Annotated in this window: 52 protein-coding genes and 3 pseudogenes (1 of these 55 running past the window's edge); 26 read left to right on the top strand and 29 right to left on the bottom strand. The window is 61.6% G+C overall.

Translation table 11 applies throughout. The annotated features are described in order from the left end of the window. From tssL to NMG80_RS37210, 3 genes and pseudogenes are all read right to left on the bottom strand, one after another. A protein-coding gene (gene tssL / locus NMG80_RS03975) for a type VI secretion system protein TssL, long form (protein ID WP_254016930.1) crosses the window boundary here: on the bottom strand, nt 1-1,199 show its 5' portion. The gene continues 319 nt to the left of window position 1, outside the view; only the first 1,199 of its 1,518 coding nucleotides appear in the window; the start codon lies at nt 1,197-1,199; the stop codon falls past the left edge of the window. A gap of 408 nt (nt 1,200-1,607) precedes the next feature. After that, nucleotides 1,608-2,396, bottom strand: a complete 789-nt coding sequence (gene tagH / locus NMG80_RS03970) for a type VI secretion system-associated FHA domain protein TagH (protein ID WP_367185918.1) — start codon at nt 2,394-2,396, stop codon at nt 1,608-1,610. Then, nucleotides 2,397-2,618, bottom strand: a pseudogene (locus NMG80_RS37210) (FHA domain-containing protein); the annotation flags it as partial. A 247-nt stretch (nt 2,619-2,865) separates the two neighbouring features. Between NMG80_RS37210 and NMG80_RS03965 the strand changes: the two are divergent. From NMG80_RS03965 to NMG80_RS03940, 6 genes are all read left to right on the top strand, one after another. Next, entirely contained in the window at nt 2,866-5,169 is a 2,304-nt protein-coding gene (locus NMG80_RS03965; protein WP_254016928.1) for a type VI secretion system Vgr family protein, read from the top strand. Between the two features lie 7 nt (nt 5,170-5,176). Then, nucleotides 5,177-5,605, top strand: a complete 429-nt coding sequence (locus NMG80_RS03960; RefSeq protein ID WP_254016927.1) for a DUF6484 domain-containing protein — start codon at nt 5,177-5,179, stop codon at nt 5,603-5,605. Between the two features lie 273 nt (nt 5,606-5,878). Beyond that, on the top strand, nt 5,879-6,676 hold the full coding sequence (locus NMG80_RS03955; protein ID WP_254016926.1) for a HEAT repeat domain-containing protein: 798 nt from the start codon (nt 5,879-5,881) through the stop codon (nt 6,674-6,676). Continuing rightward, on the top strand, nt 6,673-7,638 hold the full coding sequence (locus tag NMG80_RS03950; RefSeq protein ID WP_254016925.1) for a DUF4150 domain-containing protein: 966 nt from the start codon (nt 6,673-6,675) through the stop codon (nt 7,636-7,638). Before NMG80_RS03955 ends, NMG80_RS03950 begins: the two co-directional genes overlap by 4 nt. Further along, nucleotides 7,635-8,198, top strand: coding sequence for an SMI1/KNR4 family protein (locus NMG80_RS03945; RefSeq protein WP_254016924.1), 564 nt, complete (start codon nt 7,635-7,637; stop codon nt 8,196-8,198). The genes NMG80_RS03950 and NMG80_RS03945 overlap by 4 nt, the downstream gene beginning before the upstream one ends. Continuing rightward, entirely contained in the window at nt 8,191-9,183 is a 993-nt protein-coding gene (locus NMG80_RS03940) for a type VI immunity family protein (RefSeq protein WP_254016923.1), read from the top strand. Before NMG80_RS03945 ends, NMG80_RS03940 begins: the two co-directional genes overlap by 8 nt. Nucleotides 9,184-9,204: 21 nt before the next feature. Here NMG80_RS03940 and NMG80_RS03935 read toward each other — a convergent pair whose 3' ends face one another. The 15 genes from NMG80_RS03935 to tssA form a co-directional block, all read right to left on the bottom strand. Then, nucleotides 9,205-10,263, bottom strand: coding sequence for a beta-ketoacyl synthase N-terminal-like domain-containing protein (locus NMG80_RS03935; protein WP_254016922.1), 1,059 nt, complete (start codon nt 10,261-10,263; stop codon nt 9,205-9,207). Next, nucleotides 10,260-11,318, bottom strand: a complete 1,059-nt coding sequence (locus NMG80_RS03930; RefSeq protein WP_254016921.1) for a DUF2169 family type VI secretion system accessory protein — start codon at nt 11,316-11,318, stop codon at nt 10,260-10,262. Before NMG80_RS03930 ends, NMG80_RS03935 begins: the two co-directional genes overlap by 4 nt. Before the next feature lie 66 nt (nt 11,319-11,384). Next, nucleotides 11,385-11,912: a type VI secretion system-associated protein TagF gene (gene tagF, locus NMG80_RS03925; RefSeq protein ID WP_254016920.1), complete on the bottom strand. Its 528-nt coding sequence runs from the start codon at nt 11,910-11,912 to the stop codon at nt 11,385-11,387. Continuing rightward, a complete protein-coding gene (tssM, locus tag NMG80_RS03920) occupies nt 11,909-15,448 on the bottom strand; it encodes a type VI secretion system membrane subunit TssM (protein WP_254016919.1) in 3,540 nt (1,179 codons plus the stop codon). The genes tagF and tssM overlap by 4 nt, the downstream gene beginning before the upstream one ends. 1 nt (nt 15,449) lies before the next feature. Next, entirely contained in the window at nt 15,450-16,772 is a 1,323-nt protein-coding gene (icmH, locus tag NMG80_RS03915) for a type IVB secretion system protein IcmH/DotU (RefSeq protein ID WP_254016943.1), read from the bottom strand. Between the two features lie 4 nt (nt 16,773-16,776). After that, nucleotides 16,777-18,111: a type VI secretion system baseplate subunit TssK gene (gene tssK / locus NMG80_RS03910; RefSeq protein WP_023801305.1), complete on the bottom strand. Its 1,335-nt coding sequence runs from the start codon at nt 18,109-18,111 to the stop codon at nt 16,777-16,779. Between the two features lie 39 nt (nt 18,112-18,150). After that, nucleotides 18,151-18,603, bottom strand: coding sequence for a type VI secretion system lipoprotein TssJ (gene tssJ / locus NMG80_RS03905; protein WP_023801306.1), 453 nt, complete (start codon nt 18,601-18,603; stop codon nt 18,151-18,153). A 3-nt stretch (nt 18,604-18,606) separates the two neighbouring features. Then, complete coding sequence (gene tagH / locus NMG80_RS03900) at nt 18,607-20,073, bottom strand: type VI secretion system-associated FHA domain protein TagH (protein WP_254016918.1); 1,467 nt, start codon at nt 20,071-20,073, stop codon at nt 18,607-18,609. Continuing rightward, nucleotides 20,070-21,173 (bottom strand): type VI secretion system baseplate subunit TssG, encoded by a 1,104-nt coding sequence (gene tssG, locus NMG80_RS03895; protein WP_254016917.1) that lies wholly within the window; start codon nt 21,171-21,173, stop codon nt 20,070-20,072. The genes tagH (NMG80_RS03900) and tssG overlap by 4 nt, the downstream gene beginning before the upstream one ends. Then, on the bottom strand, nt 21,137-23,011 hold the full coding sequence (gene tssF / locus NMG80_RS03890; protein WP_254016916.1) for a type VI secretion system baseplate subunit TssF: 1,875 nt from the start codon (nt 23,009-23,011) through the stop codon (nt 21,137-21,139). The genes tssG and tssF overlap by 37 nt, the downstream gene beginning before the upstream one ends. 1 nt (nt 23,012) lies before the next feature. Continuing rightward, nucleotides 23,013-23,768: a type VI secretion system baseplate subunit TssE gene (tssE, locus tag NMG80_RS03885; RefSeq protein WP_254016942.1), complete on the bottom strand. Its 756-nt coding sequence runs from the start codon at nt 23,766-23,768 to the stop codon at nt 23,013-23,015. Then, complete coding sequence (locus tag NMG80_RS03880; protein ID WP_023801311.1) at nt 23,755-24,210, bottom strand: Hcp family type VI secretion system effector; 456 nt, start codon at nt 24,208-24,210, stop codon at nt 23,755-23,757. The genes tssE and NMG80_RS03880 overlap by 14 nt, the downstream gene beginning before the upstream one ends. Before the next feature lie 49 nt (nt 24,211-24,259). After that, nucleotides 24,260-25,765: a type VI secretion system contractile sheath large subunit gene (gene tssC, locus NMG80_RS03875; RefSeq protein WP_254016915.1), complete on the bottom strand. Its 1,506-nt coding sequence runs from the start codon at nt 25,763-25,765 to the stop codon at nt 24,260-24,262. A gap of 2 nt (nt 25,766-25,767) precedes the next feature. Then, complete coding sequence (gene tssB / locus NMG80_RS03870; protein ID WP_029356267.1) at nt 25,768-26,307, bottom strand: type VI secretion system contractile sheath small subunit; 540 nt, start codon at nt 26,305-26,307, stop codon at nt 25,768-25,770. A 6-nt stretch (nt 26,308-26,313) separates the two neighbouring features. Continuing rightward, nucleotides 26,314-27,483, bottom strand: coding sequence for a type VI secretion system protein TssA (gene tssA, locus NMG80_RS03865; RefSeq protein WP_254016914.1), 1,170 nt, complete (start codon nt 27,481-27,483; stop codon nt 26,314-26,316). A 332-nt stretch (nt 27,484-27,815) separates the two neighbouring features. Here tssA and tssH point away from each other — a divergent pair, with 332 nt between their 5' ends. After that, nucleotides 27,816-30,596 carry a type VI secretion system ATPase TssH gene (gene tssH / locus NMG80_RS03860; RefSeq protein ID WP_254016913.1) on the top strand — a complete coding sequence of 927 codons (2,781 nt, stop codon included), beginning with the start codon at nt 27,816-27,818 and terminating at the stop codon, nt 30,594-30,596. A gap of 341 nt (nt 30,597-30,937) precedes the next feature. Next, complete coding sequence (locus NMG80_RS03855) at nt 30,938-31,177, top strand: hypothetical protein (RefSeq protein WP_254016912.1); 240 nt, start codon at nt 30,938-30,940, stop codon at nt 31,175-31,177. 550 nt (nt 31,178-31,727) lie between these two features. Here the strand turns inward: NMG80_RS03855 and NMG80_RS03850 are convergent. From NMG80_RS03850 to NMG80_RS03840, 3 genes and pseudogenes are all read right to left on the bottom strand, one after another. Next, nucleotides 31,728-32,420, bottom strand: a complete 693-nt coding sequence (locus tag NMG80_RS03850) for a DUF899 domain-containing protein (protein WP_254016911.1) — start codon at nt 32,418-32,420, stop codon at nt 31,728-31,730. Nucleotides 32,421-32,422: 2 nt separating this feature from the next. Beyond that, the gene (locus tag NMG80_RS03845; protein WP_254016910.1) at nt 32,423-32,710 is read right to left on the bottom strand and encodes a hypothetical protein; all 288 of its coding nucleotides are present in this window, start codon (nt 32,708-32,710) and stop codon (nt 32,423-32,425) included. 159 nt (nt 32,711-32,869) lie between these two features. Beyond that, a pseudogene (locus NMG80_RS03840) lies at nt 32,870-33,083 on the bottom strand (transposase); the annotation flags it as partial. A gap of 786 nt (nt 33,084-33,869) precedes the next feature. Between NMG80_RS03840 and NMG80_RS03835 the strand changes: the two are divergent. The 4 genes from NMG80_RS03835 to NMG80_RS03820 all read left to right on the top strand — a co-directional run bounded on the left by NMG80_RS03835 (nt 33,870) and on the right by NMG80_RS03820 (nt 37,279). Next, nucleotides 33,870-34,088, top strand: a complete 219-nt coding sequence (locus tag NMG80_RS03835) for a hypothetical protein (protein WP_254016909.1) — start codon at nt 33,870-33,872, stop codon at nt 34,086-34,088. Nucleotides 34,089-34,510: 422 nt separating this feature from the next. Next, entirely contained in the window at nt 34,511-35,797 is a 1,287-nt protein-coding gene (locus NMG80_RS03830) for an SDR family oxidoreductase (protein WP_254016908.1), read from the top strand. Further along, entirely contained in the window at nt 35,797-36,270 is a 474-nt protein-coding gene (locus tag NMG80_RS03825; RefSeq protein ID WP_254016907.1) for a DUF2269 family protein, read from the top strand. The genes NMG80_RS03830 and NMG80_RS03825 overlap by 1 nt, the downstream gene beginning before the upstream one ends. A 58-nt stretch (nt 36,271-36,328) precedes the next feature. Beyond that, the gene (locus NMG80_RS03820; RefSeq protein WP_254016906.1) at nt 36,329-37,279 is read left to right on the top strand and encodes an NAD(P)/FAD-dependent oxidoreductase; all 951 of its coding nucleotides are present in this window, start codon (nt 36,329-36,331) and stop codon (nt 37,277-37,279) included. Between the two features lie 67 nt (nt 37,280-37,346). Here NMG80_RS03820 and NMG80_RS03815 read toward each other — a convergent pair whose 3' ends face one another. Further along, the gene (locus tag NMG80_RS03815; RefSeq protein ID WP_254016905.1) at nt 37,347-37,964 is read right to left on the bottom strand and encodes a TetR/AcrR family transcriptional regulator; all 618 of its coding nucleotides are present in this window, start codon (nt 37,962-37,964) and stop codon (nt 37,347-37,349) included. A gap of 97 nt (nt 37,965-38,061) precedes the next feature. Between NMG80_RS03815 and NMG80_RS03810 the strand changes: the two genes are divergently transcribed. Both NMG80_RS03810 and NMG80_RS03805 read left to right on the top strand, forming a co-directional pair. Then, nucleotides 38,062-39,489: a coniferyl aldehyde dehydrogenase gene (locus NMG80_RS03810; protein WP_254016904.1), complete on the top strand. Its 1,428-nt coding sequence runs from the start codon at nt 38,062-38,064 to the stop codon at nt 39,487-39,489. A gap of 5 nt (nt 39,490-39,494) precedes the next feature. Next, the gene (locus tag NMG80_RS03805) at nt 39,495-39,992 is read left to right on the top strand and encodes a GFA family protein (RefSeq protein WP_436798541.1); all 498 of its coding nucleotides are present in this window, start codon (nt 39,495-39,497) and stop codon (nt 39,990-39,992) included. 264 nt (nt 39,993-40,256) lie between these two features. Here the strand turns inward: NMG80_RS03805 and NMG80_RS03800 are convergent, their stop codons facing one another. Beyond that, nucleotides 40,257-40,580 carry a hypothetical protein gene (locus tag NMG80_RS03800; RefSeq protein ID WP_436798540.1) on the bottom strand — a complete coding sequence of 108 codons (324 nt, stop codon included), beginning with the start codon at nt 40,578-40,580 and terminating at the stop codon, nt 40,257-40,259. 186 nt (nt 40,581-40,766) lie between these two features. Here NMG80_RS03800 and NMG80_RS03795 point away from each other — a divergent pair, with 186 nt between their 5' ends. From NMG80_RS03795 to NMG80_RS03785, 3 genes are all read left to right on the top strand, one after another. After that, a complete protein-coding gene (locus NMG80_RS03795) occupies nt 40,767-41,588 on the top strand; it encodes an SIR2 family NAD-dependent protein deacylase (RefSeq protein ID WP_254016901.1) in 822 nt (273 codons plus the stop codon). Between the two features lie 85 nt (nt 41,589-41,673). Continuing rightward, nucleotides 41,674-41,922: a hypothetical protein gene (locus NMG80_RS03790; RefSeq protein WP_254016900.1), complete on the top strand. Its 249-nt coding sequence runs from the start codon at nt 41,674-41,676 to the stop codon at nt 41,920-41,922. Nucleotides 41,923-42,063: 141 nt separating this feature from the next. Continuing rightward, nucleotides 42,064-42,378: a hypothetical protein gene (locus NMG80_RS03785; protein WP_254016899.1), complete on the top strand. Its 315-nt coding sequence runs from the start codon at nt 42,064-42,066 to the stop codon at nt 42,376-42,378. 13 nt (nt 42,379-42,391) lie between these two features. On the opposite strand, the gene NMG80_RS03780 is transcribed toward NMG80_RS03785, so the two are convergent. After that, nucleotides 42,392-44,137, bottom strand: coding sequence for a thiamine pyrophosphate-dependent enzyme (locus NMG80_RS03780; RefSeq protein ID WP_254016898.1), 1,746 nt, complete (start codon nt 44,135-44,137; stop codon nt 42,392-42,394). Between the two features lie 391 nt (nt 44,138-44,528). Between NMG80_RS03780 and NMG80_RS03775 the strand changes: the two genes are divergently transcribed. Continuing rightward, on the top strand, nt 44,529-44,774 hold the full coding sequence (locus NMG80_RS03775; RefSeq protein ID WP_254016897.1) for a hypothetical protein: 246 nt from the start codon (nt 44,529-44,531) through the stop codon (nt 44,772-44,774). Nucleotides 44,775-44,880: 106 nt separating this feature from the next. Here NMG80_RS03775 and NMG80_RS37735 read toward each other — a convergent pair whose 3' ends face one another. After that, nucleotides 44,881-45,096 (bottom strand): hypothetical protein, encoded by a 216-nt coding sequence (locus NMG80_RS37735; RefSeq protein WP_436798539.1) that lies wholly within the window; start codon nt 45,094-45,096, stop codon nt 44,881-44,883. A gap of 30 nt (nt 45,097-45,126) precedes the next feature. Then, nucleotides 45,127-45,816 carry a phosphoribosyltransferase gene (locus tag NMG80_RS03765; RefSeq protein WP_254016895.1) on the bottom strand — a complete coding sequence of 230 codons (690 nt, stop codon included), beginning with the start codon at nt 45,814-45,816 and terminating at the stop codon, nt 45,127-45,129. Nucleotides 45,817-46,117: 301 nt separating this feature from the next. Here NMG80_RS03765 and ku (NMG80_RS03760) point away from each other — a divergent pair, with 301 nt between their 5' ends. Together ku (NMG80_RS03760) and NMG80_RS03755 are read left to right on the top strand one after the other, a co-directional pair. Next, nucleotides 46,118-46,921, top strand: coding sequence for a non-homologous end joining protein Ku (gene ku, locus NMG80_RS03760; protein WP_123149539.1), 804 nt, complete (start codon nt 46,118-46,120; stop codon nt 46,919-46,921). 36 nt (nt 46,922-46,957) lie between these two features. Then, a complete protein-coding gene (locus NMG80_RS03755; RefSeq protein WP_254016894.1) occupies nt 46,958-47,971 on the top strand; it encodes an ATP-dependent DNA ligase in 1,014 nt (337 codons plus the stop codon). Between the two features lie 39 nt (nt 47,972-48,010). On the opposite strand, the gene ligD is transcribed toward NMG80_RS03755, so the two are convergent. Then, nucleotides 48,011-50,560, bottom strand: coding sequence for a DNA ligase D (gene ligD / locus NMG80_RS03750; RefSeq protein WP_254016893.1), 2,550 nt, complete (start codon nt 50,558-50,560; stop codon nt 48,011-48,013). A gap of 3 nt (nt 50,561-50,563) precedes the next feature. Beyond that, nucleotides 50,564-51,433 carry a non-homologous end joining protein Ku gene (gene ku, locus NMG80_RS03745; RefSeq protein ID WP_254016892.1) on the bottom strand — a complete coding sequence of 290 codons (870 nt, stop codon included), beginning with the start codon at nt 51,431-51,433 and terminating at the stop codon, nt 50,564-50,566. Nucleotides 51,434-51,621: 188 nt separating this feature from the next. Here ku (NMG80_RS03745) and NMG80_RS03740 point away from each other — a divergent pair, with 188 nt between their 5' ends. Continuing rightward, the gene (locus tag NMG80_RS03740; protein WP_254016891.1) at nt 51,622-51,834 is read left to right on the top strand and encodes a hypothetical protein; all 213 of its coding nucleotides are present in this window, start codon (nt 51,622-51,624) and stop codon (nt 51,832-51,834) included. A 60-nt stretch (nt 51,835-51,894) separates the two neighbouring features. Here NMG80_RS03740 and NMG80_RS03735 read toward each other — a convergent pair whose 3' ends face one another. After that, nucleotides 51,895-52,110 carry a KTSC domain-containing protein gene (locus NMG80_RS03735; RefSeq protein WP_254016890.1) on the bottom strand — a complete coding sequence of 72 codons (216 nt, stop codon included), beginning with the start codon at nt 52,108-52,110 and terminating at the stop codon, nt 51,895-51,897. Between the two features lie 138 nt (nt 52,111-52,248). On the opposite strand from NMG80_RS03735, the gene NMG80_RS03730 reads away from it, so the two are divergent. The 5 genes and pseudogenes from NMG80_RS03730 (at nt 52,249) to NMG80_RS03715 (ending at nt 56,347) form a co-directional block, all read left to right on the top strand. Beyond that, nucleotides 52,249-52,887 carry an alpha-ketoglutarate-dependent dioxygenase AlkB gene (locus tag NMG80_RS03730; RefSeq protein WP_254016889.1) on the top strand — a complete coding sequence of 213 codons (639 nt, stop codon included), beginning with the start codon at nt 52,249-52,251 and terminating at the stop codon, nt 52,885-52,887. Nucleotides 52,888-52,891: 4 nt separating this feature from the next. Then, complete coding sequence (locus NMG80_RS03725) at nt 52,892-53,329, top strand: GFA family protein (protein WP_254016888.1); 438 nt, start codon at nt 52,892-52,894, stop codon at nt 53,327-53,329. A 153-nt stretch (nt 53,330-53,482) separates the two neighbouring features. Beyond that, nucleotides 53,483-54,757, top strand: a complete 1,275-nt coding sequence (locus NMG80_RS03720; protein WP_254016887.1) for a DUF763 domain-containing protein — start codon at nt 53,483-53,485, stop codon at nt 54,755-54,757. Nucleotides 54,758-55,793: 1,036 nt separating this feature from the next. Then, nucleotides 55,794-55,955: pseudogene (locus tag NMG80_RS36980) on the top strand (transposase domain-containing protein); the annotation flags it as partial. Between the two features lie 125 nt (nt 55,956-56,080). Next, nucleotides 56,081-56,347 carry a hypothetical protein gene (locus NMG80_RS03715; RefSeq protein WP_023680946.1) on the top strand — a complete coding sequence of 89 codons (267 nt, stop codon included), beginning with the start codon at nt 56,081-56,083 and terminating at the stop codon, nt 56,345-56,347. The last annotated feature ends 313 nt before the right edge of the window (nt 56,348-56,660 follow it).

Here is a 56,660-nt window from a genome sequence, read left to right as displayed (position 1 = left end):
GCCCTGCCGGACGGGAACAGCAGGACATTGTTGATCTCCACGACGATGAACCTGCCCTGCGTGCCGACGGTCAGCCCGCCGAGCGCGATATTCTTGGCCAGTGCGGCATGGATGCGATCGATCTGAGAACGGGTAGGGGCGACAGGCGGAGCGACTTTCACCGGCGCAGCCGACGATACCACGCTGGCACGCTCGATGGCGATCGGCGTCGACGGGTCGAGCGCCAGCAACTTGCCGGCAAGGGCATCGCCCTCGTTGGTGATGAAGACCCGCAATGCGAAGAATGCCGCCGTCAGCAGCGCCGACGCAGCGGCCGCAATCACCCAGAGCGGCAACCGGGCCGACGACTGTGGGCTGGACACCGCCAGGCTTTGCCAGTGCGGCGAGATGTCGTCGTCGGCGCGCGCCCTGAAGTAACGAAGCGTCTCGTAGACGTCGCGTCGAACGCGTTCGAGACTGTTGTCCTCGCGCGCAAGGCCCCGATACTGGCCTTCGAACCCCAGCGACAGGCAGGCATGCATCAGTTCAAGCAAGTCGTAGTGTGCCTCCGGCGCGGCCAGTATCTTGTTCAGCGCTTCGTAGAAACCCGAGCCGGTGGGCACGACGTGAAAGAACTGTGACAGCATGCTGTGCTGCGCCCAGGCGTCTGTCTTGGGCCAAGGCAGGTGGCCGATGAGGTCGTCAGCGGTTTCGCAGAGAGCAAATTTTGCGATCCGTGCATCTTCTTCGGGAACACCGGCTTTCTCCATTGTCCGGTCGAATTTATCGATCGCCTCGGCAACATGTTCCGCCAGTTGCTCCGCCTGTCTTTCGACAGCCATGAGCCTGAGCTGACCAAACAGCATCAGCAAAGGAGCGGCCGCGGCGAGGATCTGATTTGCTGCGGAATATTTGACGCTGTCCGTGGCATGCAGCAGGATGTCCTGCTGAATGCCCGGCGCCGCCGCAAAGGAGCCGCCGGTTGCCGCCGCTGCGCCGGGGTCTGCACCCTGATAAATCACGGTTCCGGATGTCCAGCCCGGCGGTGCATGGCGACCAACACCGGGATCGAAAACCGTTGAATCCTTAACCCGCGAGGAACCGGGCTGCCCGTCGTCGGGAACAGGTCTGTGAGGAGCCGGCGCTGGTTTTTCAGCGCGGCGCGGTGCGCGAATAACGGTCTTGCCCGCTGGGCCGAAAGGATCGTCCTTCGAGCTCATCGCCAAACGTCCGTCCACGCGTCGGCGCCGCGTGTGCGCCACAAGCGGGCAAAGTCCCCGGCCAGGCGCAGGAACTGCAGGCGCTGCTGACGAGGGCAGTGTCTCGAGGAAGGTCGGCTATAACTTTCTAACTCGCCGTAACATGACATGTGCCGCAGACCCCCAGGTCAATCAGCCTTACCCGCTGGCGAACTGTCGTAAGTGATCGTAAGCTTAGAAACGGTCGATTGGAACCAGATGCAGCGCTGCGAAAGAATTTTTCTTCGCCAACGACAGCGCCGCATCTTTGGGGCTCGCCAAGGACGCCCTGATACATTCCACCTGGTGCGTGATCCGCTCCGCAGCCGAAGCTAAGCGCAGGAAACCGATCCGATTTCCGGGCCATCTGCCAGGTTCAGTCCTCCCGGTCTACTTTTGCTTATCGGCTTTGGCATAGGCTTCGCTGAAATAGGCCAGGAATATATCCAGCATTCCGTTTTCGTGTGCTTCCTCCATGGTCCGCCATTTGGCGACAAAGGCGTCCCAAGCCAGGCCTTTCTTCGATGTGAATGACGTGGGTGGGAGTTTTTTGCTGATTGCCTCAGGCGACAGATCGTCAAGCAGCCGGGAGAGCGCAGCTTGCATGGCTGCATAGGTGGCAAATTCGTGCGTCTTGAGATCACGGAATGCGTCTTCGACACTGTGCCTGGCATCAAGGTAGCCGGATCTGCGCCGCGCAAACATGATTTCGAGGATGTCGTCGGTTCCCGGGACGAACTTTAGGGGATTGTTATCGGCAGCGCTGATCATCGTCCGGTGTGTGCTCTTGGCCAGTAATTTCGCCGCCGCACGTGCCTTCAGCAGCTGGGCCAGCTCCTCGACAACCGTCCGCAGCACCGCGCCGATTTCGGCAGCCACTTCATGCGGATCACGCGATTGAAGCAATTCCGGCGAGATGCCGGCTGCGATCGCGATTTCCCGCAGCACCTCGTCTCTCGTCGAAGGGGGAGGCGCGGGCGGCGAAGACGTCGACGCCGGTGCTCTCTGCGCGGGCCGTTGCTCCACTGGCTCGAAGACAGGCTGGTCTCCGAATTCCCGCGGCCGGCCTGTCGTGACCGGCATTTGTCGCTGCGTCGAACCGTGGCTGCTTCGAGGCTGCCCTGTCGCGGCGCGCTCGTCATCAATCGAAACCAGGACGACATAGCGGCCGATCAGCAACCGATCGCCTTGACCAAGCCGGTGAGGGCCGGCCATGCGCTGCGTCGATCCGTTGATGAAAGTGCCGTTGCGCGAGATATCGTGCAGCCAGAACGCGCCTGCCTGGTAACGCACTTCGCAGTGTCTGGCGGAGATGAACTTGTCGGGATCGGGCAAGGTCCAGTCACAGGCCTCGCGCCCGATTTCAAAGCTGCGATCACGAGCGGAGTAGCCGGTCGACATACCGGCGGGCAGGGAGACGACATTGTTGATCTGCAGCCTGATGTACATTCAAAATCGCCGTCGATCCTGTCGGGAAACTCACCCAGGACACCCCATTATACCAGCAATTTCTGAGCGCGCGGCACAGAAGCGTTCAAGTCGATGATTTCACAGGCGATTAGGCTGCAGTCACCAAGGGTCCCCTTTGGTCGGTGCAAGACATGTGCTAGGCTCAGGCAGAAACGAGCGGCGGGAGGGGGCACGACCCATGCCGAACGAACGTGCCACGGTTGTGCAGACGCCGGTTGGCTCTGACCTGTTGACCTTCACGCATCTTGTCGGGCGCGATGAGATCAGTCGTTGTTTGGCCTATACGGTCGGGTTCGTAAGCAGCAGCCCCGACGTCGACCCACTGAAGATGCTGGGCGGTGCGGTTTCGATCGAAGGTGAATCCGATCCCAAACGCTGGTTCAGCGGCCTTGTCTCCGAGTTTCGGCTGACCCGGATCGAGGACCGTCTGGCTTACTACGAAGCCGTCATCAGGCCATGGCTCTGGTTTCTCGGCAATACCACCGACTGCCGCATTTTCCAGGACATGAGCGTCATCGAAATCGTCGAGGAGGTTTTCTCGAAATACAGCACGGCAAAATTCGAGAAGCGATTGCAAGGGTCTTATCCGCCGCGCGAATACTGCGTCCAGTATGACGAGAGCGATCTCGATTTCGTGCAGCGGCTGCTCGAGCACGAAGGCATCCTGTATTTCTTCGAGCACGACGAGGGCAAGCACACGCTTGTGCTCGCCGATGCCATGAACAAGCTCAAGCCGGCGCCCGGCTATGAAAAGGTGCCCTATCACTTTGAAGGGCAGGGCTCCCGGCGCGATGTCGAATACATCACCGAATGGATTCCAGGCAGCTCGGTGCGGCCGGGCGCCTATGTCCATACCGACTATGATTTCGAGAAGCCGGGCGCCGACCTGATGGCCAAATCGGCCCAGCCGTTCAGTCACAATCTGGCCGCGGGCGAGAATTACCGCCAGCCCGGCGCGCATCTCGACGTCGGCCGCGGCGACAGCCTTGCCGCGATACGGCGCGAGGAAATCCAGGCCGTGCACCAGCGCATCGCTGCAGTCGGCACCGTGCGCGGCCTGTATTCGGGCTGCACGTTCAAGCTGGACGGCTTCCCAAGGGAAGACCAGAACCAGGAATATCTGGTGGTCAGCGCCGAATACAGGCTGTTCGATCCAGGCTACAGAGCCCTTGCCGACGTCGAAAGCGAGAACTTCAAGGTGATCCTCGGCGTGGCGCCGACCGCCTTGGCCTATCGCCCACCGCGAGTCACGACACGGCCGATCATGCGCGGCCCGCAGACGGCGACGGTGGTCGGCCCGTCCGGCGAGGAAATATTCACCGACAAATATGCCCGGGTGAAGGTCCAGTTCCACTGGGACCGTCTCGGCAAAAAGGACCAGAACAGTTCCTGCTTCGTGCGGGTCTCGCAGACCTGGGCCGGCAGCGGCTGGGGTTTCATCCAGATCCCGCGCATCGGCCAGGAGGTGATCGTCGACTTCATCGAAGGCGACCCGGATCTGCCGATCATCACCGGCCGCGTCTACAATGCCTCCCAGATGCCGCCCTACGGGCTGCCGGGCAGTGCCACGCAGTCCGGCTGGAAATCCGACTCGTCGAAAGGCGGCGGCGGTTACAACGAGCTGATGTTCGAGGACAAGGCCGGCTCCGAACTGGTCAATTTCCAGGCGCAGAAGGACCACAACCTTCTGATCAAGAACGACCGCACCAAGCTTGTGCAGCACGACCAGTCCGACCGCATCGACCACGACGCCAAGCACTCGGTCGGCCACAACCTCGACGAGGACGTCGGCAACAACAAGACGGTCAAGGTCGGCGTCGACCAGACAACCGACATCGGCAACAACGACACCGAGACGGTGGGGGTGAACCGTTCGCTGACGGTGGGATCGAACGAGACGATCGGTATCGGAGCGAACTCGACGGAGACGATTGGCATAGCACACACGCAAACGGTCGGCGCTGTCCAAACGGTGACCGTCGGAGCGGCTCGGGTCGACTCGGTCGGAACATCCGAGACCCGAACCGTGGGCGGTCCGCAAGCGAACACGATCGGTGCGACCCGCTCGGTCACCGTAGGTGCTGCGCAAAGCCACGATATCGGTGCAAGCGACAGCTGGCAGATAGCGGCCGATCAGAGCGTCAAGGTTGGAGCGAACCAGAGCAGCGATATCGGTTCGACACGCAGCGCCAAAATTGGTGACGACGATTCCACCAATGTCGGCGGCGCGCACGCACTGAAGGTCGCCAAGGCCAGTTCGATCGACATCGGCGAGAGCAGCACGATCAAGGTCGGCAAGAAACTCGTGATCGATGTCGGCGAGGAGATCCTCATCCAGACGGGCTCCGCAAAAATCATGATGAAGAAGGACGGCTCGATCGGCATCGAGGGCAAGGACATTTCGGTCAAGGCAACAGGCAAGATAACCATCAAAGCTTCGAGCGACATCGTGATGAAGGGCTCGAAGATCAGCGAGAACTGAGGGTAGGATGAACGAGGTTTGCGAGCGAATTGAGGGCGTGGTCATCGGCGTATTTCTTGGGTACGGCGATGAGGCTTTGCCGCTGGTGGTCTTTCCGGGCAACCCGAGGCAAACGGCCGTCCCGGCACGCAGCCTCACCGAACTCAATTCCTCGATGGTCGGCAGCGAAGTCGCGCTGCTTTTCGAAGCCGGCGATCCAGGCAGGCCCCTTGTCGTCGGCCGTCTTGTCAATCCGGAGAGAAAGACGAATGCACCGCTCGTCGTCTGCGACGGCGAAAATGTACGCATCACTGGCGCGGATCGTATTGAACTGCGCTGCGGCAAGGCCGCGATATTGATGGAGAATGACGGCCGTATCACTATTCGCGGCACCTATGTCACCACCCATGCCAGCGCGGCCAATCGTATCCGCGGCGGCTCGATCGACCTCAACTGACCAGCCCGGAAAGGGTCGCGGATGAGGTCGCAGCAAAACCGGATCGTGTCGCATGTCGTCAGGCAGCATGCCGAGGAGGCTGCTTTCTTCTGGGCCCAGCGCGACACTCTGATGCAAGACGATCCGCCGGACCTCGATGTTGTCACCGGTGTCGACAAACGGCTGGAGGCAAACCTTGACGGCTTGCGCATCGCGGGCCCGTCGGCTTGGCCGTTCATCGTGGCGACTTACGAAGATTTTCCTGAGAAAGGCGAGCTTTTCCTGTTCGGCTGGATGGCAATCGAACTGAACGACAGCCGCCGCATAGCCGAGGTTGTCGAATTAGGCCGTCAAAGCGAGGACGACGCTTGCGGTTTGGTTGGTGCGCTGGCATGGCATCAGCCTGCAATCATCGCCCCGCTGGTGCGGGACTGGGTCGGGACGCCGGATGCGTTCAAGCGATATCTCGGCGTATCGGCCTGCATCGAGCATCTGGTCGATGCCAAACAGATGTTGGGGCGGCTGGTTCGCGATCCCGATGCGCGCGTACGTGCCACAAGCTTGCGCCTCGCCGGAAAATTAAAACGCGCAGACCTCGTCAATGAATTAGTCGCTTCCTTAAAAGATGCCGACGAACACGTGCGGTTTTGGGCTGCCTGGGCCCTGAATGAATTCGGCTCATGCGACCTGGCCAGCCCCGAATTGCGGAAGGTGGCGGTCGGCGGCGGGCCTGATGCACTGACGGCGTTGCGTGCCGCGGTCAAGGCGACGCCTGACAAGGACGTGCGCGCCTGGATGGGCGGACTTCTCAGGTCTCCAGAAACGGCGCCGCTGGCCGTACGTGGCGCCGGCATGCTGGGCGACCGGACCATCCTGCATTGGCTTGTGCATCAGATGCGTCAACCCGCACTTGCGGCCGCGGCAGGCGCTGCGTTTCGGGAACTCTTTCCGGAAGCGCGAAAGGATGACACGCTTTTTTCCGTTGAGCCGGAAGTGCTGGGCGATGCCTTCGCCCAATACTTCGACGATGTGCTGCCGAGCCTTCCGGTCGCGAACCGGGTCAAGGACTGGGCGAAGGATGTCGGGCAATGACGTCGCATGTCTCGGTCAACAACCTTGGGCTGACCTACAAAGGGACGATCGGCATTTCGATGGCGACCATCCCGGATGTCTGCAAAACGCCCAGCCCGGGCGGCCCGATCCCGATTCCCTACCCGAACATTGCGCAGCAGTCCTCTCTCTCCGACGGCACGACCACGGTCTTTGCCAAGGGCAAGATGATCGCCAACAAAGGTTCGCATTACAGCAGAAGCAATGGCGATGAAGCTGGGACGGTTGGTGGGGTCAAATCCAATGTCAATATGAAGGCGACCGACTGGATCACCTATTCCTTCGACGTGAAGATGGACGGAAAGAACGCCTGCCGCCACACCGACAAGAAGTTCCACAACGACAAGAATACGGTCGATCTCGGTGGCAATCAGGACCCCCGAAGCAAGACCGAGGGCACGGAGCTCGTCATTTTATGTTGCGGTGCACCGAAGGGGAAATCCAGGAAGACCAAAAAGAAAAGAAAAGCATACAGCGATTGCGAGCTGGAAGAAATCTGCGCCAAAATCAAACAGTACAATGACAAGCTGACTGGCCAGCCATCAGAGTTTACCGACATCAAGCAGGTCGGCGCCAGACGCGAGGACAATGATCGCCGGCGCAACAATGAATGCAGGAGGATCAAGCGGAGGGCGAGAGAGGGCGTAGGTCCGGAGGACGGAACGAAACCGCACGAGATGGGCTTTCATGATGTTTCGGACGATTGCAAGAAAAAACTGGAAGCTAAGGCAAAAAGAGCCGATCCCAAATACAGCGGATTCAGTCCCGATCATGTACAAGAAATACAGCACAACGGCCACCCGACGCGTCTAGAAAACTTGCGCTGGATGTCGAGCAAGCCAAACAAATGGATCGGCGGTGCGATGAATGATCTCGAAACGAGCGGCCCCGGCAAGCACGAAAGCATAAGCGGCGACTGCTGCCCACCGAGTAATTGCAAATGATGAACAATAACGATCGCGAAAAGCTTGTGTCGGAGATTGCATCGGCAAAGGCCGAGTTGGAACGGCTCATGTTCGATGAGGACTCGGTTCCCCCGCCAGCGCGACCTGCTACCGAAAGGAAGATCGAGATTTTCGAGAAGAAATGCGGTTTCCCCCTCCCACCGGCGTTTCGCGCCTTCCTGCTGCTGCATGATGGTTGGCCGGATTTCGACGGCGATGCTGCGATCTTAGGGACGGGCGGCAGGAACCAGGAATGGATAGAAGAGACGCTCGACGACCTATGGGAAAACTTTGAAGATTTCGGGAAGGAGAACCCCATCGAGGAGGGAGCTATTCCCATCGTTTTGGGCGAGGACGCCAACACGTCCCTGTTCCTGTGGCCGCCCGACAAGGAGAATGGTGGTGTAGCCACTTTTCGCGAGTACAGGCTGGCGGAACTGACGCACACATACACCGATTTCGACGAGTACCTCCTTCAGTTCCTGAAATCCTTGCGTGGAGCGATCGAACTTGAACGCAATGGGGAGGAGGCTCCCGACAGCGGCGAGGACAATGAATAGCGCGGTCGAATTTCCTCCTGCGCTGCTGAAATCGGGCGTCATCAATGGACGGCCGCTGAACAAGATATTGCTGGAACTGGTGGTCTACCCGAAGAATCTGACCGTCGCGCAGTTCGATTGGGTGCTCGATCTCTATTCCTCTGTTTGCCCGCGGGACCGCATAAAACTTTTCCAGATCCCGGAGTCGCAGGTCTGGTCGGAGGTGGCGACGCCTTATCTCTCGCAATCGGCGCGATCGGCCCAGGCCGATGGTCGTCGGTATGCCTATTTCGAGGCTGCGAGAAGAAGGATCCAGGAGCATCGCGCCGTGGAGGCCAGACTTTGGGATGGTTGCGAGATCGAAGACGAGGAAGGTAGCTTTGCGCTCAGCATCCGCGGGCTGAAATACAAGTCACGGGAAACCCATTGGTACGTACGCTTCCTGTTCCCGCTGAGCTTTCCGCCCGACCAGCTGACAAACCTGGCGCGCACCATCGCGGATCGTATCGATCTCTATTCAGGTCATGGCGGTCCCGTCTTTGCTTATTTTCCGGATAACAGGCGCCAGGCATTCACCGAAATCTATACCAAGGCGCGGCGCTTCTGGGGCGTGGACATCGACATGCTCGACTTTGTTGCGCAACGGATGCGGCGCGAACTGAAGTCGCCTTGCTGGCTGAACCTGTTGGGCTCGCCCTTCAGGACCGATGCGGACGTTCTCGGGCGCATGCATGCGCTTCGGGCTGAACATGACATCTCCATATACGACCAGGTTTTCGGCACGATAATCGTACTGGGAAAGGGACCGTCCGGGCTCGATCGCAACCGGCTCGCGAAGGACGTCCGCCTCTATCAGGCGATGGCGAAGGTCATGGATGGTCATATTCTCAAGGGGGTCGATCCCTTGCCCGGTGACGGATTCCTGGCCAATGCGGACGCCACCGATGATTGGCTACACCGTTTCTCTCCCGGCTCCGATTGGCCAGTGCTGCGCAATCTGCAATAGCCGGGAGATTCCCCACAATGCTCAGACATCCATCCGGCGCGAGCCGAGCAACACCGCCGCGCGTGCCCCGTTCTCGGAACTGGCCCATATCAAGGACAGCGGCCCCTTCTGGTACTTTCGAGCCTGGGCCTCGATAACAAGGCTCACATAAAGTGGCCCGGACGCCGCGCCGACATCGCCCCAGCAGTCTGCGGGCGTCTCGAAATCGGCGGCGTCGCGGAATCTGCCGGGATTGCGAATTGCTGCGAACCCGTATTCGGTGCCTCGATAGCGTTCGCCGTTCATGTCGCAGATGATGCGGTCCACGGGATCCTTGGGCGCGTGGGCGAACAAAGACCGGAAAGCCGTCCCGAGACCCTCACCCAATACGACCGAGTGTGTCTTGATCCTGTTCTCCTCGTTGGCCACCGCCGTGCCTACAATCTGGGCGAGCGGCGTCAGTCCGTAGGCGCGGGCGGTGCCGAGCGTCGCCAACAGGCAGAACCCGGCTGCCTCCCCGGGACAGAAGCCATAGATATTGCCCTCCGAATGGAGCTGTTCGTTCTCATCCAGCCATTCGAGCGTCTCTGGTTCCATATAGGTATCGACTCCGCCCGCAAGACAGAGCTTCGTCCTGCCTTCGCGCAGGGATTTGCACGCGTGATGGATTGCCACTAGACCGCCGGCGTGGCCGCCAGCGGTGGAGCCCCCTCCCGTGAACGAAACCTGATCGGAAAGTTTTCTGCGCAGACCGGCATGCACTTGAGCAGCAAAGCCGTCCCGCTGCCCGGGGCGCGCTTCGCCGGTTGCTAGCAAGAGGGAAACCTCCGCCACATTTCCCGATGTCAGGAGTGGTTTGAGGGCGTCGAGCGCCGGTGACATGGCAATCTCGTCAGCGCGAGCGGGGCCGCCGAGCGTTACCTCGATACCGGTGTCCCGCGCGACCTTCATTAGTTCGCCGAACCGGTCAATCATGAACGGATGTTCCTGGATGCCCGATATGCCGGCACGAACTGCCGCGGCGCTGGTTGCAGCGTCGAACCCCAGCGGGGTGCGCGCGCCGACCCCCACGACGACAATGGTTTCGCTGTTCGCGATCAACTGTCGTCCTCCCCAAGCCAGACGCCGGTTGCGGCAACCGTGGGCGAGATGCCGCTGCGTGGGCGTATTCGCACCCGAGTCTGCTTCAAACGCTCTTCATCATAAGGAACCGGAAGAGCGGACATCCATGCAATCGAGAACTGCCTTTGGTCGGGCTTCAAACGCAGCGTGTGTATCGGAGCCTCGCCATGCGTTTGGTCGGGGCGTCCATAGAATTGCGTGGTTATGTTGAACGTGATGCGCGGCAGGAGAAATTGGAGAAATCCATCGGCACTGAAATTGCCGAGCTGAACCAACTCGTATCCGACGAGCGGCTCCTTGGTTTGTTGATCCTCCGGCGCACATTGAAAAAATGTCCGGCTGAAGTCACGCGGCAGAAGCGGGTCTCGGGTCTGCTCCCATTCCTCGCCATAGGTGCCGGCATGTTTGATGCGTGGCTCCCAGTGCCGCGCCACCGGACCGAAACCGGCCGGCTTGCCGCTCTTGTGGTCACGATAGGGCGCGTCGGGATACTCGAAGTTAGGTCCGGTTTTGCTGATCAGCCGCTGCGGGTCGACTGCAAATCCCGTACCGACCGGATTACGCTGGTCCCAGTTCGGCTTCGATGCCTCCATATCCGTGCCACCGTATGTTCGGCGCCAGCTGATTGGCATTTTCGTGAATGGTTCCGGCCGGCTCATCCGCACCGACACCGCGCCGGGCATGAAAACACGGTCGCCCGTTACCTTGATGGTCTTGTCGACGTCGCCGACTTTTATGCGCGCTACGCTCTCGATATTTGGACGCCCGCCGGGCGCATAGACATGTCCTTCGACCAGAATGTCGGTGTGCTTTTTCTCCAGATTGAGATCCGTCTCGTCAAGAAGCTCATTCGGGTCCGATCCGTAGATGGGCGCCAGGTTCACCGGCGTCTGGTCCTTCAAGAGCCGCTGCTTGCCGTCGGGATCGATCTCGAAGGACGCTTTGATCGCGATCAGCCAGACCTCATGTCCGCGCTCATCACGCGTCCAGCTTTCCTGGGCGGCGAATGGCGTCTCGTTGGACAATATCCACATTTGAAATCACGCATCCTTACGCGATGCTGAAACAGCGGGCCTTCAATTGTCTTGGAAAGATCTGCATCAGCTGGTCTCCCAGCTTGCCGCAAAAATCTGCTCCAGCATCGCTTGCGGTGACAGCGGATCAATATCGAAAATGTCGGAACGGGCTGTCCACATCACCATATCGCTGATGATCTCACTCCCCGGCTCGACCGACGGCACGGGCAGGGCGCCCAGCGCGGCGCCCAGTTCATCTGGCGTCAGTTCGCCCTGCTGGGCGGCGATGGCAGCCTCTTCAATCTGGGCAAACCACGCCTCGGCATCGGCCAGCTGAACGGGCGCCTCAGGAAGCTGCGCGACGACGCTCAAAGGGAACTGCCGGCCGACCCTGTCGGCGCTCTGCAGAATAATGCCGGCCGAAGCGCTAAAAGAAGCCGGGCCGGCCAGAAAGCGTAGCGCGGTGGTGCGCGGCCAGGTTTCCGAGCCGATCAGTGGCACGATGTGCTGCGCCAGCCAGCGGTCCCAGATGAACACAAAATCGCCCGGCAGCCGCCGCGTGACGAAATCGCCGGTGGCAGGCATTTTGCCGTAAAAGCCGGGCAGGATCATATCTGCGGCGGACATGAGAACTTCTTGAACATCTGCAAATTGTAGGGGTTCTCGACGCTTGCCGCCTTAAGCTCGAAATCGGCGTACATGCCTTGCGTGCCCAGTCGCAGGCTGTAGACATCAGACAGCGAGGTGCCGGTGAAACGGCCGCTGCGCAGCAGCCTCAGCCACGCCCAGCTGCCGGTTTCGTTCAACATGACTTCGGGCGAGCCGTCGATCGGCTGGAAGGCGAGCGAGATGACGCCGGTGCCGTCCTTGCCGGGCCAGGTCATCGGTTGCGGCCGCGTCGCGTTGTTGTAGTAGACGAGGTTCTGGCCATCGAGATTGAGCGTCACGCGCGTGACGTTGGGCGACAGGTCCTTCGGTTGCAGCGTAAAACTCATCACCGGGCCGGTACCGCCTGGAAACAGATCGTCGCGGATCCGCCTGGCCTGTTCGAACGCCGCCAGAGCCGCCGCGTCGAGGCCGAAATCGGCGCGCCATTTCCATGGCTGGCTGGCGGTGTCGACATAGCTGATCAAATGATCGTTGATGAAGGCGTCGATCATCCCGGCCGGCCCGAACAGGCGGGCGAAATCGCGGACATTGACGTCGACGGCGCTTTCCGGGCTGAACGGATAGCGGTCGTTCAGCGCCGCCTGACAGAACGGCAGGATGTCGGCGCGCCAGATGGCGTTGAGCTCCGAGGTGACCGCCTTCTGGGTCAGGCCGCTGGTGTCGCCGGCGATGCCGCCGAGCCAGTCGTCGACCGGATCGGGCAGGATCTGCGCTTGCCTGGCGACCGCTCCGGTCAGTTCGGCGAGGCCACCCTGCTTCTTGATGGCGTCCTGCGGGTCGGGATTGGCCGTGACCGTCTGCAGCACGTTCGAAAGTGCGGTCAGCGCCACCACCGCGGCGTCGAGCGCCGGCGGCTGGCCGTCGACCTCGGCGATCGCCCCCTTGAGAGGCTTGAAATGTTCGGCCACCAGAGTGCCGGTAAGATCCACCTCGTTGGCGGAGCCTGCGCGCGGCAGCAGTTTTGCCCCTGTCTTTACGATCTTTCCCAGCTTCCCCAGCTTGCCGAGCAGTTTCGATGTGCCCTTGGCTGCCGCCTTGTTGTCGGCGGCCGGCGCTTCATCGGATCGGGTCAGCTCGGTCTCCTGAACGACCGCCGTAAGCAGGCGTTTTAGCGCGGAGTCGGCGCTCGAAAGGTCCTTGAGGTTCTCGCTGGCGACATTCAGGTCGGCCAATGGCGCCAGCCTGATATCGCGCAGGATGCTGTCCCATTGCGCGATGTAGTCTTCGTAATAGAGTTTCAGGATATCCTCGGACAGCGCCGAGACCGAGGTTTCGGAATTTTCCGAACAGCCTCCGGCAAAGACCGCCCGATCGAGTGCGGCCTGGGCGGCGACGTCCTCGACCCGTTCGAGAATGGCATCGTGGAAGCCGGAATAGGTGAAGGCGCCTGAAATGCCGACGCGCAGCGTCTTGTCGGAACGCCGCGCAAAAACCTTGGCGCCGTTGGGACCGGCGAAATTCGCCGGAATCCATTCCTTGAGTTCGGCCACCGCCGGGTCGGCCAGCAACTGCCTGTAGGCACGCGCCGGCAGCGAAATCGTGCAAACCGTTTTCAGCGCCTCGGCAACCAGCGCCTGATCCGGCGCGATGTAGCTGTCGTCGACCGCCATGCGGCGGATCGCGGCAAGCTGGTGCTCTTCCGCGTCGGCGGTCGGAAAGGGCGCCGCCGGTGCGAATTCCGGCAAGTCGTTGACCCACCAGTTCTGGACGAAATCGGCGTCCATCTGCGACAGGCCCGTCATCATGCGATAGGTTTTTAGCGCCCCCAGCATGAAATCCGGATCGCGGATCTGCCGCCACATCGTCGCCTCGAGCAGAGCGACCATGTGCGGCTCGAGGACGTTGCGCAAAGCGTGCTCGTAAGTGTCGGCCTGCGCCCGCAGCAGCTCCGCCGATGCCGACGGCCCCAGCAGGTCCTGGGCACTGCTCGGCGGTGCGGTACGGGCATTTGCGACCTCCGCCATTGCATTGAGCGCGCTGTCGATGGCGGGCTGCTCCACCGATGCCGGGCTCGCGGCTGCCGCGGTCAGCGGCGCCTGCAGCGCTTCGAACTGGCCCGCCTGCGCTGCGATCGCATTGCGGTTGTCATAGTAGGACCAGGTGAACATCGCACCGGCCAACACGGCCGCGGCGGCACAGGCGGCCGCGGCTCCACGCCAGATCCAGGCGCGGCGGCGCTGCGCCAGCGGATCGAATGTTCCCAGGCCGGCTTCCCTGAAGATCACCTCGGTCAGCAGGTTCTTCAGGAAAAAGCTGCGTTTTTCAACGCGCGGCGCCGGCATTGCCCGTCGCGGCGGAAGACCGAAAGATGAAGACAGCGCCGCGGTCAGCCGGTCGATGGGCGCCCCTTCCTGGGTGGCCGACGTCAGATAGAGGCCGCGCAGCCAGGCGGCTTCTTCGTACCGGCTTTCGCCGAACATCGCCTCGACCAACACCTGGATAGGTTCGGACAGGCTCGTCAGTTGGGCGGGAAATCTGAAAATCTCGGCGCGGGCGGCGAGTTTGTCCTCGTCCTCCAGGCGCGGCACCAGCCGCCGCTCGAGCTCCGTCGCAAGGGTGGCGATTTCCCGTTCTATGGTCTTTGCGTCGACACGCGCATCCAGCGCAAAGGTCGTCCCCCAGACCTGCTCGCGCGAGGCCGTCGACAGGCCGCCGAAGAAAGCCTCGAAACCCTTGATCAGATCGGCCTTGGTCAGCATCAGATAGACTGGAAGGCGGATTTCGAGCCGGTCGTTGAGTTCTGCCAGGCGACGACGGATCTTGCGGCCATGAGCCTTGATGGCTTCGTCGCCCTCTGAAAGCGCATCGATCGAAAGCGCGACGATCACGCCGTTCAGCGCCCGGCGGCCGCGATGCTTTTTCAAGAGGTCGAGGAAGCCAAGCCATTCCGCCGCATCGACGTCGGGCTGGCTCTCCTGCTGCACATAGCGGCCCGCCGTATCGATCAGAACTGCGTGCTCGGAGAAAAACCAGTCGCAGTTGCGCGTGCCGCCAACGCCCTGCAGATCGTCGGTGAGATCGATCGGAAAGTTCAGGCCGGACTGGCGCAAGGCCGTGGTCTTGCCGGTGGCCGGCGGCCCGACGATCACATACCAGGGCATCTCGCGCAGGAACTTGCGTCCGCCCAGCTTGCGGCGCTTCAATTCGACCATCACCTCGGCGAACTTGGCGCCGACGGCGGCGACGTTCTCTTCGCCGGGGCTCAGCGGTCTTTCCACCACGGGCGCAGCGATTTCGGCAACGAACATGCGGTTGGCCCGGATCGCCCGGCGCTGCGCGACGATCAGCCAGATCAGCCAGAAGATGACCAGCAGCGCAATGATGACGATGCGGACATTTTCCGAGGTGAAGGGTTCGTAAGCACCGACCCTGACGATCGGGCCGAACACCCAGATAACCAGAGAAAGCAGCGCGATGCCGATCAGCGTCCACAGCCAGCGCGATGTCAGAACCGCCCAGAGGAAGCGCAGGATGAACATCTCACAGCCTCTTTTCGACCAGCACCTCGACGCGGCGGTTCAAGGCCCGTCCCGCGCGGGTGCTGTCGTCGGCCACTGGATCGGTAGCTGCACGTCCTTCGAAGCGAATGCGGTCCTGCGGCACGCCGTTCTGGACCAGCATCTCGGTAATGGTCGCTGCGCGCGCTTCCGACAGCCGTTGGTTGGTGGAAAGCGGATTGGACCGTTGCAAAGGAATACTGTCGGTATGGCCGACCACGGTGATGTTTCCGATCAGTTCCTGATTGGCGAGGATCACCTTGGCGATCGAACCGATCAGCGGTTCGAAGCCTTCCGTCAGTGTCGGCCGCGACGACTGGAACAGTTCGGGGTTGGAGGCCTGAATGATCAGCCTGGCCAGCGAGACGCTCTCGGTGCCGCTTAGCGCAGCCCTGAGATTTGCCGGCGCTCCGGCCTGAAACTCCGGCACCAGCGCGAAATCCACTGCCTCCGGCGGCGGCGCGTCGACCTGCGGCGATGTCCGGCTGATTTCGCTGCGCGCCGGCGGCGGCAAAGCACGAACCAGCGTCGAAAGCTCGACCGCCTGACTGCTCAGTCCCATCGACAGCCCGAGATAGATTGCCGTGGCGAGAACCGCCGCGCCGAGCCCCATCACCCAGATCGGCACTATGAAGCGCTGCGGCTCGTCGGATGCGATCACGCCTTTCCAGTTCGGCGACAGCGGCGCACCGTCGGCGTCGGCATCGCGCAGAAAGCGCGCCGCAGCAACGCGAACCGCATTGATGGAACGGTCGCCCGACCGGCCTGGAACACGATATTTGCCGCGGAAGCCGAGCGCCAGGCAATGATATTGCAGTTCGAGCAATTCGCGATCCCGGTTCGGATGCCGCTCGAGTTCGTCGAGACGCGTGAAGAACTGCGTGCCGGCATCGACATCGCCTCGCAGCATCACCACAAGCGGCTGGCGCGGCCATGCGCTGGCGCCGCCCCATGGCGTGTTCAGGGCGAGATCGTCGAGCAATGCCGCCACCACCCAGGCTGCCTGGTCGGCGCGCTCCAGAGAGGACCCCGCCGCCATTGCCGCGTCACGTGCCCGAACCAGTTCATCGAGCAGCCGGGTGCGCAACGCTTCCGGGTTTTCCGGCGGCAGCGCGCTTTCAAGCTCGGGCGCGAACTCGAGCAGCGGCGCGAATGCGTTGACCAGCGTGTTCGGATGCGTACGCGACCGTTTGATTGGCACACCCGACAACAGTGGCGTCATCGGTCGCGGCATCGGCGCGCCGGTCAGTCGTATGCGAGTGCGTTCGCGATCCTCCGACAGTCCGAAAGGATCATCCCGGCTCATCATCTCACCTGTTTACCGAATAGCAGTCGACCTGCGGCTCGCTCGGCAGCACACCCGACACGCCGATGACGAAGCCGGGGGCATCGAGCAGCGATGCCCAGTGCTCGCTTTTCTGGTCCAGCTCAAGGCACAGCCGATCGCCATCGTAGGGGATTTCGCGGGGCTGGGAATGAAGTGGCTTCAGTGGAATGCCGGGTAGACGGGACTTCCACAGGCCCTCGAACTGATCGGCCGAACCGACGGTCGCCTGGTTGACGAAAATCTTGCGCAACGCATCTTCCGACAGCTCGGAGCCGACCCGGATGACGATCCGGCTGGCCACCAGCAGCTTCGGGTTGTCGATGCGGATTTTCCAGACATTGGTCGAATGCCGCATGACCGGCAGTGCGCGTGATTTAGGCTCGATGTAGCGCAGGCTCAGGATGAGCGAGCGCAAGGCGTCGGCCAGCGCCGAATAGGCGGGGCCGGGCGCCATGTGATCGTAGGCGGGCAACTCGCTCAGCCGTCGCGCGCTCGAACCATAGGTCGCCATCGAGCCGGCAAGACCGGCAAGCTCCAGGTAAAGCTCGGCCGGATGGAAGACATCCTGAGCCAGCATGTGCGCCAGCCGCGGACGCGCCGCATTGGCGAGATTGAGCATCAGCAGGTCTTCGACGCTGCGCCCTGGCCCGCCCATGACCATTTTTCCATGCGCCTCGGCGATCTGGTCGAGGCCGGTGACAACTTCCAGAAGCAGCTGCCGGTACCAGGCCACCGCCCCGGTGACCAGTGTCGGCGGCAGGAACGTCTCGTCCAGCGAGACGCCGCCATCGGCTCGAACCCCTTTGATGTCGGCTATCGGCAGGGCGGTGTAGCCGCCAACCGATTTTCCCGGTGCAATCAGCAGCGCCTGCGGGCGGGCGATTTCGATTTCTTCAGGATCCGAACCGCCCTGGACGGCGTCGCGCACCGAAACGATGCGCCCATGATAGCGTGCTCCTGTCGATGCGGCGTGCGCCGGATCGAAGCCGACACCGCCGGCAGGCTCAAGCGGCAGGGCGACCAGCACCGGTCCCGCACCCGTATCGGCGGTGACCGGCAGCGGTCGTGGCGCGTCCATCAGGTCCGGGATGGAGAAGGGGGTTCCATCCGGAAAGATGCCCCGTGCCGACAGGATCGAGACCTGGCCGGCATCGAGCATTGCCTGGTCCAGCGTCAGCTGCTGAAAGCCGAACGTATGCAGCTGCCCGGCCTGCAACGCGCCGCGCACGGTCGCCTCGAAAAAGCGATCCTGCTGCTGAAAATGCTGGGTCCGGAGAAACAGGCCTTCGGACCACAGCACCCTGTTTGCATCGCTCATGCCGCTACTTCCTGCATCGAGCACCCCTTGCCCTGGCCGCTAGGCGGAAATGCCGCCGCTGCCAAGCGTGACGTTGACGGTAACTGTTGATCCCGACGACACCGACTTGGTTGTACGCCAGGTCCGGCCGCCGGGCTCGCGAACGAGGGCAACGAAGCCCAGCGCAGCCGCGTCCGGCTCGACCGTGATGGTTTTGGATGCGGTCTTTCCAGGCCCGACGGAGATCTGGTCGGAGCCGATGAGATCGCCTGCGAGTGCGGAGCCGGCATCCCCCTGCAGCGCGAAATAATCGGCCGAATTGAATTTACCGGTGCTGCGCAGCCGCATTACGAGGACCGTCACCGGCCGGTCGCCGCCGCCTGGTCCCGGGTTCATGCCGGCCGCGCCGGTCAGGTTGACGGTCACCGCGGATGGTTTTGGCGGACCGCTCTGGCAAGCAGCAAGCAGCCCGGTTGCGCCCAGGGCAACGATAAATTCGCGGCGATCGATCATGTTTCACTCCTCCTCATAAGCATCCCGAAAATCAGCGCCGATTTCGCCGAGGAAGCTCGATTCCGCACTCTGGGCGATTTCACGATGGCGTTTCTGGTAAAGCTCCCACAGCTTGGCGCGGCGTCCGCCCGAAAGCAGGGTGCCGATCGCGGAACTCGATTTGAGCTCTTTCTCGATCACTGCCGGGTCAAAACGGTCAATCATTCGCCGCAAGGCGGACTGCACGCCTCGCCAGGCGCGCACGTGATGTTGCGCGAGATCGCGGACCGCGTCGGCGATTGCCGCTTCACCGCCCAGAAATCCGGGGCTGCGCTCCGCGATCAGGGTCACGATGGCGTCGTCGACCGTCGGCAGAAACTTGAGCGGATTGACTTCAGAGGCCCCGACCACCGTCTGGGCGACGCGAGCGTTTCCCTTTTCCTCGGCCCGCTTGCGCAGCAACTGCATCAGGCCTTCCATCATCAGCCGATACTCGCGACCGAACTTCTCCATTTCCGCGGCGCTGTCGCGTCCGGGAAAATCGGCCTCCTCGATGCCCATGCCACGCAAGAACGCCGTGCGAAGCGCCGTGTTCGCCGGTTGCGCCGCTGCCAGGGAGGGGGCGGGTCTGGGGGCAGCACGTGGCGGAGAAGGAATATCTGCCGTGTGGCCAGGCAAATCCCAGGGATTGGCCCGCTGCGGCTCTCCGGCGACGTGTTTGCGTTGACCGGCCGAGCCGGCGCCGTTTCTCAAATCGGGCGACGCGGCAGGCCCGAAACCGAAACCGTCATCGAATTCAGATGACTTTCTTGAAACGGGCTGGCCTGGAACGGGCTCGTTTGCACCGGAAGGCGCCGGATCGAAGCTGAATGGGTCTGCGGCGTCCGGCGCACCACGCGGTTCGGAATAGCCAGCGCCATTCGGCGGCGGCGTTGCTACCGGGTCGAGGCTGAACGGGTCGTCGAAGGCAGGCGAACTGCGCTGGTTGGCGCGCTCGAACGCTCCTGGAACGGGTTGCTCGAACGGGTTGGGCAGATCGGCGGGACGCGGTCGGCGCGGCTCTTCTTCGACCGTGGCTGAAAAGAAGTCATCGCGGCCGATGCTTACCGGCGCTCGCGATGCCGGTGGTGACGGTTCGGCGAATGATTGGCTGGCCGCTGGTGCGTGAGCGACCGGCGGCTGCAGATCGACGCACACGATGTAGTCGCCCAGCCTCAGCCGCATGCCGTTCTGAAGGCGGACCGACGTGCCGGTGCCGAGCGGGCTGTCGGAATCGTTTATGAACAAACCGCTGCTTGACGTGTCGGTGACGAAATATCCATCCGGCCCGCCGGTGATCCTGCAATGGGCGCGTGAAACGAACATGTCGGGATCGTCGATCTGCCAGTCCGCGTCCGCGCTACGGCCGATCACCAGTTCACCATCGTCCAGCCGGGTCTGCCGTACCGCCTGGGTGCGTGGCCCGTGCTCCAGCGTCAGCAGCAGACTCATGCCGCAACCTCCGCCATTTCCGGCCGCCATCCGACGATTGTCCGCAGCCGCATATCGTCAGCATCGCCCCTTTCGGCGGGCCGTGCAAGCCAGGTGGTTCGGCCGAGCTGTACCGCTCCGATACGCGGCGGCGGCACAGCTTCGCGCGCGAGCACGATCCGCAGATCGACGTCCAGCGATTCCCCGACCATGTCGCGAACCGCCTGCTTGAACATTTTCAGACGTTGGCCGCCCGGCAGGAACGTCTTGTACTCCTCATAACCGATCGGGCCGACGCGGAGCTCGATCCTGCTTTGGCGGCTGAAAACGCGCGGGCCGATCGTCGCCCCGCGACCCAGCACTGCGTAAGCCTGGGTAAGCCGGGTCTGGAGCGCCGCCGGTATGGTCATCCAGGTGGCGACGAACTCCTTGATCGCGACCGGCACCTTGAATGCTTCCGCCAGGAACAGCGTCAGCCGCTCCGGACCGTCGACCTGGCTGGCGAGCGACGCGGCCTGGCGAAGTTTTACTGCGTCGAGATCGGAATTTTGGGTACCGGGAAGTCCAATTCCCGCCATTGCTTCAAGCATGGCCCTTACCCGGCCGCCGACCGCACGTTCGACCTGTACCGCCGGATGCGCGTCCGCCCAGGCCCGATAGTACAGGGCGATCATCCGGTGTTGGAGAATATTGACGAAATCCACGAATGTCGTGTCGACGGTCTGTCGTGCGTCAGCGCCGGTGAACCAGCGTTGCGACAGACGATCGAGCACCCAGCGTGTCAAATGAAGCGGCATCGGGCCTTCCGGTCCCATCAGCCCGAGATTTGCAACGGTAACCCGGGCCGGCGTCCAGTCCTTGCCCGGCGAGTTGTCCTTCCCCGGCGTCTTGTCCTTCGCTTCGCGGAATTCAACCACGTCCTTGGCGGAAAAGCTAAGACGCACATGCTGCCCGAGCCTTGCCGGCTCGCGATCTGCGCGGCCGGAATAGCCGAACAGCCCGCCCCGTTGTTCGAGCCGGCGCAACAGTTCGAAAAAGTCGAACGTATCATCCAGCGCTTCGGCCCGGCCCGGGTCGAGCTTGCCTAGATCAGGTAGCGATTGCCGGGCGTCATCGGCCATGGCACATCCTCCTGCTTCTGCAGCAGCCGCGTGCGGGTCCGCACAAAGCCGTTTATTCCGGCGTGACGGGCAAACAGCCGGGCAAGCAAGGCCGAAAGCAGCAATGTGCTTTGCCCGGCCAGGACCGATTGGTCCACATGCAATGTCACTTCCGTGCCCCGTCCGAAGCACATCGGCCCATCGATCTGCAGCCGTTCGATGACGGAGCGCGAGTCGATGCGGACGATCGAGTGCACGTTGCGAGCCAGGCTCGGATCTCCCCGGTCGGCATAAAGATCGAGCAGCGCATGCAGCGGATCGACACCGCGGCCTTCCTTGGCGAGGCTGAGAAAGTTGAGGGCCAGCTGCGCCACCAGCCGCCATGCGAGATTATCGGCTCGGGATTCGCCTTCGGCGCCGGCGGGCAGCGCGGCCGGGATCGCCGGCTGGGGCGGGCGCAAAGCGCCGATAAGCCGGACCGTTTCGACCGGATCGCCTGTCTCCAGCGTCAAGGTAGGGTTGTCGTCGAGGATCGGCAGATCGCGGTTGGTGCAAAGCGCCATGATGTCGAGACGCTTCAGCGGCCGGTTCGCCGGGCTTCCGGCCGGGCGTGAAACCGAAAGGAAAACGTCGTCTCCGGTGTAAGAAGTGCGGGTCAGCCCGTCGCGCCGTTCATCTTCGGTGGCCCGGCGAGGGCGCCGTTCGGTGGAATAGACCCAGCCATTGCTGCGGTTTTGCCCCAGGCTGAAGAGTTCTGGAATTTCGGCGTCAGGACCTTCGGCGTCGGCGTCCTCGACGCGGGTCACCCGATAGATTTCGAAGTCGCGCGCCCGCGTGCGGTCGGCATGCAGCACTTGCCGCGTTCTGCGCGGATCAAGCTCGATGACGTTGCAGTCACGCTCGAACAGGTTGATGATCGGCGTCGCGAAAAGTTCGAAATCCGCCGGCGTCACATCGGCAAGCTCGGGTACCGGACGCCGGAACATGAAGATGATCTCGACCCCGGCCTCGCATCGGCGCACGACCGGTTGCAGTCCTGAAACCCGCACGTAGTGAAAGCGCTCGGGCATCATGAAATATTCACGCAGCAGGCGGTAGCCTTCGAATGTCGGACGGGTACGAGGCATCAACGCCTCGTCGTCGCTGATGCCGACCATTTCGGGTTGTGGCAACGGCGATAGCGGACTGGCCTTGCCCTCGGCGCGTGCGCCAACTGCCGAGCAGGCGCCGAAAATCGCGTCGAACAGCAATGGCGCTTTGGTGCGTCCGGCAAAATAGAGATCAAGCTGGTCGAGAGCCAATTCGCCGAGCTTGCCTTTTCCGGCCCGACCCAGCGTGATGCGCAGCGCTGCCTCGCCGCCTACGCCGCCGATCGGTGTTATGCCGGCCGCCGCCAACCCGCTGCGATCCTGGAAATAGCTGACCGACGTGATCGCTAACGGCCACAGCGTGATTTCCTGCGCGGTGGTGAAGGTGCAGCGCGTCGACAGGCCGGGTTGCAGACTGGACACCAGCCGCGTGTTCCGCTTGATGACATGGCCGGCAATCATCGACTGGACCTGCTGGCCGGGTTTCAGCACTGCCATCGCCGTTGCCGGCGCCGGCGTAACCAGATCGGGATAAAGGACATCCAGCACGCTGCGTGAAAACCGCGAACGCTCGGCGTCGACTTTCAACCGGGTGCGTGCAGCGAGGAAAGCGACGCCGTCAAGCAGCCGCTCGACATACGGATCCGGGCAGGGGACGGTATCGAGAGAAAGATTGCGTGCCACCGCCGGATGCATGTCGGCAAATTCCGCCGCGAGTCCGCGGATATGGGTCAGTTCCTCCTCGTAATATTCTACGAAGACCCGATCCATCTCAGCTTTCCCTGAATTCGGTCCGCGCCAAACCGTTATCGAGGTTGACTGTGGTGCGCAGGCGCATGCGTTCCGGCGTCGGCGTCATGATCAGCACAGCGTCTATCTCGATCTTCAGGCCCGCACTTTTGTCACCAAGGGTCACCGCTACCTTGGTTGCGCTTTCCTTGAGACGCGGCTCGAACGTGGCAAGAACCGAGCGGATCTCGCGCGCCAGGGCCTCGCGATCAAAGTCGCGGGAGGAGCGGCCCGAAAACGACGGCACGCCGTAGTTGATCACACTTCGGCGCACCTCAGGAAAATCGGCCAGCGATGGCGGATTGTCTGAAGCCTGTTCGTTTTCGAAATCGGAAAGAAGCGGAACAGCTTCGAAACGCTCGGTGTTGAACAAGGCCTCGATGTCGCGCCGCACGGCCTCCCTGAGGACGCGGGGCGATACGACCACGCCACGGCTTTCGATCTCGGCGCGGTGTTGGGTCTGAAAGCCCAGGCGGTGCAGACGCCGCTTCTGATCGGGCGTCAGCTCCGCGTCGGCATCGATAAGCCGCGCGCTGGTCGCAAGGAGCGTATCCAGCCGGTCCGCGCCAAGCTCGTCCTGCAAGGCCTGGCGCAGCCCGTCTATCTCGGAGGTGACGCCCGGCAGGTCGTTGACGAGGCGGTCCCAAAGAGAGGGCTGGACCGCTTCGCGTTTCGCGCGCGAACTGCCGGTGACCTGTAGCTTGTCCGCGCCGGGCCGCCGCGCCTCACTTGCCGACATAGACATCCATTTCGATTTCGTCATCCTTGTCATAGACGAACTTGATCTTCTTGTAGGCGAAGCTGACCTCCTCCTCGATCAGGTCTTCCTCGTCCTCGGCCTGCGACATGTCGTATTCCATGATCGAGGCGTCGGTCAGGGTGACGACCAGATAGTCGCTGGTCTCGCCATCGATGGTCCGGCGGGCGGAGAACACAACTTCGTCCAGCGCCTTGTTGTCGAACAACGCCTTTTTCAGATAGGGCGAGGACTTGTCATAATGCTTGGTGAACTTGATCATCCCCAGTGACACGCGACCGCGGCGTGAGAGCGAGTTCGGATCGTATGGCGCGATTATCTTGTAATCGACCCCGTGGACTTCGATTTCGTCCTCATGGCCGTCGCGAACGCTTGGCCCTTTGATATCCGGAACTTTTAGAAAACCATCAATTTTCACGGGCATTGTCTTCCTCCAGCGTTTTCAAAACAAAACAGGACTATGTTGCTGTAAATCAAGCCTTTACGGACGGTAGTTCCGACACCAGCCGAAGCGAGGCGTTGATGCCCTCCAACTGGTAATGCGGGCGAAGATAGAAGCGGGCGTTGTAGTAGCCCGGCCGCCCCTCGACGCTGTCCACCTGGACCTCAGCGGCGGCAAGCGGGCGCTTGGCGCGCGCCTTGTCGTCGGCAAAGGCCGGGTTGGCCAGCACGTATCGGTTGATCCACTCGGTCAGCCAGATCTGCATGTCCGACCGCTCCTTGAACGACCCTATCTTGTCGCGCGCGATGGCTTTGAGGTAATGTGCAAACCGCGAGACCGGGAAGAGATAGGGCAGATTGGCGCTCAGCCGCTCGTTCGACTGCGCGTCGGGATCGACTAGCCGGCCGGCGCGGGTTTCGTCGTCCTGCAGCGAATGCGCGCCGATGAAAGCCGCCAGATCCGTGTTCTTCCGGTGCAGGATCGGCATCAGGCCGAGCTTGGCCAGTTCCGCCTCGCGCCGGTCGTCGATGGCGACTTCCGTCGGACATTTCATCGCCACCGATCCGTCGTCGGTGGGAAAGCTGTGCACCGGCAGGTTGATGACTGTGCCGCCATTCTCGACGCCGCGGATCTGCGTGCCCCAGCCATAGAGCTTGTGGCTGCGGTTTATGTTCACGGCCATCGGGAAGGCGGCGTTCATCCAGACATATTTGTTGTGGTCGCCCTGGACCTCTTCCTCGAACGTGAAACCCTTCACCGGAACGGTATCCGTGCCGTAGGGAAGCCGTGCCAGGACGCGCGGCATCGTGAGGCCGATATAGCGCGCATCCTCACTCTCGCGCAGCGATTGCCACGAGGCGTAGGCGGCGTTGGAGACAATCTGCTGCAGGTCCTGCGGGTTCGGCAGTTCCTGCCAGCTGTCCATGCGGAACAGGCGCGGCGAGGCCGCCGCGATGAACGGCGTGTGCGCCGAGGCGCAGATGCCCGAGATGTTGCGCAACAGGCCGACGTCACGCGGATGGTTGGAGAATTCGTAGGCGCCGATCAGGCAGCCGATCGGCTCGCCGCCCAGCATCGAATACTCGTCCGTATAGACCTTCTTGAAGATCGGGCTCTGGTCCCACATCTGGCCTTCATAGTCTTCAAGCGTGTCGGCGAGCTGCTCCTTGGAAATGTTCATCACCCGGATCTTCAACTTCTGATCCGTCTCGGTGTTGTTGATGAGATACCAAAGGCCGCGCCATGTGCCTTCCATTTCGCGCACTTCCGGCGCGTGCAGGATCTCGTTGACCTGCTCCGACAGCATCTTGTCGATGCCCGCGATCAGCGACTTGATCGACTTGATCGCGTTGGACGAGATGGTCGTGGTGTCGGATCGCGACTGTGCCGCCAGCGCGAGATTGCGAACGAGTTGCTGCAGCTTCTCGCTGTCGTCCTTCTTGACCTTGAAATCCTTTTCCAGGAGCCCGCTGAACTCTCCGAGATCGATGGTCTCCGCCTCGGCGGCGACGTCTGCGGTCTTTTGCTGTTCGGCCATGATTACACCTCAACCTTGTCTTCGTCCGACAATGCCTGGCTGGCGATTTTGCCAAGAAGCGGCTCGTTGTTCAGAAGCTGCGCGATGCGCTTTTCGGCATCGACGCGGCCATCCATGAAGCCGAGCAGTTCCTCGAGCTGGCGACGCATCTTGAGGATCTCGGCCAGTTGCGGGACTTGCTCGGCAATCTTGTCCGGGGCGAAGTCGCCCATCTTGGTGAAGGTAAGATCGAGTGCCAGCTCTTCATCCCGCTCGGCGCCCTCAGCCTGAGGCAGCGTATTCTTCACGCGGGCTTTGACGCGCGGTCCAAGCGCCTCCATGAAACGCGGGAAGCGGTTCGCGTCGGTCTCGACAAAGGAGCGGTCCAGCACCGACTTCATCGCTTCCTTGGTCTGTGAAGCGCCGGAAAGGTCGGCCATCACGCCCATGACGAACGGCAATTCGATCGTCGTCGGGCTGCCATAGGTTTCCACGTCATAGGCGATCTGCACGCGCGGAGCGCGGTTCCGTTCAATGACTTTCGCTTTGCTTTCAGCTGGCATGGCTCGTTACCTTTCATCCTTCTGGGCCGTCTTCTTGGCATCGGGAACGCCGGCAAGCAGCCGGAATTCCTTCAGCCCCGACGGGGCGAGATCTTCCATCAGTTCAACGAAGTCCATATGCACCATCCGGCGCACCCGGCGGGCGAGGTGCGGAATCGGGCTCGACGGTTCGGTGCGGTCATAGAAGGCGACGACGAGGTCGAGGCATTTCACGACGTCGTCGCGCGAGGAAATCCGATCAGGGAGCCCCGTGCTCGGTTCCGCGTAACTTGCCATACTTGCCATCGTATCGGCTCCATTACCGTTTCGAACAGGCGTTGGTGGTTCTGCAGGCGCGGAAACAGGCTTTGCGGCGCCATTCGCGGTGGCGCCGGCGGCCGAGTTTCGTTCGAGGGTCGTCAGCAAACGCTGCAGAAACCGCTTTAATTCCGGAACGGTGGCGCCGCTGCCCTCGATACGGGCATTGAGGGCGGTTTCCACCGCCTCGAGGGCCGCGATCGCGGCGCGCGCATTGGCAAAGAGCGACGTCATCTCCGCGCCGGCCTGATCGATCTGTGCGACGCATGCGCTGCGCACCCGGTTCACCAATTGGCTGTGCGCGCTCGCCAGAGCCGCCTTTTCGGTCGCGTTCAGTCCCGAGGCCGCTTCCTGAAGCATGACACGCTCGTCGAGCGCGCCCTTCTCCAGATCCTCGCCGAGGATCGGGCCGATTGCACGCGGCGCGAAAAACGTCATTTTCCGCAAATCCTTGAGCAGGCCATCCTGACTGTTCTGGAGGTCAGTCAGCGCATTGATGCGGCGCAGGGCGGCGTCGCGCGGCGTAGCACCGGACCGCAGGGCCGGGTGCATGGTTGCCCAGTGCTGATCGAAGGTTTGCGCTATGAGGGTCAAGCCCTCAGCCAGCCCGGCCAGCCGATACTCGTTGGCCAGAGCACGCGTAACGATGACGAGGAGGCGCAGGTCCCGGCCGTGTGGACGCAGCTCTTCGGCCTTGGTGAGCACGGTGGACCAGTCGATCGGAACGGCAACTTCTAACTTGGCGTTCCCTTGATACTCGACCTTTTTCTGCTGTTCCGTCAGGCGCTCCAGCTCATGAAAGGCTGGATCGTTGCGCAAATCCTCCCCTGACGGATTTTCACCGTCCAGCGGATTCAGCCAGAGTGCGAGATCAAGCACACCATCCCCCAGCGCGCGGCTCTGCGCCGTGCGTAACCCAACGTTACCACACTGCGACACTTTACCACAATTTAGTTGATGCTCAATCTTAATACGAGCCTGCAACCGGCCAGCTGGGCTCGAAAGCGCTGGCGCATTTGTCGAACCCTGTCGGTGAATGCATCGCCAGCAGGCGGGGCGTTCGATGGCGTTGTAGCCAATGGCGCCGGCGCCTACCGGAACCGAAGAAATCGACTGAATCGAACACCCGGACGCCCCGCTCATAAACGCTCTTTGTCAAGTGGCTGCTTATGTGGCAGTTTATTGGCTGGCAGATTGGAGGGGCAAGTTCGATGGAACAGCGCCGGTCGTCGCAGAGCTTCAAACGCAAGGAACTGGTCGGCAAGCTCAATCCTGTCTGTTTGCGCGCCTTCAAGGCTGCGGCCGACACAGCCAAGCTGCGCGGCAACCCTTATGTCGAGCTCGTTCACTTCATCGAACAACTGGTGCTCTCAGAGCGCTCGGATGTGCAACTAGTACTGGCAGACGCCGGGGTGGATGCGAGCCGGCTCACGGCCGATATGACCCGCGCCGTCGACAAGCTGCCCTACGGCGCCACTTCGATCGAGGAATTTTCCGATCATATCTTTCACGCCATCCAGGAGGCCTGGGGCCTGGCGGGGCTGGAATTCAGCGTCGACGAAGTGCGCAGTGCGCATATTCTGCTCGCCTGCCTGAAGACCCCCGTGCTGGAAGGCTTGCTGTCAAAGATCAGCGGCGAATTCGACAAGATCGATGCGCAGGCCGTCATTACGCGGTTCGCAGACGTCATGGAGGGTTCGCTCGAAGCCGGCGCCTCGACTGCGGTTCCAGCCGCCGAAACACCGCGGCGGGCTGCGGGCGGGGATTCGGCGCTGGCGAAATATGCCACCGACCTGACCCAGCGCGCCCGCGACGGCAAGATCGATCCGGTCGTCGGCCGCGATCCCGAGATCAGGCAGATTGTCGATATCCTGATGCGGCGCCGGCAAAACAACCCGATCCTGACCGGCGAGGCCGGGGTTGGCAAAACCGCGGTCGTCGAGGGCTTTGCCTTGCGCATTGCCGAAGGCGACGTGCCGCCGACGCTGCAGGGCGTCAGCGTGCGCATGCTCGATGTCGGCCTGATGCAAGCGGGCGCCAGCGTAAAGGGCGAATTCGAAAAACGGCTGAAGGCGGTCATTGACGAGGTGCAATCCTCGGAAACGCCGGTCATCCTCTTCATCGACGAAGCGCACACCTTGATTGGCGCTGGCGGCGCGGCAGGAACCGGTGATGCGGCCAATCTGCTGAAGCCGGCGCTGGCGCGCGGCGAGCTTCGCACCATCGCGGCAACGACCTGGGCCGAGTACAAGCAGCACATCGAGAAGGACCCGGCGCTCACCCGTCGCTTCCAGGTCGTCAAGATAGATGAGCCGTCGGAAGTGGTGGCCGTTCTCATGCTGCGTGGTGTCGCCGGTGTTCTTGAGCAGCATCACAAGGTGCAGATCCTCGATGAGGCGATCGAGGCGGCGGTCAGCCTCTCCCACCGCTACATCCCGGCGCGGCAACTGCCCGACAAGGCCGTGAGCCTTCTCGACACCGCCTGCGCCCGTGTCGCCATTTCGCAGCATGCCACCCCTGCCGAGGTCGAGGACATCATGCGCCGCCGCCAGGCACTGGAGGTCGAGCGCGCCATCATCGGCCGCGAGGCAGCGATCGGCATCGAAGTGGCCGACCGGCAGGCTCGTGTCGAAACCGGACTGGCAGAGACCGAACTCACGCTTGCGGCCGCGCAGCAACGTTGGGATCGGGAAAAGGCGCTGGTTGGCGAGATACTCGAATTGCGCGCCAGGCTGCGCGGCGAGGGTGTGCCGCTCGACGCCGTGGAGCCTACGGGGGCGGTCGCCGAAACCGCAGGCGCCGATGCCCCCGAGGTCAAAGCGCCTGAAACCGATGCGCCTGAAACCGATGCGCCTGAACCCGATGCGGAAACAACGGCCACTGCCGATCCTTCTGCACCCGATCCGGCTGCCGATCTCGCGCGGCTGCGCGAGCTGATGGCCGACCTCGCAGAGGCGCAGGGCGAGACGCCGCTGATCCTGCCGTCGGTCGACCGCAATGCCGTGGCTGCCGTGGTGCAGGACTGGACCGGCATCCCGACCGGCCGGATGCTGTCGAGCCAGACCGAAAAGGCGCTGCGGCTCGCCGTCACACTGTCCGAGCGCGTGGTCGGTCAGGATCACGCCATGGAAATGATTGCCAAGCGCGTGCAGACCAGCCGCGCCGGGCTCGGCGCGCCCGAAAAGCCAGTGGGGGTTTTTCTGCTCTGCGGTCCCTCGGGTGTCGGCAAGACCGAAACCGCGCTGGCCCTGGCCGAGACGCTCTATGGCGGCGAGCAGAACCTCATTTCGATCAATATGTCCGAGTTCCAGGAGGCGCACACGGTCTCCACCTTGAAGGGCGCGCCGCCCGGATATGTCGGCTACGGCAAGGGCGGCATCCTCACCGAGGCGGTCCGGCGCAAGCCCTATTCGGTGATCTTGCTTGACGAGGTCGAGAAGGCGCATCCGGATGTGCATGAAATCTTCTTCCAGGTCTTCGACAAGGGAATGATGGACGACAGTGAAGGCCGGCGGATCGATTTCAAAAACACGCTGATCCTGCTCACCTCGAATGTTGGCTCCGAAGTCATTATGGACCGGACCAGAAGCGGCACGGTGCGGGCGGGGCTCGATGATCTCGACACAGCATTGCGCGCCCCGCTGCTGAAGGTTTTCCCAGCGGCCTTCCTCGGCCGGGTGGTGACCATCCCTTACTACCCGCTCTCGGACATGATGATCGAAGCGATCACCCGCCATCAGTTCGCCAAGATCGCCCGCCGGCTGCGCTCGAGCAACGATGCCGAGTTGGTGATCGGTGACGGCGTCATGGATCTGGTCAAAGCCCGCTGCACCGAGATCGAATCCGGCGGGCGAATGATCGACGCCATTTTGACAAACACGCTTCTGCCGGAACTGAGCCGTGGCGTGCTGAACCGGTCGCTGGAGGGCGAAAAGATGACGAAGGTGACGGTCGGAGCCTCCGAAGGAGGTTTCACCTATTCCTTCGAATAGCTGAGCAGGAATCTGTAGTTAGCCGGAGCCGTAGGACCGCTTAGGGTTGATCCCGCCGCATTTTACGATCAGCGTCGAGAAGATTCGCGCGCGGCCACGGAGCACTCGGCGGGCGCGGGTGCGCGAGGCGCGATGCTAGTTCCAGCTTTGGTGATGGCGGGCGCACTGCATTCAAACGATTTGCGGCAGCAAGCTGAAAAACTGGCCGCCCCACACCTCAGAGCAAGGGCTGTTCTCTCCAAGACTTTCCGCAGACCAATTTGATGCGATTCGCGCGTCGGTTGCATCGCAGCCCCAGACGCGCTACTATCACCTTCTCGCATTCCCGGGGGGGAAGGTGGATGAGCATCGTCGGTAGGGTCGGTCCAGTTCTAGATCAGGCGATTGCCGCAGTCCTCAACAGGGCCGGCTATGGCGACACCGTCTCGGTCAAAGCGGCATTAAACCAGGTTCGGCAGGCTGCACCTGGATTGGTCGCATCCAATGACGATCTGACCGAAGCTATCCTCGAAGTCGCTGCTGCCCTGGGCCTGTTCGTGGCTTTCGATGATCACGAGCAGTATCCGCTCAATCCCGCTTAGTTATTCGATCACCGCTCGGAACGTTCTAGCGAAATAATCCGGCCCCTCATGGAACCCTTTAGTAATCGGCGAGTTGCGTTCAGAGCTAAAGGTGACGTCATGGCAACCCGAGAGAGCGATCGTGGCTTCCGAGAGTTGGTCCGTTCGGAAGACAATCGTCGGAGCCTACGTAAGCGGTTAGGACTGGAGGGGGATCAAGCCCTGTCACCGAGGCTCGTCGCATTAGCGTTGAAGCTTCAGAAGGAGCTTGAGCGGCGAGAGCAACAGGTGGCCGACGAGAACCTCCCATCGCCCTGAAGTTCGTCATGGCATCTCATCCTCTGGACCATAGATGGCAAAGCGTGACAGAGCGGAGACCCTGTCGACGCTGTTCGCGATTGATCGGCACCGAAGCAATCGTCGTCACGTACTGAAAGTGTCGCTCAAAACTGATGCCTGACCGAGGCTGCGGACCAGCCGGCAGCTTTATGAGTATTTCGAAGGCGTGGCTTGTAGGTGCGACGGATATTTCTCGTTTTCCATCCGGCATCATTCCACCGTCCCCGCGGGTCTACGCGTAACGGTCGTGGCGGCGCACCCAGTCCATTCCCTCAGCTTCGTTGCGCCCCTTTGGCATGAGGTCGAGCATGGCGTAGGTGCCCATCATCACCTCTACACCGCGGCCGAAGGTGGAGTAGGTGTGAAAGACGTCGCCAGCATCATCTTTGTAGAAGGCGCTCAGACCAGGCCATTCCTCGCCGGTTTCCCGCCATTCGCCGAAGTTGTAGTCGATGTGCCCGGTGGCGACCTCTTCGGGCGTGAAACTGACCCGGAAATCGTAGTTGAACGGACTGCCGTTCGAGGACACCCATCGGAACTGCCAGCCCATGCGTCTGCGATAGCGCTCGATCTCGGCAAGCGGCGCGCGCGAGACGGCGATCATGGTTACATCGTGATGCGCCAGATGCTTGTTCATGCCGTCGGTGTGATCGGCCATGAACGAGCAACTCGGGCAGCCTTCCTTCCATCCCGGCGCGAACATGAAATGTTGTACGAGAAGTTGCGAACGGCCGTCGAAGAGATCGGCGAGTTCACGCTGACCATCCGGCGTTTCAAACAAATATTCCTTCTCGATACGCACCCATGGCAGGGCGAGCCGCTCGCGTGCGACCTTGTCGCGAAGATGCGTGAGTTCCTTCTCCGCTCGCAGGAGGTCCCGGCGGGCGGTCAGCCAGTCATCGCGTGAAACGACAGCGTGTTGCATTGTCAGTCTCCTTGGGTTTGGGCGACGGAAGTGTTGCAGTGCTGCGAACGGGCGGAAAAGAGCTTCAGCCACGGCGCTACGTGAAAGAGGCTCATCAGCAGATACATCAGGGCCATGTCGTTGATCGGCATGAAACGCGAGCCGGCAGAGCACATGGTCATACCCGCCGAGCCGACAGCAGAAATCCAGGCTATGAGTGCAAAGGTCGGTGCGGCGGCGAGCCCGAGCCAGCGGCCAACATCGACCGCTTGCCCGAGCAACGAAGTGGCTGTCTCTTTTGCTGCAAACATCGTCATTTCCGGTCCTGCGGTCGAATTCGCCGTTCCACGGTCTCGATACGAAGACGCTATCTCGGGCAGACGGGGAACTGAGAGTTACAAGTGTGACGGGATTTCAATGTGGGCTGCAAACGGACCTGCAGAAATCGCATCAGGTCTCAGGCCCTTTGCATCGCCTACCGAGCGGGTCGAGATACCCTGGACGTGAGGCCCCGGACGACGGCGGTCACCTTCTCGGCCATGCCGCGCGGTTCAAGGGAACCGGAGAAATAGGAGTCCTTCCTGAGCTTTGGGATGCGCAGTTCGACGGTGCGGCGCGCGTCTGCCAGTCGCGCTCGCGATTGCCGTTGCGCTGGGCCGTGCGCAACAGGTTCTTCTCGCCATAGGGGGTCTTTCAGTTGCGAGCGTCGCTTGCTGGAACTGCGTTGGTCAGTCGGAGGCCAATGGCATTTTTAATGGGACGCTAATATACCTAGACGCTCGAACGAGCAGCGCTGCCAAATACTTGAGGAACGCCAATGCGAAGACTCGTCTTGACCGCAATGTGTATCGCCATCGCCGCAACTGCCGCTAGCGCCCATGATTGGTACGAGGACAAGATTGACCCACTGACGAAATTCAAGTGTTGCGGTGGCTCTGACTGCCGCGCCATACCTCGGTCTTCGGTACGGTCCAGGATAGACGGTGGTTACACTTACTTGCCGCATAATTTCACCATCCCACGCGACCGTGTGCAGGAATCCCCGGACGAACAATACCACATCTGCGAGAGTACCTACGTCGTAACTAATCAGCTGTATTGGCGTTGCTTTTTCGCACCTCGCGCAAATGTCTCTCTAATTCTTCCACATTAAGGTAACTACTGCGCGTCGCTGCCGGGAGCGACATCGGCAAGTTGCGCAGCCGTCGCAAAATTCGGTCGCGCCGCCCGCTGCCTGAAACTGACGTTCGGGTTCGGTACACGGGAAAGATGTCCGCTTCTCGCGGATATCGTCGAAAAAGTCGGCGAAATCTCGGCCGGGACGTTAGGTCCTTCGCCTTGCTGCCCGGACAAGTGTAGCTGGACCAGCCCCAGCGCTTCGGCCGGAGAAGCGGCCGTTGTGATCGATCATCCGGGGAACATTTTCGTCGGCCTTCAATTTAAGCAGAGAAGCTGGTTTGGAGCAGATCAATGGGCATTTTTTCCGAACTCAACAAGAAGCTGACGGAAAATCTCTACGCGCACGGTAGCGACCTCATCGATCCTGCTGCGGATCTTCCCGAGAGCGTCGAGGAACGGGTCGAACTGTTGATGCCGTTCGTTCAGCCGGAGGCTCGCGAGTTGGTCCGCTCGCAAATCCTTGGTCTCATTCATGAGTACAGGAATGAGGATTCCGCTCCATCGAGTTAGAGACCGTTGGAAACTCTACTCTGGCGGCCAACTGATGGCGTTTTCTGCGCTTCCGGCACCCAAATGTCCGCTGCGCGCCGGTTCTCGAAACGCCGGTCAGGACGTCGGCTGGCCGTCATGTCGGGTACCGCCCGTATCGGGTTCGGAGCCGGATCCAACGCTCGGGTCAGGTACGACCGGGCAATGTTCTGCTTCGGAGCCCGTCGGGAGGACAATTGTGTGGGAGCAACGCTGCAAGCGCGCACCATAAGCACCAGTAAACGTCGCCGCCTTCGACTTGAATGCCTATCATCAACCCTGAGCAGCTGGCCGAAAGACGTGTGCTTTTGCAGCGCCGGAAAAATATCGACGATATGGTGGAGATACGCGCCGAATAGAACGGCGACGATCTCGTGGTTACCGCTACCGAAGATCGGGGTCCGATGAGAATTCTCGTTGTAGGAGCCACCGGCTTGATCGGCGCTTCGGTCTGCGCCCGCCTCGTTTCCGAAGGACATGAGGTGGTCGGCATCGTTCGTCGCCCTCGGGCAAACGCAGCCCCCATTTACCAGACATTGGTGCTGGATATGGCGGCCGCGCTACGCCCTGAAGGTTGGCTGCCGCATCTGACTGGCGTAGATGCCGTCGTGAACTGTGCCGGCGTTCTGCAGGACAGCCCTCGCGAAAAGACCGGGCAAGTCCATCGCGATGCGGCGGCGGCTCTTTTTCTCGCCTGCGCGCGGGCCGGCGTTGCCAAGGTGATCCACTTCTCGGCAATGGGTGTGGATAGGGCACAGCCTTCGTCGTTCTCGGCGACGAAATATGCCGGCGATCAGGCGCTCGTGGCGCTTGACCTGGACTGGATAATCCTTCGCCCTTCCGTGGTGCTCGGCCGGCCTGTGTTTGGGGCCAGTGCATTGTTTCGCGGGCTGGCCTCTCTGCCGATCCTGCCGTCAATGCCAGATACCGGCCGGCTGCAGGTCGTGCAGCTCGAGGATGTGGTCTCGACGGTCCTCTTCTTTCTCGATCCCGGCAGTCCGTCTCGTATGGCGCTGGAACTTGCCGGTCCCGAACAGCTGACCATGGATGAGATCGTCGGTACATTCCGCCGCTGGCTCGGCTGGGCTCCCGCAGCCAGGCTGGTCTTGCCGGGATGGCTTGCGCGGCTTCTCTACCGCCTCGGCGATCTTGCCGCGATGCTCGGCTGGCGGCCTCCGATGCGCACCAACGCCGCCAGGGAGATCACGCGAGGTGCGCTCGGAGATCCCTCGGACTGGATTTCCCTGACCGGCATGCGGCCACAAAGCCTGGCGCAGTTCCTCGCGCTCAATCCGGCGACGGTGCAGGAAAAATGGTTTGCCGGGCTTTATGTCACCAAGCCTGCAATCTTCGTCGTCCTGCCGTTGTTCTGGATCATGACAGGAGTTGTGTCGCTGACCACTGGCTACGGCAAAGGGATCGACCTCATGCAAAGCACGGGGGCTGGCATGTTATCGGTGCCTACCGTGATCGCCGGCGCTCTTGCCGACATCGTCGTCGGCGCACTCATGGCCTGGCGGCCAACGGCGCGAAAAGGTCTCTACTCAGGGATCGCGCTCTCGCTGTTCTATCTGATCGTGGGCACTTTCCTGCGCCCGGACCTGTGGAACGAACCACTTGGGCCATTCCTGAAGGTCCTGCCGATCATCGTCCTTCACTTCGTTGCCTTGGCGATCCTGGAGGAGCGCTGATGCTCTATTTCGTGCTGAAGTTCCTGCATGTCATCGGTGCCAGTGTGCTGCTTGGCACCGGCGCCGGCATCGCGTTCTTCATGCTTCTCGCCCACAGGACCGGCAATGCGGCAACAATTGCGGCAGTGGCGCGCATCGTAGTGGTCGCCGACTTTCTCTTCACGGCAACTGCCGTCGTGGCGCAGCCGATAACCGGCGTCGCGCTCGCCTGGCTGGCGGGTTACTCGCTCTCCGAAGGCTGGATCGTGCTGTCCATCGCGCTCTATATCGTTACCGGTGTGTTCTGGCTGCCGGTGGTATGGATGCAGATGGAGATGCGCAATCTGGCGTCCGAAGCCGCCAAAGCGGGGGCCCCGCTGCCGGCCCGGTATAGCAGGCTTTTCTGGCTGTGGTTCGCCTTTGGCTTTCCCGCCTTTGCTGCCGTGCTCGGGATTTTCTGGCTGATGATCGCGCGGCCGGCGATCGAGTGGTAAGGCTTGCTGCGACAGATGTCATGGCTTCGATTTCGGCGCTGGAACATCTTTCCCATGAATGCGTTCGGCGCGGATGGGTCAACCCGCGCGCAAACGCCGACATTCAGCCTCATCCGCGACTGAAGCGGATGTTCTCATTGTTGGCGGTGGACCCCCGGGGCTGGCGGCGGCTATCTATCTCGGCAGGTTCCGTCATCGGGTCGTGGTGGTCGACGCGGGTGAATCGCGCGCGATGCTGATTGCACAAAGCCGTAACTGTCCGGGATTTCCAGAAGGAATCAGCGGCCCCGATCTTTTGCAGCGGCTTAGTTCCCAGGCCGCCAAGTTCGGAGCGACACTGGTCCACGATCAGGCGTCATCGGTCGAGCCCACCGTAGGCGGGTTTGGCGCCGAGACCAACGGCGGGCGGATCGTCGCCCGCAAGGTATTCCTGGCGACAGGCATCGTCGACGTCGTGCCGGCAATTCCGAGTCTGCGCGAGGCCATCGCCAGAGGCAGCGTACGCCTTTGCCCGGTTTGTGACGGCTACGAAGTCATAGATCGTAAGGTCGCGGTCATCGGTCACGAGGCGAGGGTGCTGCGCGAGGCCTTGTTCCTCAAGCAGTATACGCAGCACGTCACAATGCTCGCACGCTATCTTCCAGATTTTTCCGCCAGCACACGGCGCGTGGCCATGGAAGAGAACATTGCTGTTTGCGACGCATTCAAAAAGTTTGTTCCCACCGACAGCGGCTACCAGGCCATCCTCAAGGACGGCGAGGTGCGCCATTTCGACGTCATCTATCCGGCGATGGGATGCCAGGTGCGTTCCGAACTCGCGCTGGCAATGGGCATCAAATGCTGCGACGAGGGCTATGTCGTCGTCGATAAGCATCAGCGGACCTCGGTCGAGGGGGTGTATGCCATCGGCGACCTGGTCAAGGCCCTGAACCAGATCGCGGTCGCTTTCGGCCAGGCTGCGATCGCCGCGACAGATGTTCACAATGACTTGGCCCTCGGCTACGAATAAGGCCCCTGAACATTAAAGGGGCACAGATATACGGCAGGCGGATATAGGGCGGACGAGATGGGACCAGCTAGTGTTGTGTTGCTGGGTTCCCCAGCCCTTCCACCAACGTGCTCAAGGCTGCATCCAAGGGGGCCGATCCCACCTTCTCGGGCACCAGGAGCCCATCGATCGCAAGCATGGTCATGCCGTGGACGAGTCCCCAGGCGGCTGCCGCCTGACCTTCTATCGGCCGCTTGCGAATGCTCCCCGCGGCCTGGCCGCGCCGGAGGATTTCGAGGAGAACATCGAATACCGCCAGCGCCCGCTCATTGAGATGCATTCCCACCGCTTTTCCCTCCTCCGCGCTAAACATCAGGCGGTAGAGAGCCGGGTTGTTCGTTCCGAACGCGACGTAGGCACGAGCTAGCGGAGTAATTTCGTTGCGCAGAGTTTTCGGCGCTTCAGACTTCGCTGCCGATAGGGACTCGCGCAGCCGGTCGAACCCAATCATGGCGATCTCCGCAAGCAGCGCGGCCTTATCGGGGAAGTGCTTGTAGGGTGCCGCGTGGCTTACGCCAGCCCGGCGGGCGACTTCCCGCAGCGTGAACTGCCAGCCCTTCTCCTCCCGAAGCATATCCAACGCCGTCTCGATAACCGCACGGCGGAGATCCCCGTGGTGATAGGGGCGGTTGGGTGCGTCCTGCATGGTACCTCAAAGTTTCTTGTGAATACATTGTTGACACTGGCTACTTAAGGGGCTACATCAAGGGAGTAAGTTTCTCCTGTCTACATCGGAGTGGGCCATGAACGCAATCGCAAAAATCACCGACGCAGATCGGCTAGGCAGTCTCCTCGCCGGTCAGCGTGCTGCCTTCCTGCGTGACGGAGCGCCTTCGCTGGCGCAGCGACGCGCTGATCTGGCCAGGTTCAGGGCTACGATCATCGGGCACCGCAAAGCGATCGAAGATGCCATCAATGCCGATTTCGGACATCGCTCGAGGCACGAAACGGCGATCATGGAAGTTGCAGCGGTCGCCGAGGGGACGAAGTATCTGATCCGCAACCTTCGCAAATTCATGGCGCCGACCCGCCGCCACGTTGCTCTGCACATGCGGATCGGCAGCGCCCGCATCGAATATCAGCCGCTTGGCGTCGTCGGCGTGATGTCGCCGTGGAACTATCCGGTGAACCTCGCGCTGATGCCGGTCGTAACGGCCATCGCGGCCGGAAACCGGGTGATGCTGAAACCTTCGGAGTTTACACCCGTCACCAATTCGCTGCTCGCGAAGATACTGGGCGAGGTCTTCCCCGAGGACCAGTTCGCGATGGTGACCGGCGATGCGGCCGCAGGGGCGGCATTCTCTGCCTTGCCGTTCGACCATCTCGTCTTCACCGGCAGCACCGCGGTGGGACGGTCGGTGATGAAGGCCGCTAGCGACAACCTTGTCCCGGTCACCCTTGAACTGGGGGGCAAATCGCCTAGCATCGTCGCCAAGGGCGACTCCCTCGACCGGGCGGCGGCGTCCATTGCTTTCGGTAAGCTACTCAACGCCGGCCAGACGTGCATCGCCCCCGATTACGCACTCGTCCACGAAAACGATGTCGGCTCGTTTGTCGGGACGTATGATCGGAAAGTGGCGTCCTTCTATGCGGACGGGCCGAGGAGCGAACACTATACTTCCATCATCAACGAGCGGCATTATGCCCGGCTTCAGAGCCTGATCGACGACGCCCGTTCCAAAGGAGCGCGGATCATCGAGGTCGGCAATCGGCCCGGTGAGGCGTCTATGCGCGCCAACACGCTGGCGCCAGCCGTCGTCCTCGGTGTCAAAGACGACATGCGCATCGCTCATGAGGAGATCTTCGGCCCGATCCTGCCGATTTTTCCCTACCGCGACATCGAAGAAGCGATCGCCTATGTGAACGCCCGGCCCCGGCCTCTCGCGCTCTACTACTTCGGCGCCGATGACGAGGACCGACGCATGGTGCTGAGCCGAACAACCTCAGGCAACGTCACTATCAACGGGACGATCATGCACATCGCCCAGGATGACTTGCCTTTCGGCGGTGTCGGTCCCAGCGGCATGGGCGCATACCATGGCATCGAAGGCTTCCGCACCCTCAGCCATGCCAAGGGGATCTATGAGCAGGGCCGTTGGAACCTCTCCGACCTTCTGCGCGCGCCCTTCAAACAGCCGATCGATACCATCCTCAACATGATGCTCCGGTGATCAGCATGCCGTCATCAAATCCAGCTCAGGAGCATCAGCACATGACCACTGACACGTCGTTGCCGCTACGCGGCTCCTGCGAATGCGGCGCTTGCCCGTTCGAGGTGCACACTGCGCCAAAGGGTAGATTCCGGTGCCACTGCATGATCTGCCAGGCGTTCAACGGCAAACCGTTCGCGGACGTGGTCGCCGTTCGCGCCAAGGATGTCGTGCTGAAAAACGCCGGCAACATCTCATTCAAGAAATACCGTCCGCCGCCGAACTTCAACCGCGGGGTCTGCCGGACCTGTGGCAAGCCCGTTGTGGAGGTTGCCGGCTTTGGGCCGGTCAAAGTGATGTTCATCCCGGCCAGCACTTTCGAGCCCGAGGCCCGGCTACCGCCGGTTCGGTTCGACATGTTCTATCACCGTCGAGTGCTGGACATGCCCGATAGCGTGCCCAGATACAGCGGCTATTTCGCGAGCGAGTTGGCGGTCGGGAAACTTATCATGAGTGGTTTGTGAAATGGCGAGTTGATTTATTTGCGTGCAATCGACGTGATGGTCTCGGCGCTGTTCGGCATCTACCTGCCGTCATGCGGCATCATCGGCTCGATCTTCGGCAAGATCGGCTAGGTTTATCACGGCGCTCACCGAACTGAACTATGCTCTTGGGCGTGAAATGGCGGCGCGGGATCCGGCCAGATCCTTACGGAAATTCACGGGATGGCTCACGTATCTGTGCCCGTTTCATGTTCGGGCGCCGATAAGCTCTCGAAACCTACCTCGCTAGCGCAGCATGGCTGCTAGCACGAAGGCGGCGGCCGCTACGAGAACGACTGCGGCAATCACCAGCACCGGCCAGTTGCTGCGAGGCTGAAGATCAGGCTCGCTTCCTACCGGCCGCATCGCATCGCCGAAGCTTGCTTCATTCGTGAACTCGGGCTTTCGCCGTGGACGAGCCTCGGCGACAGGATTCGGCACATCTGCCGCTTCGGCGTCGGTCTCTTCAGGTGCGGCGGCAGGATCGAACCCGGGGGTCTTATCCTGTGTCGCCCCGGCCTGAATATCGCCTGTCGCTTTGGCGGGCGTCTGATCTCGTCGTGCGGCCATCATGGTGTCTCCCTGGCAACCAAACTTCGATCTGCCTCAGGGGTTCCAGTCTGCGCCGCATTTGCTGAACACACCCGATTTCTGAACAGGCCCGATTTTCTGAACAGAATTGGCGCTGATCCTGCTTCTCCGGAACAGAGGGCGCCTTTCGCAGTTGTGTTTGGATCATTGCCTGGTGAGTTGGCCATGCCGTCTGCACTTGAGCAACTGGCTCAATCCGTGAAAGAGCGACGAGCGATCTTGTTCGTTGGGGCGGGGGTGTCGATGAGCGTCGGCCTGCCATCCTGGGAGAAGCTCATCGAGCATATGGTGGATGAACTCGGGCTCGATCGAGACGAGGTCGACAGGCCTGAGTCCAGTTACCAGGCTCTTGCGGAATATTACCGGCTGAAGCATGGCAGTCTCGGCCCCTTGCGCAGTTGGATGGATCGCGAATGGAGCGTCTCGCGGGAAAAAGTCAGGGGATCGGCGATCCACAAGCTGATCGTGTCACTCGATTTCCCGATCATCTACACCACCAACTATGATCGAAACCTTGAGGTTGCGTTCGAGGTCCACGACCGCGCGTTCGTAAAAGTGGCCAATGCCAAGGATATCGCCAAGGTGAACGGCGAGGTTACCCAGATCATCAAATACCACGGCGATTTCGACGACGATGCATCGCTGGTTCTGGCGGAGTCCGACTATTTCGAGCGGCTCTCGTTCGAATCACCATTGGACGTGAAGTTTCGCGCCGACGCACTGGGGCGCACCGTCCTGTTCATCGGCTACAGCATGTCAGACATGAACATCCGTCTGTTGCTGTATCGGCTTTGGGAAACCTGGCGCCGGTCCGGTTATGAAAAGAATCGTCCGAAATCGTTCGTCTTCATGCCGCAGCCGAGCGTCGTCCAGGAAGCGGTTCTCGGACGGTGGGGTATCGACATGCTAACCGAGGAGGCCGATCGGCCCGAGGATGCTCTGGTGGCATTCCTGAGCGAGCTCAAGGACGCGACGGACCAGGCTTAGCGCGTATACGTTCGGCCGGCCGGGAACATTGTCGATCGTTGCGACGTTCATAGCCGCGAAGGGATGCTGTTTGCGGAGGCGTATAATGGGCCAGTTCCAAATGATCGATCTCGTTTCCGTCATCGAAGCCTGCACCACCGACCGCGCCGCAGGGCGATTGGTGTCGATGGCCAAAGCCGTCGAAGAGTTGCGGGTGCTGACCGGTGATTTCATCTCGCCGGACGAAGTCGTGGCCAACGCCCTTTCGCCGGTGGCGTGGGAGCGCGGCTGCGCGGTCCTTTTCGACGAGCAGCCGGGCGCCGATATTCTGCACGCGCCATGGCAAGATGCCTGACTGAGGACGCCTGAGCGTGCCGAATATCGAGAGCCGCGCCGGCCGGGCGCTGCACGCATCGCATATGCCGCCGTCGGAAGCGCTGGCGGCGGTACCGCAACAGGAGTGTTTAACCACAATCCGTGAAACCGGAGAAATGCTATGAGCAAAAACGAGACCCGTTACGAACATGGCGCGACCAAGTACCCGGCCAAGAAAGATGCGGACGCGTCGGACCAATTCTCCCAGGAGGCGGCCGCCAACAAGAAGCCTGCCGGTGGGATGGGGCTGACACGGTCAAGCAACGAGGTGGAGGACAAAACCCATCAGTCCGAAGGGCAGAACCCGCCCAGGCAGTCCACGCCCAGTGCAGCGACCGAAAAGACATCCGGCGCCGGTCCGTCGATCGCCGAGCGTTCCAAGGACGCCAAGGCTCCGAAGAGCGGCCGCCAGCCAGGCGCCTACGTCAAGGACTAACCGGCCAGGGAACTCAGCCCATCATCGTCTTCAGCGGCTCCCGAGCGAGGTTTGCTTCGATCTCCTTGCGGCCCGGCGTTTCCCGCAGGGCTGTGAGCATGTTCTTGCGATATTCGTCCGGCATGCGCGGCGGCAGCATAGGTTCATACGCGTCGACGACCGCCTCTATGATCACCGGGCCTTCCGCGGCAAACGCGGCATCAAGAACCCCATCGACGTCCTCAGGCCGGGTGACGCTGTAGCCGATGCCCCCCATAGCTTCAGCGGCCAGGGCGAAATCGATCGGCTGGAGTTCGCAGGCAAACTGCGGGTTGCCGAGGAACATCATCTGCTCCCAGGCGATCTGGTTGAGCATGTTGTTCTTGATCACCAGAAGCTTGAGCGGAATCCTGTAACGCACGGCTGTCGAAAATTCGCCAAGCTGCATCGCCAGCCCGCCATCGCCCACAACCGCGAAAACCGGCCGGCCCGGGAAGGCGATCCCGCCGGCAATCGCATAGGGCAGCCCGCAGGCCATCGATGCCAGCGAGCCCGAGACGGCGAAATCCTGTCCTGCCTTGATATCGATATGACGGGCGGCAAGTTCGGTGTTTTGGCCGCAATCGCTGGCCAGGATCGCATTGGCCGGCATTCGGTCGCCGAATGCCTTGACGACGCGTTGCGGCTTGAGCGGCACGTCGTCCCTGCTTTCCGCCTCGGCCATCATCTTGCGCCAGCGCTGTAGGCTCTGCTGCGCATCTTCGAGAAAGGCTCTGTCCTGCTTCGGCTTCAGCCTTTCATTGAGCAATTGCAGCGTGATGGCCGCATCGCCGACGAGACCGGCCTCGACCGGATGGCGAAGGCCGATGCGCTGCGCATTGCGGTCGATCTGCACGCCGCGCGCCTTGCCCGGCTTGGGATAGTATTCGATGTAAGGGAAGGTTGAGCCGACGATCAGCAGCGCCTCGCATTCCTCCATGATCTCCTGCGAGGCCAGCGAGCCCAATATTCCTATTCCGCCCATGACGTGCGGGTGATCGTCCGGCAGAACGCCTTTTCCGAGCAAAGCCTTGGCGACGGGTGCGGCGAGGAGGTCCGCCGTCCTCTCGAGTTCCGTCTTCGCATGCAGCGCACCGCGCCCGGCAAGTATTGCCACCTTTGATGCTGTGTTGAGGATGTCAGCTGCAAGAGCAAGCTGGGCTTCGTCGGGTCGTTTGTCCCCTTCGAACCACCGTTCGGGCGTGTGTCTTGGAAGGTTGCGGGGCGAGCGCTTTGCCGACGTCTGTTCCTGCACGTCGCTGGCTATCGAGAGATGGGAGACGCCACGTCCCGCAAGCGCGGAACGACAGGCCAGCCCGGCAACGTTTTCCATATGCGCTGCGTCGCTCACTTGCGTGTTGAAGATGGCGACGTCGCTGAAAACGCGGGTGAGATCGACATCCTGCTGCGTGAACGTCTCGATCAAGTCGTGAAATTGCATGCCGGTTATGGCAAGCACCGGCGCCTGGTCGAGCTTTGCGTCGTAGAGGCCGGTGAGCAGGTGAGTGCCTCCTGGCCCTGAGGTGGCGAGGCAGACACCGAGCTTGCCGGTCCATTTGGCATAGGCCGTCGCCATGAAAGCCGCGGATTCCTCATGCCGCACCTGAACGAAGCGTATTTTGTCCTGCCTTGTGCGCAGCGCCTCCATGATGCCGTTTATGCCGTCCCCCGGCAGGCCGAAGATCACGCGCACGTCCCAGGCGATCAATGTGTCGACAAGGATCTCGGCAGTGTTGGGCATGGTTGCCTCCTGTGTGTGTTTTGTCCCGGGCCTGCAGCTTTACGCTCTCTCGCTTCGGCGTAGGGCTCAGAGGTGGACATAGGCGATCAGTCGCCGAACGACGGAGATGTCCTGATGTTCCATCGGAACACCGCGAGGAGAAAGACCGACGGATCATGGCAGATGCGGATGAGCAGCCCGGAGTCGATAGCGATGGACGGTTATTCGGCCGCCATCTCGGAACGATCCCGCCGCCCTGCCATTATCGCCATAAGGACAGGCTCAGATCGTGGTGGCCCACGATTGGTCCCGCTTCGGCAAGGACCGTTGCCACCTGCAACACCGGGACGTCGACGATTGCCGCCAGCGATCTGGGCCTCAAATCGAACGCAAGGTACCTTGGAGGAAACCAATGGTTGGACGCAGAACCCATGAGCAGCAATTGCGCATCATTGAAAAGCGGGAGAACACGAAGGGGGCCGGCAAGGATTTCGACGCAGACGCTGACCTGAAGCGATCAGCAGCGGAACGTGAAGCGCTGCGCAAGGGGTCGGAAATCAGGTCCAAGACACCCGACCTCGTTGACCCTGACGGTCGCAACATCCTTCGCGGAGAAAATCAGGAGAGCGTTCATCACAAGAACCGTCCCGACGACTAAGAATTGGAGCAGGCCCATGGCAAAAGGTGGCAAGAAGCACATCGGAGCGGGTGCACGGGGAAAGGGTTCTGGTACAGGCGCCAGGACCACGACCCCAAAGGACAAGCTAGAAGAAAACAAAGTCCTGTCCAACCGCGACAAGGCTCAGCATACGAAGGAACGCGGTCTGGATTCCAAGCAGATCGCAACTGAGCAGCGCCAGGATCACGCTGCCAATCGTTTGCGCGACTGAAGGCTCGCCCGCCGCTGGGGCGCGGTCTGGCCGGTAGAGAAAGATATCGCCGCGTTCGACGATCTCCATCCGTCGGCCCTTGCCAGCCATGGCGTGCCCCATCGGCTGTCGGCGAACGGGCTAGCCGGCAGATCGCATCGACGATTTGCTCTCGAACTGCTCTGCCTCGCGCAGCAGCCGGACCACCTCTGCGTCGGTGGTCTGCGCGAAATCCTCATAATACTGGCTCACGGCTCCAAACGGCTCGGGCGTGGCGAGACAGACCACTTCGTTCACATCGGTTTTGATAAGGTCCAGCGTGTCCTGGGGTGCGACCGGAACGGCCAGGACGACATGCGCGGCCCGATCCTTCCTTAGCGCCTTGAGCGCCACTCTGACCGTGCCTCCGGTCGCAATGCCGTCATCGACGACGATAACGGTCCGGCCCAGGACCGAAGCCGCAGGCCGGCTGCCGAGATAGAGGGTTCTGCGGCGCTCTATTTCGAGCAGTTGCCGCCGCTTCTCTGCTTCGACGTATTCGTCTGACGGCTGGACCAAAGCCATCGCCTCCTCGTTGAGGACGAGCTGCGGATTTTCCCCGTCGACGACCGCGCCGATGCCATATTCGGAATGGCCCGGCGCGCCGATCTTGCGCACAAGCAGCACGTCGAGCCGGGCACGGAGTGCCTTCGCCACTTCGAAGCCAACCGGCACGCCGCCGCGCGGCAGCGCCAGCACCAGTGGATCGGTTGCCGGGAACCTGGTCAAAGCGGCGGCAAGCTGGCGCCCCGCATCCGTTCGATCTTTGAATCTCAAGGCGTCAAAGCTCATGGTTTTCACCCTTTTGACCCTGGCATCGCGCTGCTCAGGCCCGGATTGTCGAAAACACCCCGGCCGGTCGCACTCCTCGACCAAAATTCCTTGCCGGCGAAACGACGATCGGAGGCAATTGTTTCGTCTCACCTTGGTAAAATTTGCCGAACCATGCGATTGGCCCCCGGTTCTGCTGCTGGCCCGGAGGGCCACTCAGGCAAAGAGCGTATGCCGTGGGCCAGGCGCGCGCCAAAAACGCTGCTGGAACAATCGATCGCCCTGATGCGTTCGACTGTTTTACTCCTGTCGGGAGTGCTCGATGGCGCCACGCCCTTTCTGGAAAGGCTATCTGAAGCTTTCGCTGGTGACCTGCCCGGTCGCGATGACGCCCGCTACCACCGAGAGCGAAAAGGTCCGGTTTCATACGCTCAATCGCAAGAGCGGGCATCGGGTGGTCAGCCAATATGTTGACGCCGTCAGCGGCAAGCCCGTTGCTGAAGACGACGAAGTCAAGGGCTATCAGCGCGGCGAGGACGAATACGTCCTGCTCGAGGACGATGAGATCGACGCAGTCGCGCTGGAGAGCACGCGTACCATCGACATCGACATGTTCGTCGATGCCGACAGCATCGGCTGGATCTGGTACGACAAGCCCCACTATCTCACTCCCGACGATCCGGTCGGGGAGGAGGCATTTTCGGTCATTCGCGACGCGATGCAGTCGACAGGGACAGTCGGAATATCGCGACTGGTCATGTACCGCCGCGAGCGCGCCGTCATGCTCGAACCGCGAGGCAAGGGCATCGTGCTGTGGACCCTGCGCTATGGCGATGAGGTTCGCGATCCCGAGGATTATTTCGGCAAGATCGAAGACGCCAAACCCGACCCAAAACTGATGGATATGGTCTCGACCTTGATCGATGAGCGGACCAGGCAGTGGGATCCCGCCATGACCGGAGATCCCGTCCAGGCGCGGCTGCTGGAGATCATTGCCTCGAAGAAGAAGGGCAAGAAGGGTCCGGCCAAGGCGAAGGCCAAGGCCGAGCAACCGCCCAGCAACGTGATCAACATCATGGATGCGTTGCGCAAGAGCATCGGCTCGGAGGCCGGAAAGCGAAAATAGGCGCACGCAGTTGCTCGGGAGGATAAAGGCAGCACAATGAAGGTCATCCCCCGCAACGGCGGGTTCGCCCTGCCGCTCGATACGCCTCCAATGGAAGCCAAGGCCGCTGATGCGATTCCCGAAGGAGACGGATGGCAATACGAGCGCAAATGGGACGGTTTTCGCTGCCTGGCATTCCGGCAGGATGATGCGGTGGAGTTGCGCGCAAAGTCAGGCAAGCCGCTCGGACGCTATTTTCCCGAACTCGTCGCGACATTGAAGGAACTACCGTCGCGCCGTTTTGTCGTCGACGGTGAAATCGTCATCTCGGTCGATGGCAAGTTTTCGTTCGACGCGCTCCAGATGCGGCTTCATCCCGCCGAGAGCAGGATCCGCAAGTTGTCCGCCGAAACCCCGGCGCACATCGTCCTGTTCGACATGCTCTGCGATGAGCACGGAACCGTCTGGTTGGCGCGGACCCTGAAAAAACGGCGAGTGATACTTGAGGCTTTCGTCGCTTCGGCAAACCGCAGGAACATCGTGCTTTCGCACTGTACGCGCGATCTGAACGAAGCCCGCTCCTGGTTAACTGATGCCGGACTCGGGGAGACGGACGGCGTGGTCGCCAAGCGGCTGGACGGTCCGTACCAACCGGGGGTGCGCGCGATGGTGAAGGTAAAGCGGCTGCGGTCGGCCGATTGCGTGGTCGGCGGCTTTCGCTATCTCAGCAACAGCCCGCAGGTCGGCTCTCTGTTGCTGGGTCTCTATAACGAGGCCGGCAAGCTCGATCACGTCGGTTTCACCTCGACCATTGCCAAGGACAACAGGGCCGAGCTTACCCGCAAACTCGAAGCGATGCGCGAGCCCCCCGGCTTTACCGGAAAGGCGCCGGGCGGGCCGAGCCGCTGGAGCACCGAGCGCAGCGGCGAATGGGAGCCGGTCCGGCCCGAACTGGTGGTCGAAGTACGCTTCGATCATGTCACCGGCGACCGTTTCCGGCATGGCACCAAGTTCCTGCGCTGGCGGCCGGACAAGGCACCGGAGCAATGCACGTTTGAGCAGATCGCCTGAGCCACTTCGGGATGCATGGGCGCATTCGTGACGTGGTCCTCAAGCCGCTTTCTTGCGCCGGTTCGCACGATCTTCGATCGGCGCTGCGGCAGCTCGGAAATCCTGCCAGGGATCCGACGACAGCGAGGCAAGCCGGGTCGGCGTGTTCTCGACGGTAAAATAGGCCGGTCCGATGCCGGGGCCGAGCTCGTCCCAGGCAAGCGGCATCGAGACCGCCGCACCCGGTCGTGCTCGTGTCGAATAGGGTGCGACCGCGGTCGCACCGCGCTGGTTGCGCAGATAGTCGACGAGGATTTTTCCGCGCCGTTTGGATTTGGTGATGGTCGAGACGTAGCGGTTGGGACTGTCGGCGGCCATGGAGTCGGCTATCGCCTTGGTAAACGCCTTTACAACAGGCCATTCCGCTTTCGGCTTCAACGGCGCCACGACGTGCAGACCCTTGCCGCCGGAGGTCTTGATGAAGGCGACAAGCCCTGCATCCTTCAGCCGGTCGCGGGTCTCGACGGCGGCTTCGGTCACCGCCTCCCAGCTCACGCCTTCGCCGGGATCGAGGTCCATGATGATCGTGTCCGGACGCTCCCAATCGCTCACCATCGAGCCCCAGGGGTGGATCTCCAGCGCCGCCGACTGGACGAGACCGATCAGCCCATCGAGATCATTGATGCTGATCAGTCGCTCGTCGGGCGGATCCTTGGGGTCGTGGACCAGCACGATGTTTGGATTGAGCCCCTTCCAGGCATGCTTCTGGAAGAATTGCTCGCCCGAAATCCCGTTGGGACATCGCACCAGCGCCAGCGCCCGGCCGACGATGTAGGGCGACGCATAGCGCCAGACCTCGGCATAATAGTCGGCGAGACCTTCCTTGGTCACGCCCTCGTCCGGCCAGTAAAGGCGGTCGGGATGGGTGAGCTTGACGGTCCGGCGCTGAGGTTGGGGCGCTGCCTTGCTCGTCTTAGGCGTCTCGCGCACGATCTCCTTCGCCGGCTTGTCTTCGCGCAATCCGCGGAACGAGGCGTGGCGTAGATTGCCGTCGGCGGTCCACGCCCGGAACTCGACTTCGGCGACGAGTTCCGGCCTGACATAGCGGACTTGCCGAGCCTCTTCGGCGGCCAGCCGTTCGTCGAACGGGCTTGACGGAACGCGTATTCGCTCGAGCTTCTTGAAGAGGCTCTCGGCAACCGCCGCCGTGTAGCCGGTGCCGACGCGCCCGACATGATGAAGCTTGCCGTCGTCATAGACACCCAGGACAAGCGAACCGATCGCCTTGCGCGACGTTGTCGAGGGGACATAGCCGGCCACGACAAATTCCTGCCGTGCCGAGCATTTCGACTTCACCCAGTTCTTGCTGCGGCCAGAGCGGTAAGGCGCATCGCGAAGCTTGGAGACAATGCCTTCCAGGCTCAGCCGACAGGCGTGTCGCAGCACCAGCGCGCCATCCTCCTCAAAATGGCCGCTGTAGCTGATGATGCCGCTGTCACTGCCGATGATCTTTTCCAACAATTCCTTGCGCTTGATCAGCGCAACGTCGCGCAGATCGGATCCGTCGAGATGAAGCAGGTCGAAAACGTAGAAGCGAAAGCGATCACTGCGGCCCTCGCTGAGATCGGCTTGCAGCGCGGAAAAATCCGATGCGCCGGCTGACGTCTCGACCACGAGCTCACTGTCGATCAGCGCCGTCCCGACCGGGATATCGGCCAGCGCCGAAACGACCGCCTTGCCGAATTTCTTCGTCCAGTCGAGACCGCTCCGCGTCAACAGTTTGACGCGGCCGGCTTCGATCCTGGCCTGCAGCCGGTAACCGTCGAATTTGATCTCGTGCAGCCAGCGCTCGCCCGACGGCGCTGACGAGACCAGGGTTGCCAGCGTCGGCTCGACGAAATCGGGAAGCGCCGCCTTCTTGGCGCCCTTGATCTTTGACGGTTCGGGAACGCTGACAGTGGAGGGAGGCTCTTCCGCTGGAGTTGGCCTGGTGCTGCCGCCGCGGCGCTTGCGAATGCGCCCTGTCTTGGACGACCAGCCGGGCTCTTCGCCGGCGACGTCCTCGATCTTGCGGCCGGTCGCGACGGATTCCGGCCGCTCGTCCAGAATGTCGGGATCACCTTCGGTGCGCGCGGCGTCATCGTCGCCTTTGATCAGCAGCCAGTTCTCGCGCTTCTCCCGCGGCTTTCCGGCCATGCGCACAAGATGCCAGCGGCCGCCAAGCTTCTCGCCGTGAAGTTCGAAATCGAGATGGCCTTTCGCATAGCCGCGATGCGCGTCGCCGATCGGCGTCCAAGTACCTCTGTCCCAAAGGAGGACGGTGCCGCCGCCATACTCGCCCTTCGGAATGGTGCCTTCGAAACCGCCATATTCCAGAGGATGGTCCTCGACGTGGACGGCAAGGCGCTTCTCGCCGGGGATCAGGCTCGGCCCTTTTGTGACGGCCCAGCTCTTGAGGACGCCGTCCATTTCGAGACGAAAATCATAATGGAGCCGGGTGGCATCGTGCTTCTGTACGACGAAGCTGTTGCCGGTCCTGGGCGCCCTGCGTCCCTGCGGCTCCGGGGTAACGGAAAAATTGCGCTTCTTGCGGTAGGTCTCGAGCGCCATCGGTCAGCCGGCCTTCCGACGCGGCGCTGTCTGCTTCGCCTTGGCATGGCGCGCTGGCTTTGACTTTGCCGCGGGCTTTCTTGTCGAGGGCTGCCTGCCGCCAACGCCGGCACTCTGGCGCAGCGCATCCATGAGATTGACGACCTTCTCCCGCTTGGCCGGCTTCGGAACGGCGATCTTCCTGCCTTCGAGCTTTGCCTTCACAAGCTCGGCGAGCGCCGCCTCGTAACGGTCGTCGAATTTGGTCGGATCGAATTTGCCTTTCTTGGTCTTGATGATGTGTTCGGCCAGTTCGAGCATCTCGCCCTCGATCTTCATATCGGGGATGTTGTCGAAAGCCTCCTCCGCCGAGCGCACCTCGTAATCGAAATTCAGCGTCGTTGCGACCAGGCCTTCGTCATAGGCGCGGACGAGCAGGGTCCGGACGCGCCGGAACAGCACGGTCTGGGCGATCGCGGCGACCTTCTTCCTGCGCATGCCCTCGCGGATCAGCCCAAACGCTTCTTCCGCGTGTTTGTCCGACGGGGCCAGGTAATAGGGCTTGTCGAAATACACATCGTCGACATCGGCACAGCCGATGAAGGCCGAGACCGACAGCGTCTTGTCGCTCTCGGGAACAGCGGCCGCGACCTCATCGGGTTCGAGCACGACGTACTCACCCGAGCCGATCTCATAGCCTTTGACCTGATCGTCCTTCTCCACCGGCTTGCCGCTGTCGCTGTCGACGAAAGCGCGATGCACCCTGTGGCCCGAGGCGCGGTTTATCGTGTGGAAGGCGATCCGCTCGGAGGTCGAGGCAGCCGTATAAAGCGCCACCGGGCAGCTGAGTTCTCCGATTTTCAGAAAACCCTTCCAATTTGCTCTCGGCGCCAAGACGAGCCTCACTGTCACAAGCATTGCACAGGAAATGCAACGTGGCGACGCCGAGATTTGTTCCTTGGCACCTGCGCGGCGATGATCAGAAGGGTCCTGGGCCAGCAGACAGCCGTTCCGCTGCAACCAAATTCACCACCCGCCGTTGTCGAGCAGCAAGGGAGCGGTAGGCCATGACGGGACTATCAATGACGAGACTATCATTTTTGTCGGCCCTGGCGACGGCGCTGGCTTTGGCTGCTTGCAGCAACGACCCCGAGCCGACACAGGGCAGCACCAGCAGCACTGAACCGACACAGAGCAACACCAACACCGTCGACCAAAATCCCGAGGTCGACAAGGATCCGACGCCGAAGACGACTACGGGCGGCGATCAACCCGGAACGCCGCCGGCGCAATGAGAATCGGGCAGGCCGACTGGATTCTCCCGGATGCATTACGGGCGACAAGGGCAAAAGATCTCACCCCGACTGGCTCTGCTCGACCAGATGATAGCTATACCGGTCTCGAATGAACGCGTTGAAAAACCGGCCTTTTGACGAGGCCTTGCGGAATGCCGCATAAGCCTGCGGCGGCACGTCGTCGAAATCGTAGCGATTTCCGCTTGGGACAAACCATACGGAGAGGGTCCTCGTCGCCGGATCGTAATTGATGCTTTGGATAACAGTTGAAGGCATTTCCCAACACTCGACGCGCCTGGGCAATAACCCGCCCCGGCAATCTGGGTTCCGTCTCGCGCATGTGGAGGCGATGATCCGGCCGGCCCGTCGCCTCAAGGCCTTGCCGCCAGCGGCCAACTTCACCAATTAGGATTGATGCCATCGCTCAAAACCAGGCAGCCGGGATTCGCCGGACAAGGCGACCTGTTTCGCGCGCCCGACTTTCACGCACGTGACGACTTGCCGGAAGGATTTTGCTACCAGCCGGAGCTGATCACGGCGGAGGAAGAGGCCAAACTGGCGCGGCAGCTCGAAAGTCTCGCCTTCCAGCCTTTCGACTTTCATGGCCATCTCGCTAACCGGCGCGTCGCCGGTTTTGGGCTCCGCTATGATTTCGACCAGCGCAAAGTCGTCGAGGCGCCGCCTGTCCCTGCTTTTCTGATGCCGCTCAGGGACAAGGTGGCGGCATTTGCGCGGCTGCCCGCCGACGCATTCGTGCACGTCTTGATCAACGAGTACCGGCTCGGTGCTGGTATCGGCTGGCATCGCGACAAGCCTCAGTTCGATGCCGTGGCCGGCGTTTCTCTTCTTGCGCCATGCAGCTTTCGGCTCCGCCGGAAGAACGGCAAGAGATGGGATCGCGAGACCATCACCCTCGAGCCAAGGTCGGCTTACCTGATGACGGGCCCGGCGCGCACCGAATGGCAGCACAGCATCCCGCCGGTTGCCGCGCACCGCTATTCCATCACCCTGCGGACCCTGCACCCGCAAGGGTCGCCTCGATCAAAGCGATAGTTCGATGACCAGGATCGAAACTGGCTCCTGTTTTTGCGGTTCGATAAGTGCGGAGATGCACGGCGACCCGTTCTGGATCTGCTCTGATCACGATGATGATTGTCGCAAGGCGATAGGCAGCCCGCTGACCGTCTGGGTCGGCTATCGACCGACCCAATTCAGATTGCTCACCGGCGCGCCAAAAAAATTCTCAAGGACCCGAGGCGTGCTTCGCACCTTCTGCGCCGATTGCGGGACATCCATAGCCTATCTCGACCAGGGGCTTCCCGAGGAACTCTATCTGACGATCGGCTTCTTCGACCACCCAGAACGCTTTGCGCCGCAGGCTCATGCCTATTGGGACATGAAGCTGCCGTGGGTGGAATTTCGTGACGATCTGCCGCGTGTGGGAAGATATTCAAGGCGGCGCGATCCGGCGGTCGGAAATCCGGCCGACCGGTAACCGGCAAAGCCGCCGATGGTACCCGAATGGCCCCAGCTGAATTGAATTGCGATCAGTTTGTAATCCAAACGAACCTGCATCGTCGCTTATCCACGCCGCTTTCGATACCTATCTGTTGAGCGCAAGGCATAGATCGGCAACAGGCGGCAGGATTTGGCAGAACGATCGGGAAGCGCAGACCTTCCACTTCATGGCGGACGCGTGCCGAAATGGCTCGGCGACCGTATGACGCGCCTTGGCGCGGTCATGTGTGAGGCGATCATTCACCACTACGGTCGCGAAGAGCTGCTGCGCCGGCTGGCGCATCCCTTCTGGTTCCAGTCGTTTGGCGCCGTCATGGGAATGGACTGGCATTCCTCCGGCATCACGACCAGCGTCATCGGTGCCCTCAAACGTGGTTTGGCTCCGCTCTCCGGCGAACTCGGTATTCACGTGTGCGGTGGCCGCGGCGCGCATTCACGCAAGACCCCGCAAGAGCTTGCCGCCATCGGCGAACGCGTCGGGTTCGACGGAACTGGCCTGGCAACGGCCAGCCGGCTTGTCGCCAAGGTCGACAGCGCCGCCGTCCAGGACGGCTTCGACCTTTATCTGCATGGCTTTATCGTCACCGATGACGGCGACTGGGTCGTGGTGCAGCAGGGCATGAACGGCGACAGCAAGGTGGCGCGCCGCTACCATTGGCTGTCCGAAGGCCTGAAGAGCTTCGTCGACCAGCCGCATGCCGCCATCGAGGGCGCCAACCAGGGCGAGATCGTCAATCTGACCGACCGCCGCGCCGACGCTTCGCGCAAGGGACAGCTGGAACTCCTGCAGGACCTCGGACCGGATCGCATTCTGAGGGAATTCGCCGCGCTCGAACGTGACGTGGCTGCCGCACCGGAGCCCGACCAGCCAATGCTGCCGCACCTGGTCATGCCGGCGCACCACGACCTTCGCGAAAGCGATGTCGTCATGCGTCGTCTTCATGGCAACATGGCGGCGGCTGCCGAGCGTGGCCCCGCCGATTTCTCCGAACTTCTCCTGGTCCCCGGCGTCGGTGCGCGGACGGTGCGGGCGCTGGCGCTGGTGGCCGAGGTTTTGCATGGCGCGCCATGCCGGTTTTCCGATCCTGGGCGCTTCTCGCTGGCACATGGCGGCAAGGACAGGCATCCATTCCCCGTGCCGCTGAAAGTCTATGACGAGACGATCGGCGTCCTGAAGTCTGCCGTCCACAAGGCCAGGCTCGGTCGCGACGAAGAAATCGGTGCCTTGAAGCGGCTGGACGACCAGTCACGGCAGGTCGAACGCTATGTCACCGGCCCCAGCCTGAAGGAAATCGTTGCCGGAGAGTTCGACCAGTCGCATCTGCTCGGCGGTCGCAGCGTGTTCGGCTGGGAGGCCGCACCCGAGACGCCCGCGGATGCTAAACAAATCAAGCAAAAGGGATAATCGGCCCGAATCGCAATTCAGCGGACCAAGTGGTGAAAATCTGACGCTTGATACCCACAACGAAATACCGATTTCGACCCGAAGACGACCTTGGCGCGCCGGGTCATGAATGGCAGCCCTACGCCCGCAACTGCCCTTTCCGACCCCCGCGCCGGATCCCGATATCTGCCACGCGGGCCCATGCTGTTGTTGTCCGGACTTGACGGCTGGCCCGAGGGCGGCGTTCGCTACTGTTCCGAAACTTAAGGTTCCCGGAGTTTCGCCTATCGCGTAATTGGGGTCGGCTGTCTTAAGAGGGCCGCTGCCCAGGGTGCCTACTTCTTAACGCATTGGCGGACTGGTGCGGCCGAGCAAACTTCGCCCACGCCGCAGTCCAGGTCGCGTGAACAAGGTTTCGGCATTTGCGGTGGCTCCAGCGTGACGAAAGGCGTCCTTGGCTCTTCCCCCGGTCCCGCCGTTCTCGGGAGGAAGGCGCCGGGATCACCGAGCGACTTCACATATCGATAGAATGACCGAATGTCGCTCTCCGGCATGACGCGAACGTTGTACCAAGGCATCGGCGGCAATGTGCGAAGTGTCTTGATGTAGGTTACATACCCGTCTTCGCTAAGGTCTTGCACGCTCCATCTCAGATTGTTTGCATAGGTTGTGCCCCACGGCCCCCGCCAACCTATTGCTTTCCCTCTCAATGCCTTGGTGGGGTCGAGTGCGCCCTCGGCTTCCCTGTAGCCGTCAGTATGGCAGTCGTGACAGCTGCCGATGATGGAAACCAGCCGTCCTCTCTCGACAGACACCTCCTCTGCCGCAAACGCTGCCCCCGATGCTGTCAATATTGCTGAGCTAACCAGGACCTTAATGAAGTGCATGGTACCCTCCTGCGCCCTCACACCGCTCGCTCAAAGCCAATAACAACGTGACTTACCACAATTTTGAAAGTTGGGGTGGGGACAGCAACGGATCGTTGGAGCCATGGGTCCCTAAGAGGCTCCTGGGACACTGTGGACAATCGCAGCACAGCACTACGTTCGACAACTAGGCGCTGCTCGCCTCCATCGTGGCCACCTGCAGACTCAACGACGTCAACCCGGTCGCCTACCTTGCCGAAACCCTCGACGCCATCATTAACGGCCATCCGCAGACCCAGATCGAGGAACTCATGCCCTGGAGATTCCGGAAAACGTCAAGCCCAAATCCATAGGCGATCCGCGAGGCGCTTACGAATAATTGACAGTCCAACCAAAACGGCGCTCCGTGGTTCGACGGGGATGGATCTTGGTACTCTTGGTTGATACCGGCCTTCGCCGTCACGATAGGGAGGATGCAATGCCGACAGTCATTGGCCACCATAACATCACAAAGGGAGCGAAGCACTGGCTCGACTCGCCGAAGCGCAAAGAGCTTTTTGGTCCGCTCGGCGTGACCAACATACGAACATTTGTAGATCCACAAAATCCGACTCGGGTGGCCGTTCTTATGGACGTTCCGGACATGGACGCCATGATGAAAGCTATGCAGAGCAAGGAAGCCGCGGATGCGATGGCCTTCGATGGAGTGGTGCCAGAGTCCTTGGTGATCCTGGTCGAATCGTAAAGGTGATTGCTCCGCTGGCAAGGTTAGAAGGGTTTGGTCAGCGATTGCCGTGCGGTTCCGGTCATTCTGGAAAGCGCCCATTATTGGCCTAGAGCCCGCTGGCCACTGGCTTCAAGAGCGGGCCCTGCGCGCGAGCGCCGACGTTGTTCTCGGTCGCGCCAAGATCAGCCGCTACAGCTTGCGCAACCTAATGCCGGCTCAAGTCCGCAAAGCAACTATTCCGCGCGTTCACGCTGGACTTCCGCTTGCCACCCAAAGCGGTTGTCTAACCTCGGGGACCAGCGTCAGGTTTTCAGTGCGCCAGGAAAGCTGG

The organism is Mesorhizobium escarrei, from assembly GCF_935825525.1.
GTDB lineage: Bacteria > Pseudomonadota > Alphaproteobacteria > Rhizobiales > Rhizobiaceae > Mesorhizobium > Mesorhizobium escarrei.
This window is presented reverse-complemented; position numbering and strand designations above follow the sequence as displayed.

Bases quoted from the DNA above. Each gene is read 5' to 3' on its own strand.
- NMG80_RS03965 (WP_254016928.1), top strand. From the start codon at position 2,866: ATGCCGAACGAACGTGCCACGGTTGTGCAGACGCCGGTTGGCTCTGAC.
- NMG80_RS03960 (WP_254016927.1), top strand. From the start codon at position 5,177: ATGAACGAGGTTTGCGAGCGAATTGAGGGCGTGGTCATCGGCGTATTT.
- NMG80_RS03955 (WP_254016926.1), top strand. From the start codon at position 5,879: ATGGCAATCGAACTGAACGACAGCCGCCGCATAGCCGAGGTTGTCGAA.
- NMG80_RS03950 (WP_254016925.1), top strand. From the start codon at position 6,673: ATGACGTCGCATGTCTCGGTCAACAACCTTGGGCTGACCTACAAAGGG.
- NMG80_RS03945 (WP_254016924.1), top strand. From the start codon at position 7,635: ATGATGAACAATAACGATCGCGAAAAGCTTGTGTCGGAGATTGCATCG.
- NMG80_RS03940 (WP_254016923.1), top strand. From the start codon at position 8,191: ATGAATAGCGCGGTCGAATTTCCTCCTGCGCTGCTGAAATCGGGCGTC.
- NMG80_RS03930 (WP_254016921.1), bottom strand. From the start codon at position 11,318: ATGTGGATATTGTCCAACGAGACGCCATTCGCCGCCCAGGAAAGCTGG.
- tagF (WP_254016920.1), bottom strand. From the start codon at position 11,912: ATGATCCTGCCCGGCTTTTACGGCAAAATGCCTGCCACCGGCGATTTC.
- tssM (WP_254016919.1), bottom strand. From the start codon at position 15,448: ATGTTCATCCTGCGCTTCCTCTGGGCGGTTCTGACATCGCGCTGGCTG.
- icmH (WP_254016943.1), bottom strand. From the start codon at position 16,772: ATGAGCCGGGATGATCCTTTCGGACTGTCGGAGGATCGCGAACGCACT.
- tssK (WP_023801305.1), bottom strand. From the start codon at position 18,111: ATGAGCGATGCAAACAGGGTGCTGTGGTCCGAAGGCCTGTTTCTCCGG.
- tssJ (WP_023801306.1), bottom strand. From the start codon at position 18,603: ATGATCGATCGCCGCGAATTTATCGTTGCCCTGGGCGCAACCGGGCTG.
- tagH (WP_254016918.1), bottom strand. From the start codon at position 20,073: ATGAGTCTGCTGCTGACGCTGGAGCACGGGCCACGCACCCAGGCGGTA.
- tssG (WP_254016917.1), bottom strand. From the start codon at position 21,173: ATGGCCGATGACGCCCGGCAATCGCTACCTGATCTAGGCAAGCTCGAC.
- tssF (WP_254016916.1), bottom strand. From the start codon at position 23,011: ATGGATCGGGTCTTCGTAGAATATTACGAGGAGGAACTGACCCATATC.
- tssE (WP_254016942.1), bottom strand. From the start codon at position 23,768: ATGTCGGCAAGTGAGGCGCGGCGGCCCGGCGCGGACAAGCTACAGGTC.
- NMG80_RS03880 (WP_023801311.1), bottom strand. From the start codon at position 24,210: ATGCCCGTGAAAATTGATGGTTTTCTAAAAGTTCCGGATATCAAAGGG.
- tssC (WP_254016915.1), bottom strand. From the start codon at position 25,765: ATGGCCGAACAGCAAAAGACCGCAGACGTCGCCGCCGAGGCGGAGACC.
- tssB (WP_029356267.1), bottom strand. From the start codon at position 26,307: ATGCCAGCTGAAAGCAAAGCGAAAGTCATTGAACGGAACCGCGCTCCG.
- tssH (WP_254016913.1), top strand. From the start codon at position 27,816: ATGGAACAGCGCCGGTCGTCGCAGAGCTTCAAACGCAAGGAACTGGTC.
- NMG80_RS03855 (WP_254016912.1), top strand. From the start codon at position 30,938: ATGAGCATCGTCGGTAGGGTCGGTCCAGTTCTAGATCAGGCGATTGCC.
- NMG80_RS03850 (WP_254016911.1), bottom strand. From the start codon at position 32,420: ATGCAACACGCTGTCGTTTCACGCGATGACTGGCTGACCGCCCGCCGG.
- NMG80_RS03845 (WP_254016910.1), bottom strand. From the start codon at position 32,710: ATGTTTGCAGCAAAAGAGACAGCCACTTCGTTGCTCGGGCAAGCGGTC.
- NMG80_RS03835 (WP_254016909.1), top strand. From the start codon at position 33,870: ATGGGCATTTTTTCCGAACTCAACAAGAAGCTGACGGAAAATCTCTAC.
- NMG80_RS03830 (WP_254016908.1), top strand. From the start codon at position 34,511: ATGAGAATTCTCGTTGTAGGAGCCACCGGCTTGATCGGCGCTTCGGTC.
- NMG80_RS03825 (WP_254016907.1), top strand. From the start codon at position 35,797: ATGCTCTATTTCGTGCTGAAGTTCCTGCATGTCATCGGTGCCAGTGTG.
- NMG80_RS03820 (WP_254016906.1), top strand. From the start codon at position 36,329: ATGCGTTCGGCGCGGATGGGTCAACCCGCGCGCAAACGCCGACATTCA.
- NMG80_RS03815 (WP_254016905.1), bottom strand. From the start codon at position 37,964: ATGCAGGACGCACCCAACCGCCCCTATCACCACGGGGATCTCCGCCGT.
- NMG80_RS03810 (WP_254016904.1), top strand. From the start codon at position 38,062: ATGAACGCAATCGCAAAAATCACCGACGCAGATCGGCTAGGCAGTCTC.
- NMG80_RS03805 (WP_436798541.1), top strand. From the start codon at position 39,495: ATGCCGTCATCAAATCCAGCTCAGGAGCATCAGCACATGACCACTGAC.
- NMG80_RS03800 (WP_436798540.1), bottom strand. From the start codon at position 40,580: ATGGCCGCACGACGAGATCAGACGCCCGCCAAAGCGACAGGCGATATT.
- NMG80_RS03795 (WP_254016901.1), top strand. From the start codon at position 40,767: ATGCCGTCTGCACTTGAGCAACTGGCTCAATCCGTGAAAGAGCGACGA.
- NMG80_RS03790 (WP_254016900.1), top strand. From the start codon at position 41,674: ATGGGCCAGTTCCAAATGATCGATCTCGTTTCCGTCATCGAAGCCTGC.
- NMG80_RS03785 (WP_254016899.1), top strand. From the start codon at position 42,064: ATGAGCAAAAACGAGACCCGTTACGAACATGGCGCGACCAAGTACCCG.
- NMG80_RS03780 (WP_254016898.1), bottom strand. From the start codon at position 44,137: ATGCCCAACACTGCCGAGATCCTTGTCGACACATTGATCGCCTGGGAC.
- NMG80_RS03775 (WP_254016897.1), top strand. From the start codon at position 44,529: ATGGTTGGACGCAGAACCCATGAGCAGCAATTGCGCATCATTGAAAAG.
- NMG80_RS37735 (WP_436798539.1), bottom strand. From the start codon at position 45,096: ATGGCTGGCAAGGGCCGACGGATGGAGATCGTCGAACGCGGCGATATC.
- NMG80_RS03765 (WP_254016895.1), bottom strand. From the start codon at position 45,816: ATGAGCTTTGACGCCTTGAGATTCAAAGATCGAACGGATGCGGGGCGC.
- ku (WP_123149539.1), top strand. From the start codon at position 46,118: ATGGCGCCACGCCCTTTCTGGAAAGGCTATCTGAAGCTTTCGCTGGTG.
- NMG80_RS03755 (WP_254016894.1), top strand. From the start codon at position 46,958: ATGAAGGTCATCCCCCGCAACGGCGGGTTCGCCCTGCCGCTCGATACG.
- ligD (WP_254016893.1), bottom strand. From the start codon at position 50,560: ATGGCGCTCGAGACCTACCGCAAGAAGCGCAATTTTTCCGTTACCCCG.
- NMG80_RS03740 (WP_254016891.1), top strand. From the start codon at position 51,622: ATGACGAGACTATCATTTTTGTCGGCCCTGGCGACGGCGCTGGCTTTG.
- NMG80_RS03735 (WP_254016890.1), bottom strand. From the start codon at position 52,110: ATGCCTTCAACTGTTATCCAAAGCATCAATTACGATCCGGCGACGAGG.
- NMG80_RS03730 (WP_254016889.1), top strand. From the start codon at position 52,249: ATGCCATCGCTCAAAACCAGGCAGCCGGGATTCGCCGGACAAGGCGAC.
- NMG80_RS03725 (WP_254016888.1), top strand. From the start codon at position 52,892: ATGACCAGGATCGAAACTGGCTCCTGTTTTTGCGGTTCGATAAGTGCG.
- NMG80_RS03715 (WP_023680946.1), top strand. From the start codon at position 56,081: ATGCCGACAGTCATTGGCCACCATAACATCACAAAGGGAGCGAAGCAC.